This window comes from Corynebacterium imitans, from assembly GCF_000739455.1.
In the GTDB taxonomy this organism is placed as follows: Bacteria; Actinomycetota; Actinomycetes; order Mycobacteriales; family Mycobacteriaceae; genus Corynebacterium; species Corynebacterium imitans.
The window spans coordinates 1,188,448-1,246,118 of sequence record NZ_CP009211.1; the positions used below are offsets into that span (position 1 = coordinate 1,188,448).

Annotated in this window: 49 protein-coding genes and 1 tRNA gene (2 of these 50 only partly in view); 39 read left to right on the forward strand and 11 right to left on the reverse strand. The window is 64.0% G+C overall.

What is annotated here, in order from left to right; translation table 11 throughout:
- The 11 genes from CIMIT_RS05600 to CIMIT_RS05655 form a co-directional block, all read left to right on the forward strand.
- Window positions 1-205 carry the 3' portion of a hypothetical protein gene (locus CIMIT_RS05600; protein ID WP_051904827.1) on the forward strand. The gene continues 146 nt to the left of window position 1, outside the view, so only the last 205 of its 351 coding nucleotides appear in the window; its start codon lies off the left edge, out of view; the stop codon is at window positions 203-205.
- A gap of 34 nt (window positions 206-239) precedes the next feature.
- Window positions 240-4,433, forward strand: coding sequence for a phage tail tape measure protein (locus CIMIT_RS05605; RefSeq protein ID WP_051904828.1), 4,194 nt, complete (start codon window positions 240-242; stop codon window positions 4,431-4,433).
- Complete coding sequence (locus CIMIT_RS05610; protein WP_038590326.1) at window positions 4,434-5,357, forward strand: hypothetical protein; 924 nt, start codon at window positions 4,434-4,436, stop codon at window positions 5,355-5,357.
- A 67-nt stretch (window positions 5,358-5,424) separates the two neighbouring features.
- On the forward strand, window positions 5,425-6,990 hold the full coding sequence (locus CIMIT_RS05615) for a Gp37-like protein (protein ID WP_456236327.1): 1,566 nt from the start codon (window positions 5,425-5,427) through the stop codon (window positions 6,988-6,990).
- 14 nt (window positions 6,991-7,004) lie between these two features.
- The gene (locus CIMIT_RS05620; protein ID WP_038590332.1) at window positions 7,005-7,604 is read left to right on the forward strand and encodes a hypothetical protein; all 600 of its coding nucleotides are present in this window, start codon (window positions 7,005-7,007) and stop codon (window positions 7,602-7,604) included.
- Window positions 7,588-8,091 carry a hypothetical protein gene (locus tag CIMIT_RS05625; RefSeq protein WP_038590335.1) on the forward strand — a complete coding sequence of 168 codons (504 nt, stop codon included), beginning with the start codon at window positions 7,588-7,590 and terminating at the stop codon, window positions 8,089-8,091. The genes CIMIT_RS05620 and CIMIT_RS05625 overlap by 17 nt, the downstream gene beginning before the upstream one ends.
- Before the next feature lie 69 nt (window positions 8,092-8,160).
- Window positions 8,161-10,221, forward strand: a complete 2,061-nt coding sequence (locus CIMIT_RS05630) for a polysaccharide deacetylase family protein (protein WP_038590338.1) — start codon at window positions 8,161-8,163, stop codon at window positions 10,219-10,221.
- A 69-nt stretch (window positions 10,222-10,290) separates the two neighbouring features.
- Window positions 10,291-11,562, forward strand: coding sequence for a peptidoglycan DD-metalloendopeptidase family protein (locus CIMIT_RS12965; RefSeq protein WP_051904829.1), 1,272 nt, complete (start codon window positions 10,291-10,293; stop codon window positions 11,560-11,562).
- Window positions 11,562-11,939 (forward strand): hypothetical protein, encoded by a 378-nt coding sequence (locus tag CIMIT_RS05645; RefSeq protein ID WP_197697021.1) that lies wholly within the window; start codon window positions 11,562-11,564, stop codon window positions 11,937-11,939. Before CIMIT_RS12965 ends, CIMIT_RS05645 begins: the two co-directional genes overlap by 1 nt.
- Window positions 11,929-12,366 carry a hypothetical protein gene (locus CIMIT_RS05650; protein WP_144311819.1) on the forward strand — a complete coding sequence of 146 codons (438 nt, stop codon included), beginning with the start codon at window positions 11,929-11,931 and terminating at the stop codon, window positions 12,364-12,366. Before CIMIT_RS05645 ends, CIMIT_RS05650 begins: the two co-directional genes overlap by 11 nt.
- Window positions 12,363-12,755, forward strand: coding sequence for a hypothetical protein (locus tag CIMIT_RS05655; protein ID WP_038590343.1), 393 nt, complete (start codon window positions 12,363-12,365; stop codon window positions 12,753-12,755). The genes CIMIT_RS05650 and CIMIT_RS05655 overlap by 4 nt, the downstream gene beginning before the upstream one ends.
- Window positions 12,756-12,950: 195 nt before the next feature.
- Here CIMIT_RS05655 and CIMIT_RS05660 read toward each other — a convergent pair.
- Window positions 12,951-13,024: transfer RNA gene (locus tag CIMIT_RS05660), tRNA-Leu, on the reverse strand.
- A 117-nt stretch (window positions 13,025-13,141) separates the two neighbouring features.
- Between CIMIT_RS05660 and polA the strand changes: the two genes are divergently transcribed.
- Window positions 13,142-15,742 (forward strand): DNA polymerase I, encoded by a 2,601-nt coding sequence (polA, locus tag CIMIT_RS05665; protein WP_231910366.1) that lies wholly within the window; start codon window positions 13,142-13,144, stop codon window positions 15,740-15,742.
- 451 nt (window positions 15,743-16,193) lie between these two features.
- Here polA and CIMIT_RS05670 read toward each other — a convergent pair whose 3' ends face one another.
- Window positions 16,194-16,970 (reverse strand): class I SAM-dependent methyltransferase, encoded by a 777-nt coding sequence (locus CIMIT_RS05670; RefSeq protein ID WP_169713228.1) that lies wholly within the window; start codon window positions 16,968-16,970, stop codon window positions 16,194-16,196.
- A 196-nt stretch (window positions 16,971-17,166) separates the two neighbouring features.
- On the opposite strand from CIMIT_RS05670, the gene rpsA reads away from it, so the two are divergent.
- From rpsA to CIMIT_RS12355, 3 genes are all read left to right on the forward strand, one after another.
- On the forward strand, window positions 17,167-18,630 hold the full coding sequence (gene rpsA / locus CIMIT_RS05675) for a 30S ribosomal protein S1 (RefSeq protein ID WP_038590350.1): 1,464 nt from the start codon (window positions 17,167-17,169) through the stop codon (window positions 18,628-18,630).
- 78 nt (window positions 18,631-18,708) lie between these two features.
- Window positions 18,709-19,317 (forward strand): dephospho-CoA kinase, encoded by a 609-nt coding sequence (coaE, locus tag CIMIT_RS05680; protein WP_038590353.1) that lies wholly within the window; start codon window positions 18,709-18,711, stop codon window positions 19,315-19,317.
- A gap of 57 nt (window positions 19,318-19,374) precedes the next feature.
- Window positions 19,375-19,785, forward strand: a complete 411-nt coding sequence (locus tag CIMIT_RS12355) for a DUF4259 domain-containing protein (protein ID WP_038590357.1) — start codon at window positions 19,375-19,377, stop codon at window positions 19,783-19,785.
- Here CIMIT_RS12355 and CIMIT_RS05690 read toward each other — a convergent pair.
- From CIMIT_RS05690 to CIMIT_RS05715, 6 genes are read right to left on the reverse strand one after another with little or no spacing between them, the layout of a single operon-like run.
- Window positions 19,727-21,457 (reverse strand): choline/carnitine O-acyltransferase, encoded by a 1,731-nt coding sequence (locus CIMIT_RS05690; protein ID WP_051904831.1) that lies wholly within the window; start codon window positions 21,455-21,457, stop codon window positions 19,727-19,729. The genes CIMIT_RS12355 and CIMIT_RS05690 overlap by 59 nt on opposite strands.
- A 55-nt stretch (window positions 21,458-21,512) precedes the next feature.
- Window positions 21,513-23,129 carry an ABC transporter ATP-binding protein gene (locus CIMIT_RS05695; protein ID WP_038590360.1) on the reverse strand — a complete coding sequence of 539 codons (1,617 nt, stop codon included), beginning with the start codon at window positions 23,127-23,129 and terminating at the stop codon, window positions 21,513-21,515.
- A gap of 4 nt (window positions 23,130-23,133) precedes the next feature.
- Window positions 23,134-24,111, reverse strand: coding sequence for an ABC transporter permease (locus CIMIT_RS05700; RefSeq protein WP_084674275.1), 978 nt, complete (start codon window positions 24,109-24,111; stop codon window positions 23,134-23,136).
- Window positions 24,111-25,058, reverse strand: a complete 948-nt coding sequence (locus CIMIT_RS05705) for an ABC transporter permease (RefSeq protein ID WP_038590363.1) — start codon at window positions 25,056-25,058, stop codon at window positions 24,111-24,113. Before CIMIT_RS05705 ends, CIMIT_RS05700 begins: the two co-directional genes overlap by 1 nt.
- A 5-nt stretch (window positions 25,059-25,063) precedes the next feature.
- On the reverse strand, window positions 25,064-26,617 hold the full coding sequence (locus CIMIT_RS05710) for an ABC transporter substrate-binding protein (RefSeq protein ID WP_038590366.1): 1,554 nt from the start codon (window positions 26,615-26,617) through the stop codon (window positions 25,064-25,066).
- A 22-nt stretch (window positions 26,618-26,639) separates the two neighbouring features.
- Window positions 26,640-27,491, reverse strand: a complete 852-nt coding sequence (locus CIMIT_RS05715) for a TetR family transcriptional regulator C-terminal domain-containing protein (RefSeq protein WP_051904832.1) — start codon at window positions 27,489-27,491, stop codon at window positions 26,640-26,642.
- A gap of 107 nt (window positions 27,492-27,598) precedes the next feature.
- Here CIMIT_RS05715 and uvrB point away from each other — a divergent pair, with 107 nt between their 5' ends.
- The 3 genes from uvrB (at window position 27,599) to CIMIT_RS05730 (ending at window position 30,690) form a co-directional block, all read left to right on the forward strand.
- The gene (gene uvrB / locus CIMIT_RS05720) at window positions 27,599-29,692 is read left to right on the forward strand and encodes an excinuclease ABC subunit UvrB (protein ID WP_038590369.1); all 2,094 of its coding nucleotides are present in this window, start codon (window positions 27,599-27,601) and stop codon (window positions 29,690-29,692) included.
- A gap of 25 nt (window positions 29,693-29,717) precedes the next feature.
- Entirely contained in the window at window positions 29,718-30,176 is a 459-nt protein-coding gene (locus CIMIT_RS05725) for a universal stress protein (RefSeq protein WP_038590371.1), read from the forward strand.
- 70 nt (window positions 30,177-30,246) lie between these two features.
- Window positions 30,247-30,690 carry a universal stress protein gene (locus tag CIMIT_RS05730; RefSeq protein ID WP_038590374.1) on the forward strand — a complete coding sequence of 148 codons (444 nt, stop codon included), beginning with the start codon at window positions 30,247-30,249 and terminating at the stop codon, window positions 30,688-30,690.
- Window positions 30,691-30,758: 68 nt separating this feature from the next.
- Here CIMIT_RS05730 and CIMIT_RS05735 read toward each other — a convergent pair whose 3' ends face one another.
- From CIMIT_RS05735 to CIMIT_RS05745, 3 genes are all read right to left on the reverse strand, one after another.
- Window positions 30,759-32,960, reverse strand: coding sequence for a HelD family protein (locus CIMIT_RS05735; protein WP_231910265.1), 2,202 nt, complete (start codon window positions 32,958-32,960; stop codon window positions 30,759-30,761).
- Between the two features lie 111 nt (window positions 32,961-33,071).
- Window positions 33,072-34,106: a DoxX family membrane protein gene (locus CIMIT_RS05740; protein WP_038590380.1), complete on the reverse strand. Its 1,035-nt coding sequence runs from the start codon at window positions 34,104-34,106 to the stop codon at window positions 33,072-33,074.
- A 150-nt stretch (window positions 34,107-34,256) separates the two neighbouring features.
- Window positions 34,257-34,853 (reverse strand): MBL fold metallo-hydrolase, encoded by a 597-nt coding sequence (locus CIMIT_RS05745; protein ID WP_038590383.1) that lies wholly within the window; start codon window positions 34,851-34,853, stop codon window positions 34,257-34,259.
- Window positions 34,854-34,967: 114 nt separating this feature from the next.
- On the opposite strand from CIMIT_RS05745, the gene uvrA reads away from it, so the two are divergent.
- The 21 genes from uvrA to tyrS all read left to right on the forward strand — a co-directional run.
- The gene (gene uvrA, locus CIMIT_RS05750; RefSeq protein ID WP_038590385.1) at window positions 34,968-37,820 is read left to right on the forward strand and encodes an excinuclease ABC subunit UvrA; all 2,853 of its coding nucleotides are present in this window, start codon (window positions 34,968-34,970) and stop codon (window positions 37,818-37,820) included.
- 306 nt (window positions 37,821-38,126) lie between these two features.
- The gene (infC, locus tag CIMIT_RS05755; protein WP_083317190.1) at window positions 38,127-38,648 is read left to right on the forward strand and encodes a translation initiation factor IF-3; all 522 of its coding nucleotides are present in this window, start codon (window positions 38,127-38,129) and stop codon (window positions 38,646-38,648) included.
- 32 nt (window positions 38,649-38,680) lie between these two features.
- Window positions 38,681-38,875, forward strand: a complete 195-nt coding sequence (gene rpmI, locus CIMIT_RS05760; RefSeq protein ID WP_038590391.1) for a 50S ribosomal protein L35 — start codon at window positions 38,681-38,683, stop codon at window positions 38,873-38,875.
- 60 nt (window positions 38,876-38,935) lie between these two features.
- Complete coding sequence (gene rplT / locus CIMIT_RS05765) at window positions 38,936-39,319, forward strand: 50S ribosomal protein L20 (RefSeq protein WP_038590394.1); 384 nt, start codon at window positions 38,936-38,938, stop codon at window positions 39,317-39,319.
- A 108-nt stretch (window positions 39,320-39,427) separates the two neighbouring features.
- Window positions 39,428-39,838, forward strand: coding sequence for a TM2 domain-containing protein (locus CIMIT_RS05770; RefSeq protein ID WP_084674276.1), 411 nt, complete (start codon window positions 39,428-39,430; stop codon window positions 39,836-39,838).
- 22 nt (window positions 39,839-39,860) lie between these two features.
- Window positions 39,861-40,664 carry a TrmH family RNA methyltransferase gene (locus CIMIT_RS05775; protein ID WP_038590397.1) on the forward strand — a complete coding sequence of 268 codons (804 nt, stop codon included), beginning with the start codon at window positions 39,861-39,863 and terminating at the stop codon, window positions 40,662-40,664.
- Between the two features lie 83 nt (window positions 40,665-40,747).
- Complete coding sequence (pheS, locus tag CIMIT_RS05780; protein ID WP_038590400.1) at window positions 40,748-41,794, forward strand: phenylalanine--tRNA ligase subunit alpha; 1,047 nt, start codon at window positions 40,748-40,750, stop codon at window positions 41,792-41,794.
- A 35-nt stretch (window positions 41,795-41,829) separates the two neighbouring features.
- Window positions 41,830-44,337: a phenylalanine--tRNA ligase subunit beta gene (pheT, locus tag CIMIT_RS05785; RefSeq protein WP_038590403.1), complete on the forward strand. Its 2,508-nt coding sequence runs from the start codon at window positions 41,830-41,832 to the stop codon at window positions 44,335-44,337.
- A gap of 54 nt (window positions 44,338-44,391) precedes the next feature.
- Entirely contained in the window at window positions 44,392-45,435 is a 1,044-nt protein-coding gene (gene argC / locus CIMIT_RS05790) for an N-acetyl-gamma-glutamyl-phosphate reductase (RefSeq protein WP_038590406.1), read from the forward strand.
- Window positions 45,436-45,490: 55 nt separating this feature from the next.
- Window positions 45,491-46,663, forward strand: a complete 1,173-nt coding sequence (gene argJ, locus CIMIT_RS05795) for a bifunctional glutamate N-acetyltransferase/amino-acid acetyltransferase ArgJ (RefSeq protein ID WP_038590409.1) — start codon at window positions 45,491-45,493, stop codon at window positions 46,661-46,663.
- 24 nt (window positions 46,664-46,687) lie between these two features.
- Complete coding sequence (argB, locus tag CIMIT_RS05800; RefSeq protein WP_038590412.1) at window positions 46,688-47,635, forward strand: acetylglutamate kinase; 948 nt, start codon at window positions 46,688-46,690, stop codon at window positions 47,633-47,635.
- Window positions 47,632-48,822: an acetylornithine transaminase gene (locus CIMIT_RS05805; protein WP_051904833.1), complete on the forward strand. Its 1,191-nt coding sequence runs from the start codon at window positions 47,632-47,634 to the stop codon at window positions 48,820-48,822. The genes argB and CIMIT_RS05805 overlap by 4 nt, the downstream gene beginning before the upstream one ends.
- A gap of 1 nt (window position 48,823) precedes the next feature.
- Window positions 48,824-49,756, forward strand: a complete 933-nt coding sequence (gene argF / locus CIMIT_RS05810; RefSeq protein ID WP_038590416.1) for an ornithine carbamoyltransferase — start codon at window positions 48,824-48,826, stop codon at window positions 49,754-49,756.
- Entirely contained in the window at window positions 49,753-50,250 is a 498-nt protein-coding gene (locus CIMIT_RS05815) for an arginine repressor (protein WP_038590419.1), read from the forward strand. Before argF ends, CIMIT_RS05815 begins: the two co-directional genes overlap by 4 nt.
- A 105-nt stretch (window positions 50,251-50,355) precedes the next feature.
- Window positions 50,356-51,564 carry an argininosuccinate synthase gene (locus CIMIT_RS05820; protein WP_038590421.1) on the forward strand — a complete coding sequence of 403 codons (1,209 nt, stop codon included), beginning with the start codon at window positions 50,356-50,358 and terminating at the stop codon, window positions 51,562-51,564.
- A 12-nt stretch (window positions 51,565-51,576) separates the two neighbouring features.
- Complete coding sequence (argH, locus tag CIMIT_RS05825) at window positions 51,577-53,010, forward strand: argininosuccinate lyase (protein WP_038590423.1); 1,434 nt, start codon at window positions 51,577-51,579, stop codon at window positions 53,008-53,010.
- Between the two features lie 51 nt (window positions 53,011-53,061).
- Window positions 53,062-54,222: a hypothetical protein gene (locus tag CIMIT_RS05830; RefSeq protein ID WP_051904834.1), complete on the forward strand. Its 1,161-nt coding sequence runs from the start codon at window positions 53,062-53,064 to the stop codon at window positions 54,220-54,222.
- The gene (locus tag CIMIT_RS05835; protein WP_038590434.1) at window positions 54,219-55,805 is read left to right on the forward strand and encodes a vWA domain-containing protein; all 1,587 of its coding nucleotides are present in this window, start codon (window positions 54,219-54,221) and stop codon (window positions 55,803-55,805) included. The genes CIMIT_RS05830 and CIMIT_RS05835 overlap by 4 nt, the downstream gene beginning before the upstream one ends.
- Window positions 55,792-56,451, forward strand: a complete 660-nt coding sequence (locus CIMIT_RS05840) for a hypothetical protein (protein ID WP_051904835.1) — start codon at window positions 55,792-55,794, stop codon at window positions 56,449-56,451. The genes CIMIT_RS05835 and CIMIT_RS05840 overlap by 14 nt, the downstream gene beginning before the upstream one ends.
- An 11-nt stretch (window positions 56,452-56,462) precedes the next feature.
- On the forward strand, window positions 56,463-56,648 hold the full coding sequence (locus tag CIMIT_RS05845) for a Trm112 family protein (RefSeq protein WP_038590438.1): 186 nt from the start codon (window positions 56,463-56,465) through the stop codon (window positions 56,646-56,648).
- A gap of 54 nt (window positions 56,649-56,702) precedes the next feature.
- Window positions 56,703-57,671, forward strand: partial view of a tyrosine--tRNA ligase gene (gene tyrS / locus CIMIT_RS05850; protein ID WP_038590440.1) — the 5' portion only. 294 nt of this gene lie beyond the right edge of the window; only the first 969 of its 1,263 coding nucleotides appear in the window; the start codon lies at window positions 56,703-56,705; its stop codon lies beyond the right edge, outside the window.

Here is a 57,671-nt window from a genome sequence, read left to right on the forward strand (position 1 = left end):
CCCGGAGTCACTATTCCACTCCGCGATGCAAGATCGCCCGCCTGTCAGTGAGATTTCGTCGGTGCTGATGGACATCTGGACAAGCCTCAACGGATCGCAGCACCCGCGTTGGGAGCAGCTCAAGCGCCAGCGCCGCGCGAAGGAGCGCGATCAAGCGATGAAGCGGGCACGCGAGAAAGCACGAAAGTTCAACGCCGCAGGATAAGCCCTGCGGCTCTTTTCATTGGAGGTGTTCGCTCATGGCAGGCGCAGCTGGATATGCCGTTTTGCCTACCACTATTTCGCTCTCGGGGATTAACAAGGAGCTGCAGTCGCAGCTTCTGGCTCCGGCGTCGAAGGCGGCGAAGAAGGCCGGCGACTCCATCGAGAAGGGCATCACCAAGGGCACTGATGATGCTGCGAAGCGCGTTGAGAAGGCCAACTACCGTGTGAAGAAGTCCTCGGAGGAGTTGGCTGATGCCGAGGCGAAGCGTAACTCTGAGGTGTTGAAGTCGCAGGCCGCGGCGAAGCAGTTGGAGGCTGCGGAGTCGAAGCTTGCCGACATGAAGAAGTCCGGCAAGGCCAGTTCTGAGCAGTTGGCGAAGGCTGAGGCGGATGTGCTCAACAAGCGCGCCAAGGTTGAAACTGCCGCGCAGAATGTGGAGAAGGCCGAGCGCGGCGTCGAGAAGGCCATGGCTGAATCGAAGCGTGCCTCTGATTCTCTCGCGGCGGCGCAGAAAGACCTCGAGAATGCCACGGATGAAGCCACCAGTGCGACCAAGGAGTTTGGCGACGCTGCGGCTGATGCTGACGGTAAGGGCCAGGGCTTTGAGGTGTCGCTGGGCAAGATCGCGGCGGCTGGTGCCGTGGTGGTCGGTGCGGTTGGTGCTGCAGGCAAGGCCGCGTATGACATTGGTGCCCAGTTTGATGATGCGTATGACACGATTCGTGCGGGCACTGGTGCTAGTGGCGCTGCGTTTGAGGAGCTGCAGGATTCGATGCGCAAGGTCGCTGGCGAGTCCATTGGCGTTGGCTCTGATATGGGGGCTATTGGTTCGACGCTTGCGGATCTGAATACGCGCCTTGGTTTGACTGGTGAGCCGCTCGAGGAGATGACGGCGCAGTTCATGCAGCTGCAGAACCTGGGTGTCGATGCGGACATCAACGAGGTATCGAAGGCCATGTCTGGCTTTGGTATTGAGGCCAAGGACATGCCGGGCGCGTTGGATGAGTTGTTCCAGGTGTCGCAGGCGACCGGTCTGACGATTAGCGAGTTGTCGCAGTCGGCAGTGAAGGCCGGACCTGTGTTGCGCGGGTTTGGGTTCTCCATGTCCGATTCTGCCGCTCTGGTGGGCCAGATGGATAAGGCCGGTCTGGATGCGGATAAGACGCTGCAGTCGATGCAGCGTGCGCTGGCGGAGTTTGCGTCTGAAGGGCGTGACGCTCCGGAAGCGCTCAAGGAGACCATCGGGTCGATTGAAGACCTTATCAGCGCGGGCGATGATGCTGCTGCGATTGATATGGCGTCCGGCATTTTCGGTTCTCGTGGTGCTGCCCAGTTCGTGGATGCGGTGAAGACCGGCACGCTGTCTGTGGATGATTTCATGGATGCGACCGGTGCCACGTCGGACACGATTGGGGGACTAGCGGAGGAGACTGCAGACTTCGGGGAAAAGTGGGACCAGCTTAAGAACCAGGCCATGTTGGCATTGGAGCCTATCGCGACGCAGGTTTTTGACTCTTTGGTTCCGGCTTTGGACCGTGCTCAGGGTGCTTTTGAGTTCACTCTCGATGCGGTGAAGGACTTTGCCGAGTGGGTGCAGAAGAGCAAGGATTGGCTGCTGCCGTTGGGGGCTGGTCTGACCGTTGTGGCCGGTGGGCTGGCGGCGGTTGCTTTCCAGCAGAAGATTATTGCCGCTGGCGGTTTGATTAAGTGGTTCAAGAGCCTGTCTAGTGTCACGAAGTTGATGACCGGTGTGCAGGCGGCGTTCAACATGGTGATGGCTGCGAACCCGATTGCGCTTGTCACCATTGCGATTGCTGGCCTAGTGGCTGGTCTAGTGGCGTTCTTCACCAAGACCGAGACTGGCCGGGAGATGTGGGCCTCGTTTACCACCGCTATTGGCGAGGGGTGGACGTGGCTGACGGAAACGCTGTCGGCGGGGTGGGAGTGGCTCAAGTCTGCGGTGTTCGATTCGTGGAATGCCACTGTTGAGGGGGTTCAAGACGGGTGGCAGGCCACGGTTGATGCGGTCACCGGTGGGTGGACGTGGTTGAAGGACACGTTCGTCGCGGTGTGGGAGACCATCAAGACGGTGGTGTTCTGGGCGTGGAACCGTGAGGTTGAGGGCTGGAAGAACATCTTCGAGTCCGCGAAGAACGGGATCAACGCTGCGTGGGACGCGATCAAGGGTAAGGCGTCCGAGGCTGTTGGTGCGGTGCGCGGCAAGATTCAGGAGATGGTGAACACCATCGCCCAGGTGCCGGGCAAGGTGAAGTCCGCTTTCGCTGACGCTGGCACGTGGTTGGTCAACGCCGGTAAGAACATCATCAGCGGCTTGATCAACGGCATTAAGTCGATGTTTGGGCAGGTTGGTAACGCGATTCGTGAGGTCATGCCTGATGGCGTGGCTCGTTTTGTGCCTGGGATTGCGACTGGTGGGCAGGTGCCTGGGTATGCCCGTGGTGGGTATATTCATGCGATTCCGGGTATTCCTGATTCGCAGCGTGACCCGATTTTTGGGATTGATTCTGCTGGTGTTCCTGTGGCTCGGATTGAGCCGCGGGAGTACGTCGTTAACCGTGAGGCGACGAAGGATAACTTGCCGCTTCTGCAGGACATCAACTCCGGCAGAATCTCCATGAAGGATTTGCCGGGCTACGCCGACGGCGGCGTAGTCTCCTCCCAGGAAGTGCTCGATTTTGCCTGGGGCAAGAGCGTCCGGGGCAAGAAGGGGCCCGCGCCGCTCGAGGGGTACCCCTACACCTGGGGTGGTGGCCTGCTTGGCAACTGGGGTGACTGCTCGGGCATGATCTCCGGCCTGGCTGCATTCATCGTCGGCATGGACATCGTGGGCCGTAAATTCGCCACGGGCAACGAGGGCTCGGTGCTTTCCAGCATGGGCTTCACGCCGGGCACCTCGCCGGGTAAGTCCGCTTTCGAGGTCGGGTTTTTCAACGGCGGGCCTTACGGTGGCCACACGTCTGGCACGATCTACGAAGCGTCCGGCAAGGCAACCAATGTCGAGATGGGTGGCGGGCGTGGTAACGGCCAGATTGGTGGTGCCGCTGCTGGTGCTCGTCACTCCCAGTACACGGATCGGTTCTGGATTCCGCTGCAGGATAAGCCGCCTGAGCCGCCGAAGATGAACGAGATTCTGCCGATGGCCGCGACGGGCGAGATTGACGCCTCGCTGGTCACCGGTGGCACGTCCGCGCCGGGCACGTCGACGGAGACGGTGAAGCTGTCACCGCAGGAGGCAGCTATCGCCACTGCGGCGGACGAGCTGGGCGACCAGTCCGTAGTCGAGCACCTCACCGCAGGCCTGTTGGATATGGCGGGCCTGTCCGATGGTCTGCTCGAGAAGGCGCTTCTCGGCAAGCCAAGTGATTGGCTACCGTCCGGTGATTCCATCATCACGGAGAAGCAGGTGCAGGTGCCGACTTCCTCCCGGCGTGAGGAGCCAACGGAGCCGGTTGATAAGACTGTGGCCCCGGCGGTGATCACCCCGGCGGAGGAGGAGAAGCTCAAGGGCCCGGACTGGGGCCCGGAGTTCTTCGCGGGTGAGATTGCTCGCAAGGCGAAGGACATGGGGCTGGATAAGCTGGCTGCGAAGATTGGTATCGCGACGGCGCTGGTGGAGTCTGGTGACCCGTTGAAGATGTGGGCGAACCGTGCGGTGCCGGAGTCGTTGAACTTCCGGCATGACGCTATCGGCTCGGATTACGACTCGGTTGGTTTGTTCCAGCAGCGTGATAACGGTGCCTGGGGCACGGTCAAGGAGCGCATGACGCCGTTTGACTCGGCGGGCATGTTCTTCGACAAGCTCAAGGGCTTTGATTACAGGTCGATGGACCCTGGCGCGGCAGCGCAGAAGGTGCAGGTGTCGGCGTTCCCGTCGCGGTACGGCCAGCAGATGGGCGCGGCTGAGTCCCTGCTCGACAAGGTCGGCGTGTTCGACCAGGGCGGGTGGCTCAAACCGGGCGGCATCGCCGTGAACCTGTCGAACGAGCCGGAGCCGGTTTTCAACGGTGACCAGTGGCGCGACATTAAACGTGGCGGGCTGAATGGTGAGGACGGGGTGACTGTTGTGGTCAACCTGGACGGCCAGGAAGTGCTGCGTAAGCGCGTCGACGCCGTGGAGGGCCGCGTCGAGATTAACGAGCGCGATCTGGCTGATTTTAAGAATCGTCGTCCTGCGATGGCGGTGACGACACGAGGAGGTGCATTCTAGATGGTCGCTCCGGTGCGCTTCGGCGGCGGGCACGCAGGCGTTGACTTGGTTGAGCCTGGGTACAAGGTGACCTACACCGCGCCGCATTCGCCGGGGGAGCAGTTCATTTTGCATTCGATGCTTGACGCTGAGGCGGATGAGCAGCGGGTGGTGCTCAAGGAGGACGGATTCTCCGGTGGTGTGGGGCAGGTGGATTTTTCCTTGGCTGAGTCGGTGAACCGGTTTGGTGCGCGTGCTACGGGGTGGCGTGTGCCGGAGTTCGACGGGTCGCTGGATGTGACCGTTCGCCCTGGGCCTGGTGGTCTGCCGGACACGGTGCGTGATTGGCGGCGTGCGTGGTCGCACTTTGAGGACGGGAAGCTCAAGGTCGTGGCGCGTGATGGCGGGAACCGTGAGGCGCGTGTGCGGCTGCTCAGTTTCAGTGATGTGCCGGGTGACCCTGCTGGTGCGACGTTGCATGAGGAGACCGTGCATTTCGTGTGCCTGGACGGGTTCTGGCGCGGGCCAACCACCCGGCGTACGGGTGCGTTTGAGGTTGCGGTGCCGGGTGATCTCGCGCCGTCGCTGCGCCTTTGGTGGGACGGTGAGACGGAGACTGAGTTTCGGTTGCCGTCGGAGCTGAAAGTGTCCTTGTCGACCAAGCCCGCGTCGTCGCCGGGGAGCTGGATGGATGACTACATTATCCGCCTTCCTGGCAATGACTCCACTGGGCCTGCGAAGCTTGGCCCTCGGTTTATCAACCTGGATAGGGGTATGCAGGGCCAGGTGACAACGGAGGACGGGCGGGTGGACTCCGGCACGTGGTCGTCGCTGCGTGGTGTGCTCGTCGGCGAGACGCTCACCCCGCACCGTGTGTATTCGTTCGAGCTGGGGCCTGGCCTTGAGCTGTGGGCAACCCCGCGCTATTTGACCCCGTGGAGGTGATTGCGTGGTTTCTTGGGAGCAACACAAGGCGCACCGAGAAGCGGTGGCCGAGGCGCACGGCCAGTGGGTGGGCCTCGTCGATAAGGACTGGGTGCCCATCATGGACGTGGAGGACTGGCTTAGTGCCGAGTGGCCGAGCGTGTTTGCTGAGACTGGCAGCATGAAGATGGTATTGCCCGGCGAGCTCGACGGCGGGGTACGCAACCCCGTGGTCGACTACCTGCTGACGAATGACCTGGGGAATTTGGATGATGTGCCGACGCTGGATGCGCTTTTGCATTCGGCGGTGCATATCGTGGTGGAGCGCCCCGGTCTGGACCGGCGCTGCTACCGCATTTTGGAGATCGTGCCGGAGGGCGGGCAGGATAACCCAGCTAGGGTCACGGTTACTGGTGTGGACCTGATTGAGCACTTGAAGCACCTGCCACTGTGGGCGAACCCATCCAATAGGTCGAAGGTTGTGCAGGCGCAGTGGCAGGACACGCAGGACGGGCCAGCCGAGAAGGTAAGTCGGAAGCTGATTGGGCGTAACTTGATTGGCTATTTCCAGCCGTCGATGTTGCGTGACAGCAGGTGGATGACCGACGGGTATTCCAAGACCGAAAGATGGTCTGCCCTGCAGCCGAACATGCACCCCATCATCTGCTCGCCCATCGAATCCGGCAATGACTCGGAATGGTGCGAGATTTCCGCACGGTGGGATAACGCGTGGGACTTGGTGAAGGGCACGTGGGATGCGGCGGGCATTCTGCCTATCGCGCGCCTGTGGTGGCCGGGGGACGCGCAGCCCTTCCCGCAGCACACCAAGCTGCAGTTGCCGACGGTGGTGATTGACTTTTCACCGCGCGCCACAGTCACCGGAGCAGCCGGTTTCGTCGGACAGGGGCTACGTCACCTGCGACGCAAGATCAGCTCGGATGACGCGATCACCAGCGTGGTTGACTTCACTGACGTTGGTTTGCGGCAGCGTGACGGGCGCGCCCCCTGGGTGGTCTACACCTTGCCGGAGGGGCCGGAGGTCACGATACGAAAGTCAACCGATCACCGCTTCCTCGTAGGCGGGAAGGCACCTGACCTGGTGAACAAGGCTGTGAAGATTGGTGTGAAAACTACGGTTGCGGCGCTGGTCTCAATGGTTCCTGGTATCGGCCCGCCGACTGCAGAACTGATTAAGGGTGGTGGCGAGCTCGCCGCCGAGCTGACCGCAGACCGCCTGCTCAATCTGAACGAGTACATCGACAAGAACAGGCAAGCTCACTACGGGCGTAGCGCTTACGTTTCGCTCGCTAAACCGGGTGAGGCTAACAGCATGGAGTCGCTGCAGAAAGCATGGGGCGCGAAAACAGAAACCGAGGGCGGGGTCTCCATCCAGTTCACTCTGGACAGCCCCGACCCGTATTTGCCGGGGCGTGATTTCGACCTGGGCGACACCATCGGTGTCACCGCGTGGGGCGTGGTCTACGCCGCCTACGTCTCCGAGCTCACCTGGACGTCGGAGCCTGGAACACCGGTCGGGTGGGAGGTCTCGCTGGGGAACTTGGCCGCGCTCGCCAACCCGGAAGAACTGTTCGCCCAGAATCTTGCGCAGGTGCGTGCCGTCATCGCGCGTCTGAATCTCACTCGACAAAGCTAAAAGGAGGAACACACGTGGATTACGAGCAGGTCGTGCCGACTGAACTTCCGCCTGGTGAGCACCCGTACGCAGGCATGTTCGTCGGGCTGGTCGCGCAGGGGCGGGAGTCGGCGGTGGCGCGGTTAGTGTTTGATGAGCTCGGGGCGCGACTGTACACGCCGGATGCGCGGTTTATTACGCATGCGTGGGCGGTGGACTTCGCGCTACCAAACGGCAGGGAGGAAGTATCCGTTGGGGATACCGTCACGTGGCGTATTCCTGGTGCTGGGGTAGCCGGGGTCCGTCTCGTCTCCGGCGCACTCCCGCCCGGCATCCGTCTTGAGCGACACACGGGGCGATTGGTTGGCGAGTTCACCACACCCGGCGTGTACTCGGCAACGTTCGCGGTAGGCCCGGCTGTGAAGCTCGACCTCATGGGCGGTACAGGACTCGCTGGTGACGCGGTCAAATGGATGCCGATTGACCAGCCTCGCACCCCCGCGAAGAGTGACGTTGAAGTCCCCAAGACACTCGACACGCTCACCGCGCAGGAGCTCGACGCGCTCACTGCAGAAGCGCAACGTCTCATGCGGATTAAGGCCCAGGAGGTGCGCGTGAATGATCCTGCCATCTAAAAGCGACACCACCCACGTCGAAACCGACTTTGATACCACCGGCAAGCAAGAAGCCGAAGCGTTCCTGTCCGAGATGGAAGCCGACGGCACCAAGGCAGGTGAAGTCGTTGCGGAAATAGCAGCCAAGGCAGAGTCGGCGAATGCGGCGTTTGGTGAGCTCGCCAAGCGGGTGAAGGCGCTGGAAGAACGGCCTGTGCCGAGGCAGTCGTTTGTGGCTGTGGCTGGTGTGCCGCAGGGCAGTTGGTCGAAGTGGGATACCTCGACGGTGCCTGGGTGGGTGACCGTGGAGCGGGGAGGGGAGTGTTTGCGGCTCCCGTCAGGCAGGTACCGGCTCGAAGTGCTCAACAAGACTGCCCTGGCGTATCTCGATGGAAACAGCTTGGGCCAACTGTCGGATGTGAAATATCTTCCCGCTAAGGTGGGGGTCGAGCTATACGCGTCAGCGGTGTCTAACCAACCAACGATTATCGTTTCTCCACTGTTCTAAGACAGTCCGTTTTAAACCCATCCGCCTCGCCTATGCGCGGGGCTTTTCTTATGAAAGGAAACATTGAACATGGCTGAAATTACTGTGGAGGGCACCCTTGCTGATGTCACCGCCCGCCCGGTGTCGGAGGTCACGTCGGTGACCGCGAAAGCAGCGCGCCCCACCCCGGTCGCAGGCGGTCTTATCACCACGGAACCGGTGCATGTCGACTACTCCGCAGAGTCCGGGACGATCAGGCTGACGCTTACTGCTGGTGTGAAGTCGTGGCTGTACCTCGATGGTGACGGCTGGTCGGACAGTGTGCCTGTCATCGCGGCTGCTGGCATGACGGAACTGTGGGAAGCAGTGATCAATGGACTCAACTTTCCGACCGATATTGGTGAGTACCTCGGGATTAAGGACACAGTTAATTCCGCCCTGGAAAAGAAGATCGCGGAGATTGGGGCGAATTACCCGTTCGACAAGTGGTTCCGAGGAAACTTGGAGGTCGGGGTTTCTGTTGATGAGTTGGTGTTTGAGGAGCATGCTGGTGTGTGGGCGTTGACCGCTGGTCGAGCGCAGGACAACAGCCTGCCTGCTGCGGATTATGGTGCGTTGACGGTCAAGTGGGTGGCGTCAACGTCGTCGCCGTACGTGGTGCAGACGTGGGAGCCTGTGTCCACCCCTGGGTGCTGGCGTCGTGTGCAGAAGGCAGGCGGCGGATGGACACCATGGACAGCCGGAAACACCGATAAATGGTTCCGAGGAAACCTCGAGGTCGGGGTTTCTGTTGATGAGTTGGTGTTTGAGGAGCATGCTGGTGTGTGGGCGTTGACCGCTGGTCGAGCGCAGGACAACAGCCTGCCTGCTGCGGATTATGGTGCGTTGACGGTCAAGTGGGTGGCGTCAACGTCGTCGCCGTACGTGGTGCAGACGTGGGAGCCTGTGTCCACCCCTGGGTGCTGGCGTCGTGTGCAGAAGGCAGGCGGCGGATGGACACCATGGACTAAGGAAGGAACTGCGGGCTCCGGTGCGGGCGCTCACGCCGCACGATACGGCGACCTCGTAGCATCACGAGGCGGACGAATCGGCACCGGAGGAAAACCCGTCATCTCCTTCCGCTTCGACACCAACCAAGGCGCATTCGACAACAACATCCTTCCCCTGCTGCGCGAACGCAGCCTACCTTCCACCATGGCGTGCTTCTACGACATGATGAACCCGCAGCCCGGCTACTCCAACGACGACAGTGCCGCTGCTGGCAAAACGTGGACAGACCTGCAGAACAACTTCCACCGCGGCGTGGAGATCTTCTCCCACTCTTACTCCCACCAGGACGCTGCTACACCGCAGGAACTCCACCGCGAGATTGTGGAGTCGCGCCGCATCATGGAGGCGGTGATGCCAGACGTCCGAGTGCATGGGTGGGACATGCCGGGTGTTACCGGCACCCAGTACATGGGGTGGTGGGACGCCTGGCGCGAAACCGACACCCGAGTCGAGCACCCCGCGCACTCGCTCCTCGCGTCAACCTACGCGACGTGGAACATCTCCGGCTACGGCACCAACACCCTGGGTGTGCCGGAGACACGCTACTACGGGGTGGAGAAGTACACCTTGTCTCAGGTGAAGAACCTGGTGGCAGAAGCGCTGCGCACCACGACTGGGCTGACGTTGATGATGCACCCGCATCAGATTGGCCGTACCGGCTACATGAGCCTGGAAACATTCACGCAAATGCTGGACTACGTCGTCGAGCTGCGTGATTCTGGGCAGGTAATGGTGCTGTCCCAGGGTGGGCAGGCGGTTGCTGACCCGTCCACGTCGTGGCGTTCATCCCTGACACCAAAGCTCGCGGGGTGGGCTGGCGACCCCTCGGACAAGGTGTCCTGCACCGTGCCGCTGGGACGTGCGAACGAAGTCGGCGGAGGGATGCGCGAGCTCGTGGTCGAGACCACCGGCACTGGCGCGCTGCGGTTGTCGGTGACTGCGGGAGACATCATGGACGTTTACCAAACCGTCGAAGTTGCGCCGGGGAAACCGGGCAGGCTGCAGATCGGCGTGCCACGCCGCGCCAACTCGCTCACACTGACCGCGGAGGTCGCCTCCGGCTCACCCACCATCACCAACATCGGCCTATACGGCGTCTAGTCACCAACCAGATCTAGCCCCACGCACAAATGTGTGGGGCTTTTCCCATGCCAAAAAGGAGGTAAGGACATGGTCACGATGCCTGTGCCAAAGGGCTTTTACGTCACCAGCGGTTTTGGGCCGCGCTCTGGTGGCTACCATTGGGGTACCGATTTTGGCCTAGACGGCGGGTCAGGTGGCAAGCCTGTCTACGCCGTCAAAGACGGTACCGTCACCCGCGCTGGTGCCGCATCCGGTTTTGGCCGGTGGGTGACAGTCGACCACCCCGCATCTAATGGTGGCGGGGAGACGGTCTACGGCCACGTCATCCCCGAGGTCACGGTGGGGCAGTCTGTGCGCGAAGGGCAGCGGATCGCCCGCATCGACCCCGACTCGCGCACCAACGGTGGGGTAGCCCCGCACCTGCACCTCGAGTGGCACCGCTATTCGTGGGTGCCACCCGGCCCGGACAGGCTCAACCCAGCGCACATGCTCAAGGGCGCACGGTGGGTAGGCGACAAGCCAACAGTGGGGCGCGTCGCTACCGCCGCCGCAGCAAACGTCCTCGACTGGACGCAGCGCTTCACCTTCGGAAAGCCAAGGCCCACCCACCACATCAAAAGCATCATCATCCACGTCACCGTCAACCCACCCGGCACACCGGCAGAAAACGTCGCGCAATACCAGATCAACAGTCGGTCTGGCTCCTACCACGAGCTCACAGACACCACGATCAAGCACCTCATCGAAAATACCGACGACTGGCTCACCTGGTCAACCGGAAACTGGGGCAACAACATCGGCCTACACCGGTCTTTCGTCATGCGGGGCAGCGAAACACGCGCACAGTGGCTCGTCTACATCGACATGCTGCGTGAAGCCGCGCAGCGCGACGCGGAATGGTGCCGAAAATACAACATCCCACCGGTCAAACTCACCGCAGCTGACCTACGCGCCGGGAAGAAAGGCTTCACCGGCCACCTGGAAACTGGCCAAGCATGGGGCGGCACCGACCACGTCGACCCAGGCACCGGGTTCCCCTGGGACATCTACCTCGGCCTTGTCCGCGACTACCTCAACGGCACCAACAAGAAGGAGGGCAACATGCTCACCACGAAATACTTCACCGACTTCATCAAGGGCTTCATCGGCCCCGTCATCTCCGATGTCAAGGACATTCGCCAGCAGCTCACGGGTGGGCGTGACGCCGGGCAGTACGGCGGCTGGTCAATCTCCCAACTGGTGCGCAACTACCGGTCGAAGCCGGGAGACCGCGGCACGATCCCGGAGATGATCGCCGTCGCGCTTACCGAGATCGAGGAGCTGCGCGAGGACGTCAAGGCACTCAAGGAGGAACGCTAATGAACCCGCAAATTCAAATCGCAGTAGAGAATGCGCTTGCCGCCCAGCCGTGGTGGGCGCGCCGTAAGGACACCATCACCGCTGTGGCGGGCACTATCATGCAGCTTGCGAACGTGGCGGTGGCCTACACCGCCGATGGCCCAGAATGGGCAAGCGTCGCGGTCGCCTTGCTTATCGGCTTGTGCCAGATCGTCGTCCATGCTGGTACGCCAGGGGCGATTACCCCGTCTATGGCTGCGCGGCTAGAGGATGAAGCGCCCGCGCCGGACGATGAGGGTGGTCTTGCCGATGGTGCACAGGCGAACGAGCTGGCAGGGATCGCTATGGCTAACCCGGATGATCCGGGGGTGTATGAGGGGGCGCACCGTGCCGAGTAAACGCAAGCTGTCGGCAACCTTGCAGCGTTGGATGCCGCGCCTGCTCGCGCTTTACTGGGCCAAGTTCTCCATTCACACCACCTACGCCTACATCTCGCTCGTTCCGCCGCAGCTCGCACAAGTCGACGGTGTGACACCTATCCCGCTGTGGCTGGTGTGGAGCGCGCCCGCCGTCATTCTAGTGCTCGGAGTGTTCATCCCGCCGTGCGCGAGCACGAGGGCACAGAACGTGGCCAGGTGGTTGCGCATCGGTGGCTGTTTCTTGCTCACCGTAGGGATGATCATCTGGTCTTCCGCGTTCTACCTCGACCCGCCGCGTGGCTGGGTATCGGGCAAAAACTACGAGGCATTGGCCGTCATGTTGGCCTTCACCACTTGGTTTATCGCACGCGATGAGACAGGCAGAAAGCGGGTGATGCGTGAGTGAGCACGGAGATTCTTGTCGGTCTGATCTCGCTGATCGGCGGTATCATCGTCGCGGCTATCGGCTGGCTGGGCAGGCGGGATGAGACGACAACGACGGCGTCGGAGACGCTGATTAATGGGCAGTCGGCCCGCATCGACAAACTCGAGACCAGACTGGACAGCGTCGAGTTCGCGCTGCGGGAAACTCGCGAGGAGCTACAGGCGATCCAATCGCATGCTGGTGACCTTCGCGATGCGCTCAGGCGCGCCTTGGTGTGGATTAGCGAAGCGCTGGAGCATTTCCGCTCGCCGGAGTCGATTGCCCCGCCGGATGAGCCGGATGTGGAAGCATGGCGGAAGCTAATCGAGTCCCCGCCCAGGGCGCGTAATCCGCCGACAAACTCAACCTAGCCTTATTTGACCCCTGCTCTGGCTGCGCGCCAGGGTGGGGGTCTTTTCGTGTTTTTGGGGTGGGTTTTGTGACTGCATTTTGACTACAAAAACCCCCGGAAACCCCCGGAATCGCCCGGAAAACGTTTTAGCGTCACAAGAACAAAAACACCCCGCCACCAGCATTTATGCCGGTCGCGGGGCGTTACGAAATTGTGCCCCAGGTGAGACTCGAACTCACACTGGACGGGTTTTGAATCCGTTGCCTCTGCCAATTGGGCTACTGGGGCTCGCGGGAAAGCTTAACCCATCGCCGCACGGATCCGGAAATTGTGGGCCGCGTAGGGCAGCTAGACTGGGGCACCGTGACTGATCAAAAACGCCTTCTGCTCATCGACGGACACTCCATGGCCTTCCGCGCCTTCTACGCCCTGCCCGCGGAGAACTTCTCCACCACGGGCGGCCAGCACACGAACGCGGTCTACGGCTTCCTCTCCATGTTTGCCAACATCCTCGCTGACGAGGCGCCGACGCACGTCGCGGTGGCCTTCGATGTGGGGCGCAAGACCTTCCGCACGGAGCGCTTCCCGGAGTACAAGGCGCAGCGCGAGTCGGCGTCGCCGGAGTTTAAGGGCCAGGTGCCGATCATCGAAGACGTGCTGCACAGCCTCGGCATCGTGACCTTGTCGAAGGAAAACTTCGAGGCCGACGATATCGTCGCCACGCTGGTGACCCAGGCGCGCGGTGATTTCGAGATCGTCATCGTCACCGGCGATCGCGACTACCTGCAGCTTGTCGACGCCACCACCACCGTCCTCTACCCAACCCGCGGCGTGTCCACGCTCACCCGCTTCACCCCGGAGGAGGTCGAGCGCAAATACGGGCTCACCCCGGAGCAGTACCCGGACTACGCGGCGCTGCGCGGCGACCCGTCGGATAACCTGCCGAGCGTGCCGAAGGTGGGGGAGAAGACGGCGACGAAGTGGATTGTGCAGTACGGCTCGCTGGCAGAATTGATCGCGCACGCCGACGAGATCAAGGGCGTGGCGGGCAACAACTTCCGCGAACGCATCGAGCAGGTGCAGCTCAACCGGGAGCTGACCCAGATGGTCACCGACGTCGAACTGCCGGTCGGCCCGGAGGACCTGGAGCTCAAGACTGCCGACGTGAGCGAGGTCTCCAAGGCTTTCGGCGACCTGCAGTTCGGCGCGAACCTGCGCGAGCGCGTGCTTGCCGCCGTGCCCACCGACGGCGAAGGCGCGAATGCGCAGCCGCCGGTGGAGCTGCCGGAGGTGGAGGTGGCCGACGAGCCGCTCGACACCTGGCTTGAGGCGCGCCGCGGCGAGGGCCTTGCCCTCTACCTGTCCGGTACGGCGGTGCCGGCGGGTGGAGATGTGACGGGTTTGGGGATCGTCGATAAGCAGCGGCGCGGCATCCAGCGCGACACCGCCGACCTTTCCCCGGCCGAGGACGCGGCGCTCAAGGCGTGGCTGGAGTCGGAGGATCCGAAGTATTGCCACGACGCGAAGGCGGCCTATCACATGCTGCGGGGGCGCGAGATCACGCTGCGCGGCATCGCACACGACACCGCGATCGCCGCCTACCTTTTGCGACCCGGGCAGCGCACCTACGAGCTGGAGGACGTCTACCAGCGCCACCTGCAGCGCCAGCTCACCATCGGCGGCGACCAGCTGAGCCTGCTCGCCGACACCTCGCTTATCGACGCCGCCGCGGCCGTCTTAGAGCTCGCCGAAGCGCTCACCGCGCAGCTGCGCGAGATCGACGAGTACGAGCTCTACGCCGACCTCGAAGTGCCACTGGTGACGATCCTTGCCGAGATGGAACACACCGGCATCGCCGTCGACCGCGACGTCCTCGAGGCGCAGCGCAAAGACTTCGCCGACAAGGTGACGCAGGTCGAGGAGAAGGCGCGCGAACTCGTCGACGAGCCCGACCTCAACCTGTCAAGCCCGAAGCAGCTCTCGGTGGTGCTCTTTGACAAGCTCGCGCTGCCGAAGACGAAGAAAACGAAGACCGGATACTCCACCGCGGCGAGCGAGATCGAATCGCTGGCCGAGAAGCACCCGCACGAGTTCCTCGACTACCTGCTGCTGCACCGCGAGTACCAGAAGATGAAGTCCACCATCGAGGGGCTCATCAAGGCGATCCACGACGACGGGCGGATCCACACCACCTTTAAACAGACGGTTGCATCAACCGGTCGCTTAAGCTCCGCGGACCCGAACCTGCAGAACATCCCGGTGCGCACCGACGCCGGGCGCGAAATCCGCTCCGCGTTTACCGTGGGCACGGGCTACGACTGCCTGCTGACCGCCGACTATTCGCAGATCGAGATGCGCGTGATGGCGCACCTTTCCCGCGACGAGGGGCTCATCGACGCGTACAAGACGGGGGAGGACCTGCACAACTTCGTCGGCTCCCGCGTCTTCGACGTACCGATCGACGAAGTCACCCCGGAACTGCGCCGCCGCGTTAAGGCGATGAGCTACGGCCTGGTCTACGGGCTGTCGGCCTACGGGCTGTCGAACCAGCTGGGCATTACTCCCGGCGACGCGAAAGAGATTATGGAGAGCTACTTTGAGCGCTTCGGCGGGGTGAAGCGCTACCTCGACGAGGTGGTCGAACAGGCTCGCCGCGACGGGTACACCTCGACGGTGTTTGGGAGGCGTCGCTACCTGCCGGAGCTCAACAGCGATAACCGGGTCGCGCGCGAGAACGCTGAGCGCGCCGCGCTGAACGCGCCGATCCAGGGCACGGCCGCCGACATCATTAAGGTGGCGATGGTGCGCGTCGACCACGCGCTTGAAGGCTACGACTCGCGCGTGCTGCTGCAGGTCCACGACGAACTCGTCGTGGAGATCGCCGACGGCGAGCTTGACGCGGTGCGCGAGATTGTGGAGCGCGAAATGGATCAGGCGATCACGCTTCGCGTCCCGCTGGAGGTATCCGCTGGCACGGGCAAGAACTGGAACGAGGCAGCGCACTAAAAGCGCACTCGTTGTCCGCCTCGTCACCGGCGGGCGCGGGGCGTGCATAGCCCTTGTTGGGCAGTGCTTCCCCGCGCCCGTCTCCGTTCGTAGCTCCTCACCCCCCCAAAAAAGAGCTACGACCCCCGATCCCCCATAGGTGAGGTATCCCCCAATACCTCGGGCTTCTTCCCTCTTCATTTTTCAATGCCCCCTGCTGGGGAAGAGGTTTCCGGTGTGGCTCCGCCGTACCGTTCCGAAAACCAAGGCTGACTTTAACAGCTTCAGAGACTGCTGCCAGCGGACCGTTATTGGTAATTCAGCCATGAGTGATGTTTTATATTTTTCGGCAGTTTTCACAATGTGGGATTGCTGTGACCTGCGGCGCTTCCGGGTGGGCGAAATGAACGAATTGCGCAGCATGGAATAGCGACTATGTTCCCAAACCTTCTGCTTACCCTATTCGGGGGCGCTAAGGTGCGAGCGTGGAGAAGATTGCTGTGCCCGGAAAGAGCGCACCGCGTGCGGGCGACCACTGACCCCAGGTGGTGGTGAGGTCTGTGGGCCAGGTGGGCTCGGTGACGTCGAGAAGCGAAAAGCCCGCGGTGCGCAGCGCGCGCACCCAGTCGCCGAAGGTGCGGTGGTACTCCGCGTAGGTCAGTGCGCCTGCCGAATCGCGCTCCTCGTAGGCGCGGTCGAAGTAGCTAATTGCGGCGGTGAAGATGTCCGGGTCGTCGGGGAAGACCCAGCGCATCGGGTGGGTGACACTAAAGACAAAGCGGCCGCCCGGACGCAGGACGCGGCGGATCTCGGTGAGCGCGACGTCGAGCTCGGCGACGAAGGGTAGCGCGCCGAAGGCGGAAAACGCGATGTCAAAGGTGTCGTCCCGGTAAGGGATCGCGAGCACGTCGGCCTGGGTGAGCGCGAGGCCGTCCGCGGCGCGCGCGAGCATGCCAGCGGAGATGTCGAAGCCGGTGACAAGACGTGCGCCTTGACTCGCGAGCCATTCGGTGCAGGCGGCGGAGCCGCAGCCGACTTCGAGGATGGAGGTGCCGGTGACGTCGCCAAGCAAGCGCGCGTCGGCCTCGTGCAGCATTTCCGGGCACCAGTAGAAGCTGGACAAATACTCAGTGTGATCGGCGTGGTAGCGCTGCGCGTCCGCGTCCCAAAAACGGCGGTTGGCTTGCGAGGCGGTGGGGCTTAAGCTCATGGGGCCTTTCGGGGTCGGGGAAAGGGCGGTGACGTGCATATATGATTTGCTCGCGCAGTTGGCAGGCAGTAGTGTGTTTGGGGCGTATCGCAGTATCGGGGCGACACCAGCCGTAATAGGAGGGCTCGGGTCGATCCTCGCGCGAGATCCACTCTGGAGTCAAACATGCCCAAGGTGTGAGAGATACGCCCCTGTCCAATCACGATCTCCTATTCAATTCGGAGCACATACACTTATGCGCACTACTAACGCACCGCAGGTAGCCATCAACGACATCGGTGGCCCTGAGGAATTTCTCGCTGCAGTCGACGCCACCATCAAGTACTTCAATGATGGTGACATCGTCAGCGGCAAGGTGGTCAAGGTTGACCACGACGAGGTTCTGCTTGACATCGGGTACAAGACCGAAGGTGTCATCCCGACCCGCGAGCTGTCCATCAAGCACGACGTCGACCCGGACGAAGTGGTCGAGGTCGGCGATGAGATCGACGCGCTTGTCCTGACCAAGGAGGACAAGGAAGGCCGCCTCATCCTGTCCAAGAAGCGTGCTCAGTACGAGCGTGCTTGGGGCACCATCGAGGAGCTGCAGAACAACGACCAGCCGGTTACCGGTACGGTCATCGAGGTCGTCAAGGGCGGCCTCATCCTGGACATCGGGCTGCGCGGCTTCCTGCCGGCATCCCTGGTTGAAATGCGCCGCGTCCGCGACCTGGAGCCGTATATCGGCCAGGAGCTCGAGGCGAAGATCATCGAGCTGGACAAGCACCGCAACAACGTCGTCCTGTCCCGCCGCGCGTACCTGGAGGAGACCCAGTCCGCGGTTCGCTCCGACTTCCTGCACCAGCTGCAGAAGGGCCAGGTACGCAAGGGTGTCGTGTCCTCCATCGTCAACTTCGGCGCTTTCGTCGATCTCGGCGGTGTCGACGGCCTGGTCCACGTGTCCGAGCTGTCCTGGAAGCACATTGACCACCCGTCCGAGGTTGTCACCGTTGGCGACGAGGTCACCGTCGAGGTGCTCGACGTCGATCTGGACCGCGAGCGCGTCTCCCTGTCGCTGAAGGCGACCCAGGAGGATCCGTGGCGCGTCTTCGCCCGCACCCACGCTGTGGGCCAGATTGTGCCGGGCAAGGTCACCAAGCTCGTCCCGTTCGGTGCGTTCGTGCGCGTCGAGGAAGGCATCGAGGGCCTCGTCCACATCTCCGAGCTGGCCCAGCGCCACGTCGAGGTGCCGGACCAGGTTGTCAACGTCGGCGAAGAGGTCATGGTCAAGGTCATCGACATCGACCTGGACCGTCGTCGCATCTCCCTGTCGCTCAAGCAGGCTGACGAGGACTTCACCGAGGAGTTCGATCCGTCCCGCTACGGCATGGCCGACTCCTACGACGAGCATGGCAACTACATCTTCCCGGAGGGCTTCGACCCGGAGACCAACGAGTGGATGGAAGGCTACGACGAGGCTCGCCAGGAGTGGGAGGCACGCTACGCCGAGGCAGAGCGTCGCCACCAGGCACACGCCGCCCAGGTCGAGCGTCACCGCGCCGCAGCTGCCGAGGCTGCGGACCAGGCAGCAGACCAGGCAAACTACTCTTCCGACTCCAGCGCTGCAGCTCCGGCAGCCGAGCCGGCAGAGTCGTCCATGGGCTCCCTGGCTTCCGATGAGCAGCTCGCCGCACTGCGCGACAAACTCACCGGTAACTAAACTCGCTTGAGTATCGGCCCGCGCCGGCGTCGCTTACCGACGTCCGGCGCGGGCCCTTTGTGTTCTATCATCGCCTTCATGTACATGATCGGACTTACCGGCGGCATCGGCAGCGGCAAATCGACGGTCGCCGAGATGCTGCGCGCCCACGGCTTGCCAGTTGTCGACGCCGACCAGATCGCCCGCGACATCATGGAACCGGGCTCTCCCGTGCTGGATGACGTCGCCGCGGTGTTCGGCGCGGACCTCATCGGCTCAGATGGGGCGCTCGACCGGGCGGGGCTGGCCGCCCGCGCGTTCGTCTCCGAAGAGCAGACGCAGAAGCTCAACGCGATCACGCACCCGGCGATTCGTGCGGAATCGGCGCGACGCTTCAGTCAGCTCGAGCGGGCGGGCGAGAAGGCCGCTGTCTACGACATGCCGCTGCTCATCGAGCTCGGCTTGAACAAAGACATGGACCTGACGGTCGTGGTGGACGTGGACGCCGATGAGCGGGTGCGCCGCCTTGTGGCGCACCGCGGACTCGATGAGAACGATGCGCGGAACCGGATCGAGCGTCAGATCCCGGACGCGCAGCGTCGCGCTGCGGCGGACGAGATCCTGGACAACAACGGCACGCTCGCCGATCTGGAACGGCAGGTGGAGGCGCTCGTCGATCAGATCACCAACATATTGCTTGGTGTTTAACCATTGTTTGCCTGGGCGAAAGCCCTGGGAAACTTCGCTGGCTTAGATTCTTTCCCCATGGGTACGTGGAACTATGGGCCGTTTGATAATGACCACGCGCTTGATGCCGTGCGCGCACTCGCGGACGGCTCTTTCAAGATGGATCGGTTCCGCTTCGATTGCGGCGAGCTGCCGCTGGATTCCGCGCAGGCAGAAGTCGTCGTCGCGCTCGTGGCGGTGATGAACGGCCATCTGCCCTCCGACGAGTTCGAGGAGGCGCTCGCCTTCGAGTTCTCCTTCCACGACCGTATTTGGCTCCGGCGCCAGGTCAGGGCGTTGCTGACCTCGCGCGACTCAGACCTGTACGAGCAGTGGCAGGAGGCGGGTGAGCTGGATCAGTGGCTCGCCGCCACCCGGTACGCCACCGGTGTTAGCCGTCGAGCTCGCCGCAGAACTGCCAAAGCAACTCGGAAGCGCGCGCGAGGTTAGCTAAAAACTCCTGCGGCTTTTCTGCGGTTTCTGTGTTGTAGGACACGCAGTACTTGGTGGTTTCCGTGAGTGGAGTATAGGCGATGCCGAAACCCTCCGGCAGTGTCGGAGCGAAGGCGTAGCGCACGATCTGGTTCGCGCTGCCGACGGAGGTGGTGGACAGGAAGTCCTTGCGCGCGGCGGTGACAACTGGATCGCTGCAGAACGGGTCGGTAGCTGTGCCAGTCTCTTGGGCGTCGAGGAGCTCGAGCATTTGGATGTGGCGGTCGATCCCATTGCCGGATTTGCAGCGCTTGACCCATCCGCGGTGCGCTTCGGCCGCGGCGACGAGCTGCTCGCGGGTCGCGGTACCCGCGACGAGGGCGCGTGCGAACGCTGCCGCCTCCGGGGTCAAGGCACGCAGGCACTCGGTGCGCCCGGCGCGGTACTCGCGCATGTCTACGGCCTCGTAGACGGCGCGGACACGGCCGTAGGTGAGCTGCTGCGCGATCGTCATGATCAGCTGGGCGCTCGCGTCGCGGCTGAACTTGAAGGGCAGGTCGGTAGGCGGGATGTCCACGGGGCGCAGCTCTACCGTGTAGGGGGCGGCCGGCGTGTCTGGGGCGTGGTCGAGCTCCCAGCGCAGCTCCTCGGGGGCCTGCTCAGCCAGGGTGGGCGACTCCTGCACGTTGGCGTCCTGCATACGTGAAACCGCGGTGACCAATGTGCCGCCGTCCTGGCAGGTGTGTTCGACGTGTACGGCGGTCCAGTCGCTGTCGAGGCCGAGCTGGTAGCTCAGCGGCTTGTACACCCATGCACCGCGGGGGCGGAACGCGAGGTCCGCGAGCAGCGCGGCGTCGTCGCGTCCCGAAGTGTTGACTAGATCGACGGTGAACAGCAGGTCGGCAAGCCGTTGGTAGGTGTGCGGGTTGCGTTCGATGAGCTCCGTGAGCTCCGACTCATCGCCGGCGAGCGCGGCCGCGTTGAAGTCCGCCTGGTCAGGAGACGGGGTGCGCGCGGCGGCCAGCACCGTGTCCAGGTTTGCGGCGAGGTGCTCGTGCGGGGTGACGTTGCCCTCGGCGTCGCTGATGGGGAGGGCGAAAAGGCGGCCGTCGACGAAGATGCCGATCTCGCGGTCCGCAGCCGACTTCGTGCAGACCGCGACCTCGTCTACATCTGGGCGCGGGTGGCGCAGCCCGCCGTTGAACACGAACCACTGGTTCAGCGTGATGCGGTTACCGCGCGCGTCCACATCCTCCGGCAGCGCGTCGCCGGCCGCCTGCAGGTGGACGGTGGCGATGCGCTGGATGGCCGCGGCAGCGCGCTGCGTCCCGGTGGTACCGGCTCCGAAGGGGGCGAGCTGGAAGCCGACGTTTGTGCTCAGTTGGAGTGGCCCGCGGACAGCGAGATAGCCCTCATACCATTCGTCGTGCAGCCAGTTCGTGCCCTCTGCTTCGCGAGAAACGGCACGCTTGCGCAACGCAGCGTCGAGAAGCGGGCCCTTGCTGTGCGCGAAGTCCTCGATTACCCGGGAGGCGTGGGCACGCTCCTCCTCATCGAGCATCGCCGAAAGCGCTGTGGCGTACTCGCTGAGTGTCTGCTCGAGCGGAGGCAGCGGCAGCGGCTTTAAGTCAGCAGTGGCGGGGTGAGCGGAAAGAGAGTGCACATCAAAGGTGTGCAGGGTTTCGGGCACGGTGGCTCGCTTCCTTGGGCTGGGGGATACGTTGCACCCCCAGCCTAGCGAGTCCTTACAGCGAAGGGATGTCCGCCAGCAGGTGCTTGGTGTAGTCGTGCTGCGGGTTGTGCAGCACCTCGTCCACTGGCCCGTAATCGACGATGACGCCCTTGTTCAGCACCGCGATGCGCGTGGCCACGTGGCGGGCCAACGCGATGTTGTGGGTGACGAAGAGCATGGACAGGCCGCGCTCGCGGCGCAGCTTGGCCAGCAGGCGGAGGATCGAAGCCTGCACTGACACGTCCAGGGCGGAAGTAATCTCGTCGCACACCAGCACCGAAGGCGCGTTGACCAGCGCGCGTCCGATGGCGGCGCGCTGGCGCTCGCCACCGGAGAGGTCGCCAGGGCGGCGATCGTAGAAGCTGGGATCCAGCTGGACGGCCTCGAGTACCTCGTGCACCACCTCGCGCTGCTGGGCGCGGGGCAGGCGCTTCGACATCTCCATCGGCACGCTCAGCGACTCGCCAATGGTGCGCCGCGGGTTGAGCGAGGAGAACGGGGACTGGAAGATGTACTGCACGCCCTGGCGCTGGTCTAACGTGCGCTCCCGGCTACCACGCTCGAGCTCTTCGCCCTGGAAGCGGACGGAGCCGGTGTAGCCGGGGTTCAGTCCCGCGATTGAGCGGGCAAGCGTGGTCTTGCCGGATCCGGACTCGCCCAGCAACAGGATTGACTCGCCTTCCTCTAGTTCGAGGTTGATGCCATGGAGGACCTTGTTGTCTCCGTAGGACATCTCGAGGTTGCGGACCTCGAGCAGTGGAGTCTCGCCGCGTTCGGCGGGCGCGACGTCCTCGAGTTCGGCGATGTTCTTCTTGCCCTCCAGATCGGGGATAGAGGCCAAAAGCTTCTTGGTGTAGCGGTGCAGCGGAGAGTAGAGCACCTCGTGGGCGGTGCCAACTTCCACGATGTCACCGCGCAGCATCACGATCACACGGTCGACCAGCTCCGCCACCACGGCCAGGTCGTGGGTGATGTAGAGGGAGGCAACGCTGTGGCGCTGCGTCATCTCGCGGATGGTCTCCAGCACGTGCGCCTGGGTGGAGACGTCGAGGCCGGTGGTGGGTTCGTCGAGAATGAGCACGTCCGGGTGCAGAGCAAACGCCATCGCGATGCCGACGCGCTGCTGCTGGCCGCCTGAGAGCTGGTGCGGCCAGCGGGCGAGGTATTCGTCCGTATCCGGCAGGTCCACGTCGCGCATGACCTCGCGGATCCGGCTCTGCTTGTCGCCGTCGTAGTTGTGCTCGTCGAGGACTTCGCGGATCTGCTCGCCGATGCGCATGGCGGGATTCAGGCTGAGCGCCGGGTCCTGGGGGACGTAGGCGACACGGGATCCGCGCATATCACGCAGCTCATCTTCGTTAAGGCTGAGCACGTCGATGTTGTCGTTGTTGCGGGTGTGGAGGGTGATCGTGCCGTCGGTTAGCGAAAGCCCCGTGCGGCAGTGGCCGAGTGCGGCGAGCCCGGCGGTCGTTTTGCCCGAGCCGGACTCGCCGACCAGGCCGACGATCTCGCCGCGATGCAGCTCGAAGTCGATGCCGTGGAGGATCTCGGTGCCGTCGTTGGCGCGGATACGCAGGTTGCGGACCTCGAGGACGACCTCGGAGGCGGAGGGGGTGAGAGCGGTCGACATGGGTTTAGGCCTCCTCGTTGTGGCGGATCGGTTCGTTCTTCGGCTGGCGGGCAGCCTCCAACTCCTCCGGGGTCGGCTTGGCGGGCATTGCGGTGGACGCGGTGGCGCGTGCGGTGGCGTCGGCAAGCATGTTGGTACCGATGGTGAGAAGCGCAATCGCCAGCACCGGCAGAAGTACACCCCAGGGCTGCAGCGAGAGCGCGATACGGTTCTCATTGATCATCAGGCCCCAATCCGCGGCCGGCGGCTGAATACCCAGGCCCAGGAAGGACAGCGAGGCGATCGAGCCGATGGAGTAGGTCAGGCGCAGCCCGGCCTCGACGGCGAGCGGGCCGGTGATGTTGGGCAGAATCTCGCGGGTGAGGATGCGGCTGTGCGGCATGGAGTACATCTGGGCGGCGCGGATGTAGTCCTCGTTGGTCACCGACATGGTCGAAGCGCGTGCCACGCGCGCGATGCGCGGCGCGTGGGTGAGCCCGATGACCAGCACCAGCACGGTCGCCGAGGGCCCGAAGATCACGATCGCCAGCATGGCGAAGATGAGCTGGGGGAAGGCGAGGATGACGTCGTTAAGCCGCATGAGCACCGAATCGACCCAGCCGCCGGTATAGCCTGCGACCATGCCGATGATGGTGCCTACGATCATGCCAAGCGCGGTGGCGAGGAACGCCGTGACCAGCAGCACCAGGCCGCCGGCGATGAAGCGGGAGAACACGGAGCGGCCCAGGTTGTCGGTGCCGAAGGCGCCGTCCTTGGTAAAAGGCAGGCCGAGGAACTCCGTGGTGGAGTAGCCGGTGATCTGCTCGGCGAAGAGGTAGCCGATCACGGTGCAGATGATGATCAGGGAAGTCAGCACGAGGCCGACCTTGCCCTCTGGTTGAGCCCAAATGCGGGCGAGCACGGGGGCCGGTTTGGACAAGGAGACCTTGAGCTCATCGTCCGGCGAAACGGTGGATTCCGGGGTGGTGTTGGGCGATGTCATCAGTTGCTCCTCAGCTTCGGGTTGGCCATGATGCTCACGATGTCGGCGATGAGGTTCACCACGACGTAGACCACGGCGATCAGGAGGGAAACGGCTTGCACGACTTGGACGTCGCGGTAGTTGACGGCGTCGATCAGCGCGACGCCTAAGCCCGGGTATCTAAAAAGGTACTCGACAACGACGATGCCGCCGGCGAGCCACGCGAGCTGGATCGCCACGACCTGCGCGATCGGGCCGACCGCGTGCGGCAGCGCGTGGCGGAAGATCACGCGGCGCTCCGGCACGCCCTTCAGCCGCGCCATCTCGACGTAGCCCGAGTCGAGGGTCTCCACCATCGTCGCGCGCGTCATACGCGCGATGTAGGGGCTGACCACCAGCGCGAGCGTGAGCGTCGGCAGGATGAGCTGCGAGGGGAACTCCCACACGTGGCTACCAGGCGGTGACATCGTCACCGCGGGCAGCACCTGGAAGACGGAGGTAGCGAAGATGGTGATCAGCGCGATACCGATGACAAACTCCGGCATCGCCGCAAGGATCAAGGTGACCCAGGTGATCGCCTGGTCACGCTTGTAGCCGCGCCACCAGGCTGCGTAGATGCCCACGAGAATGCCCACCGGGATCGACACCAGCGCGGCGAGCAGCATGAGCACGAGCGAGTTGGCCAGCGGCTCCCCGAGCAGCTCCACGACCGGGCCGCCCGTCGAGGTAGACGTGCCCAGATCGCCGGTAAACAGGCCGCCCAGCCATAGGAAGTAGCGCTGGATCGGGGGCTTGTCCAGGTTCATTTCCGCCTCGAGCGCGGCGATGCGCTCGGGCGTGGCCTGCTGGCCGAGGATCGCAGTTGCGGGCGAGCCCGGTAGCAAAAGCGTGGCGCAAAAGATGATGATGGACACCGCGATGAGGATGAAGATACTCACCGCGAGTCGTCGCAGAATAAATTTCCCCATTGCTGTTATGCCTCCGCAATCCAGATTTGGTGGAAGTTAGCGTGTGAAAGCGGCACACCGCTCGGGTGAGGGGTGAGGCCGACGATGTAGTTGTGGTAGGCGTCGATCTGGTTGGCAAAGCCCCAGATGATGTACCCGCCCTCGTCGTAAAGCTCTTGCTGCAGCTCGCGGATGCGCGCCTCGCGCTGTTGCTTATCGACGATCGCGCGCGCCTCATACACCCGGTCGGTGAAATCCTCGCGCACCCAGTGCGTCTCGTTGAACGGCGAGTCCGCGGTCGCGCACTGGTTGACCTGCTGCAGGAAGTTGCGGGTGTACCAGAACGACTGCGCAAACGGGTACTCCAAGTAGTTGCCCGAGGCGTAGAAGGTCGAGGCATCAACCTGCTTGATGTTGACCCTGATCCCGGCCTGGCTCGCCTGCTCGGCGAAGACCTGGGCCGCGCGCACCGCGCCGGACTGGATTTCGGAGGTGACAAGGTCGACCTCGATGCCGTCCGGGTAGCCAGCCTCGGCGAGTAGCGCCTTCGCCTTCTCCACGTCCTGCTCGCGCTGCGGGAAGTCCGCAGGGTACGCGTCGTCGTACCGCGCGAACATGTCGTTGCCCAGCTGTCCTTCGCCGGAGTAGACCTGGTCGACCATCTGCTGACGGTTGACGGCAAGCCGCATCGCCTGACGTACGCGGAGGTCGTCGAAGGGCTCGACATCGACGCGCATGGTTAGCGGCAGCCACATGCCGGTCTCGGACACAAGGGTGTCCAAGCGCGGGTCGGACTCGATGACGCGCGCGAGCGCGTGGTTCAGGCTGCCGATCGCGTCGACTTGGGAGGACAGCAGCGCGTTGAGCATCGCGTCTTCTTCCTGGAAGTCGATGATGCGCACCTTGTCCAGGTGGGCTGGCCCGGCCCAGTAGTTGTCGTTGCGTTCCAAGGTGGTTGACTGGCCCGCAGTAAAGTCCTTGAGCTTGAACGCACCGGCGCCGATCGGGTGCTTCGGGTCGTAGTCCTCCGGCACGATGCCCATCTGGTACTCGGCGAGCGAGTCCACCAGCGCGGCGTCCGGCTCAGAAAGGCGCAGCAGGAGCCGACGCTCGTCGAGCACCTCCATGTCCGCGAGATGGGCGATTGAGGCGGCACCGGACTTCGGGTCCTCGGGGTCGCGGATGCGGTTGTAGGAGAACATGACGTCCTCAGGCCGGACCGGGCGGCCGTCGGAAAACTGCACGCCCTCGCGCAGCGTGATGGTCCACTCGGTCGCGTTGTCGTTCGGCTCGATGGCCTCGGCGAGGAGGTACTCCAGGTTGTAGTCGTCGTCGCGGCGCGCCAGTGCGTCGTACAAGTTGATCACGCGGGCGGCGTCACTGGTACTGGTGGGCACATGCGCGTCGATGGTGTCGGTGGAGGAGCCACCGACGAGCCCGATGCGCAGCGTCCCGCCCTTGCGCGGGGGACCGGAGGTATCAATTTCCTCCACGGGGGCGGTCGAACACGACGCGAGCGCTAGCGTCGCCCCTCCCATCACCGTGGCGCGCAGGAGCTGCCTGCGGCTGAGTTGCAACATGGTGCTACACCGTTCTTTCGTCTTAGTCGTTTCCAGCAGAGGGGGTTGAGGCAATTGGCGGCCCGCCGCTATCGCTGCTGGCCATCCACCCGCGCACACTCGCGCTGAAGATTTCGCGGATGCTCAGCGGGTCGAGAGCGCCTGCGAGCAACCGGACTCCGAGCCCGTCGATAAGCGCGGTCAGCGAGGCGATCATGACCTGCGGGTCGCCGGACACAAACTCGCCGCTGGCCATGCCTTCCTCGACAATCGGCAGCAATTCCTGCTGCCAGCGTGCATAGGCGATCTCAGTGGCCTGCTGGGCGTCGGCAAAAGCGGCGGAGGAGGACCAGAACTGTGCCCAGGTCGCCCACTCCTGGCGGGACTCCGGCGAGCCGTCGAGCTGAATGGCAAAGAGGGCGGACAGGCGCTCGGTCGGCGTGGCGAGGGTGTGGGCGCGTGCTCGGCGCTGCGCACCCTGGCGGGAGCACTCGTCGAGCGTGGCGAGGAAGATCTCGTTTTTGCTAGGGAAGTAGTAGTGGACCGCTGAGGGGGACAGGCCGGCGGCCGTGGCGATATCGGCGACGGTGACCGCCTGGTAACCGCGCTGGGTAAACAGCGGCCATGCGGCGGCGACAATAGCGCGCTTGCGGGTCTGTCGTGCACGATCGCGTGTGGACGTACCCGGCTCGCTGACCGTGGCGAGGGACTGCGCGTCGACTCCGGTGAGCGCGGCTAACCGGGCAAGCTCAGTCGCGCTGAAGCGGCGGACGCCGGAGAGCGACTTGGACAGCTTGCTTGCGTCGATGCCCAAGTGCGCGGCGACGTCGCGGTGGCGAAGGCCGGCTGCGGCGATAGCAGCGCGCGCAGCGTTGCGTGGCTGAGCACTAGTCATGATGACAACCGTATGAATTCCTGGCAGAAGTCGCAACCGTTTGATGCTTAGTGTAAAAAACTATCGCAACTTCGCCCCTTTCGGGGGCAACGCGTATGGTTGTGGGCATGGCTTTTGCTGCAGAACACCCGGTCCTGGCGCACTCTGAATTCCGCCCCGTCGGCGAGATCGAGCGGCGCGAGAAGCCCTTCGAGGTGGTCTCCGAGTTCGAGCCTTCGGGCGACCAGCCCGCGGCGATTGCGGAGCTGGACGAAAGGCTGCGCCGCGGGGAGGAAGACGTGGTGCTTATGGGTGCCACTGGTACCGGTAAGTCCGCTACCGCCGCCTGGTTGATTGAGCAGCAGCAGCGCCCGACTCTGGTGATGGCCCCGAATAAGACGCTTGCCGCGCAGCTCGCCAACGAGTTACGCCAGCTGCTGCCTAACAACGCGGTCGAGTACTTCGTGTCCTACTACGACTACTACCAACCAGAGGCGTACATCGCGCAGACCGATACGTACATTGAAAAGGACTCGTCGATTAATGACGATGTGGAGCGCCTGCGCCACTCGGCGACCTCGGCGCTGCTCTCGCGACGAGACGTCGTGGTGGTCTCCTCCGTGTCGTGTATCTACGGTCTCGGTACACCGCAGTCCTACCTGGACCGCTCGATCGTGCTGCGTGTGGGCGAGGAGGTCGAACGCGATCGTTTCCTGCGCCTGCTTGTCGACGTGCAGTACGAGCGCAACGACGTCGACTTCAAACGTGGCACCTTCCGCGTCAAGGGCGACACCGTGGACATCATCCCCGCCTACGAGGAAGTCGCGGTGCGTGTGGAGTTCTTCGGCGACGAGGTCGACGAGCTCTACTACATCCACCCGCTCACCGGGGATGTGCTCAGTCAGGAAGACGAGGTCCGCATCTTCCCGGCCACCCACTATGTGGCCACTGACGAGCGCATGGAAAAGGCGATTGAGGCGATCAAGGAGGAGCTCGCGGACCGGCTCGAGGAACTGGAGAATAAGGGCAAGCTGCTCGAGGCGCAGCGCTTGCGCATGCGCACCGAGTACGACCTGGAGATGATCCAGCAGGTCGGGTTCTGCTCCGGCATTGAGAACTACTCGCGGCACATGGACGGCCGCGGCCCCGGCTCCGCACCGGCGACGCTCATTGACTATTTCCCAGAGGACTTTCTCACCATTATCGACGAGTCTCACGTCACCGTGCCCCAGATCGGCGGCATGTTTGAGGGCGATATGTCGCGCAAGCGCAACCTGGTGGAGTTTGGGTTCCGCCTGCCGAGTGCCGTCGATAATCGGCCCCTGACCTTCGACGAGTTTGAGGCCCGCGTCGGCCAGACCGTGTACATGTCGGCTACGCCAGGCGACTACGAGCTCGAGGCAGCGCACGGCGAGTTCGTCGAGCAGGTGATCCGCCCGACCGGCCTGGTGGATCCGAAGGTGACGGTCAGGCCGACGAAGGGACAGATCGACGACCTCATCGAAGAGGTACGCAAGCGCGTCGAGAAGCAGGAGCGCGTGCTCGTGACCACGCTGACGAAGCGGATGGCCGAGGACCTGACCGACTACCTGCTCGACCATGGCATCAAGGTGCGCTACCTGCACTCCGACATCGACACCCTGCAGCGCGTTGAGCTGCTGCGCCAGCTGCGTCTTGGCGAGTTCGACGTGCTCGTCGGCATTAACCTGTTGCGCGAGGGCCTCGACCTGCCGGAGGTCTCGCTCGTGGCGATCCTGGATGCGGATAAGGAGGGCTTCCTCCGCTCGACAACGTCGCTGATCCAGACCATCGGCCGCGCCGCCCGCAACGTTTCCGGCGAGGTCATCATGTACGCCGACCAGGTCACCGAGTCGATGCAGCAGGCTATCGACGAGACCGAGCGCCGCCGCGAGAAGCAGCTCGCCTACAACAAGGAACACGGCATCGACCCGCAGCCGCTGCGCAAGAAGATCGCCGACATCTTGGACCAGGTCTACGAGAACGCCGACGGCGAGAGCACCGGCGCTGGCGAGGCGGCGGTGGTAGCCAAGCCGGACACCTCGACTATGGCCTCTGACGAGGTGCAATCGCTTATCGACGACCTGACGAAACAAATGGGCGACGCCGCCCGCGAGCTCAAGTTCGAGCTGGCGGGTCGCCTGCGTGATGAGATCGCGGACCTGAAAAAGGAACTCCGTGGTATGAAAGACACAGGAAACTAAGACTAGAAAGGCGCATCGACGCACCATGCATTCCTATAACTCGATCGCAGTAGGTACCGACGGCTCGCCGACGTCGCTCGTCGCTGTCCGCGCGGCAGCGAGCCTCGCCCGCGTCTACGACGCACAGCTGACGGTCATCTGCGCGCACTACACGGCCTCCGGATCGATGCTGAACTCCACTAACGCGGAGTTGAGCAAAATCGACATCGTCACCGAGACCGGCTCGCAGGAGATCCTCGCCCGCGCCCGCGCCATCGCGGAGGAGGAACAGGCACCGCGGATCAACGTGGTCTCCAAGGCGGGCCAACCGGCGAACGTGCTGCTCGAGTCGGTTGCGGAGTACGAGGTCGACCTGCTCGTGGTGGGCAACAAGGGCATGCGTTCGCTGGCGGGCAGGCTCTTCGGCAACATCCCCGGGAACGTGGCGAAGAAGGCACCAGTAGACGTTATGCTGGTGGACACCAGGGCAGAGGGACACGACTAACCAATAGGGTCGGGTCCGGAGTATCATGTGTAAAGATTCCCCAACTTGATGAAAGGTCATCCATTACACCATGGCTGATTACTACAACACCATCGTCGTCGGCTCTGACGGATCTAAGTCCTCCTTGCTTGCAGTGGAGCGTGCAGCAAAGATGGCCGCGGCCTTCGACGCGACGCTGGTCATTGGCACGGCCTACTACCGCAGTGAGGAAGACGCTTCCAAGGCGCTCCGCCAGGACTCGGTAACCATCCTGGGCGATGATCAGGCGTTGAAGAACCTAGAGGAAGCTGCTGAGCACGCGCGTAGCTTCGGTGTTTCGGACGTGCAGACCGCGACGCGCCCGGGTACCCCGGTTGAGGCGCTCATGGCGATCGTCAACGACAACAACGCTGAGCTGCTGGTGGTTGGTAACCGCGGCATCAACTCGCTGACCGGCCGCCTGCTCGGCTCCGTGCCGGCAGATGTGGCCCGCCAGTCCGACTGTGACGTGATGATCGTCCACACCGTCAAGTAAATACGTTCACACACAGCCGGCCGTCTCTCGCAGAGAGACGGCCGGTTTTGTTGTGCGCGGTGGGGGTATTAAAGCTCGCCGATCACCGTTAGGCTCTGGGTTGCGCGAGTCGCGGCGACGTAGAGATCCTGCAGGCCCTGCGGTGAGGCGTCGACGATGCGGCGGGGATCAACCAGGATGACGTGGTCGAACTCTAGCCCCTTCATCTGCGCAACGTTGTCCGCGTCGATGACGGCGACCATCCTGCCATCGGCCTGCAGTGAACCAACAACCTCCGCCGGATCTGTGCCTGCCGGCAGGTGGCGCACGGGGACGCCGGTTTCGCGGATCGCCACCGAAGAGCTCGCCTCGGGGTCGATCTCGGCAAGGAGCTCGTCGGCGTACTCCATCACCTCGGCGGGGGTCCGGTAGTTCACCGTCAGCTGGTGGGTACGGAAGCGCTCGCCCACAAAAGGTTCGAGGGTCATGGCCCACTCGTCGCTGCCGGCGGGGGAGGAGGTCTGCGCGGTATCGCCGACTAGTGTCATCCACTTCGATGGGCAGCGGCGGAAGACCATCCGCCACTCCATCGGTGTGAGCTCCTGGGCCTCGTCGACGATGACGTGGCCGTAGGCCCAGGTGTGGTCCTCGCGGGCGCGCTGAGCCGTGGAGCGAATGTCGGTGACACGTTGGCGGCTGGCCAGGGTCTCGGCGTCGATAACGTCGGCGGCGGAAAGGATCTCGGCTTCGAACTGGTCGTCGTCGTTATCCGTCGACTCGGAGGATGCCAACACGTCGAGCGCGTCCTCGGCTTCCTCGACGAGCTGTCGCCACTGCGCCTCTTCCTTTGCTTTCTGTTCGGTGGGGTCGGTGACGCCGATGAGGACGGACAGCTCGTCGTAAAGCGCGGTGTCTGAAGGATAAAACCCTGTGCCCGGCGCGCGGTAGAGCGCGTCTTGTGTGTAGGCGTCGTAGTCGCCGGCGACGGTCTCGATGCGGGCGCGGTCAGTCAGAGTTGCATCGAGTACTTCGGCCGGGTCGAGCTCGGGGAAGTACTCGTTGACCAAGTCGATGACCTGCTGCTCCTCAGCGAGATCGTCGTGGAGCTGGTCCACGTCGGCGGTGGACAGGAGGTTCTCGCCGCCGAGCGGGTCACGGCCAATGCGATCGGCGAGCGCCTCCGCGAGCGACTGCGTGAGGTGTTCCGCGAAGAACTCGCGCGCCTGATTGTGCGGCTTGCGGGAGCGGCGCGCACGCGTCCGTGCCGCCTTGACCATGGTCGGGGTCGCCGCGATGTCGACCGAGCCGATCTTCAGCGGCACCGGAGCAGCAGGGACCGTCTCGTAAGCCTGGACGGCGCGCTTAAGGATGGTGACCATCTCCTCGGAGCCTTTCACCTCGCGCGCCGCCGCCGACTCACCGCTGGCGGTTGGGCGGAAGCCGGGCACCAGATCCTCGATGGTCGAAAGCACCACGCCGGTCTCGCCCAGCTCCGGCAACACCCGCGAGATGTAGTCCAAAAAGGCGGGGTTCGGCCCGATGATGAGCACACCGGTACGCGAAAGCTGCTCGCGCCATGTGTACAAAAGGTATGCCACCCGGTGCAGCGCGACCGCGGTCTTGCCAGTGCCGGGCCCGCCCTGCACCACCATCACGCCGCGGGTGGGGTCGCGGATGATCTCATCCTGTTCGCGTTGGATCGTCTCCACGATGGAGCGCATGTGTCCCGTGCGGGCGGCGTTCATCGCGTGCCGCAGGGCTGCCTCGGAGCCGACGTTGCCGCGCTCGACCTCCGCGTCGAGGCCTTCCCCGGCGAGTACTTCATCATCCACGGCGGTGACAGTGCGCCCCCGCATGCGGATGTTGCGCCGCTGCTCCACACCCTCTGGGTGCGCGGTGGTGGCGAGGTAGAAGGGGCGCGCGAGCGGGGCCCGCCAGTCGAGGAGCAAGGTGCGGTAGTTGTCCTCGCGGTCGTCCATGCCCATTCGCCCGATGTAGCGCCGCTCCAAGCCTTCGCGGCCGGGCACTGGGTTTTCCACCTCGTCGTCAGCCACATCGATACGCCCGAAGACGAGACCCACCTCGGCGATGTTCAGTGCGTCGAGTTTCGCGTTAAGTCCGTGGTACTCGGTCTCGCGCCGCACGAGCGCATCCGAGTCGGGGTTGTCTGGATCCACGTCGCGCTGCACTGCGGCAAGCTTTTCCTGCGCCGCTGTCACCTCTGCGTCGAGGTGCGCAAAGAGCGTGTCCACATACGCCTGTTCGGCTGCGATCTTCTCGGGGTTTCCCACCCGGTCATTCCTCCTCACGGTTGGTCGCGGGGTGTACCGCTGTAGCAACAAACAGCCCCGCCGCCCGGATTATTCCGGACTGGCGGGGCTTCAGTGTAAAAGCGCGGGGGTTTAGCCCAGCTTCTTCTGCAGCTTCTTCACGGTCTGCTTGGCGCGCTTCTCCGCCTTCTTTGCCTTGCGCTTCCACTTCAGCTTTGTGATGAAGGAGGGATCAGCGTCGAGCTTGTCGAAAGCCTTCTGCAGCTTATCGACGGAATCCTGCGCCTTCTTCTCCAACTTCTTGTGGTTCTTCTTCACCTTGTGCTTGGCGGACAGCTTGTCCAGCGTGCTCGGGCGCAGGTCATCGATGGAGTCCTGCAGGTCACCGACGACGGCGTTGACCTTGCGCTTTGCCTTGTACTGCTGCAGCTTGGAAGGCTTGGCCTGGTCAATGAGCTTCTCCGCGTCGAAGTCCTCGTAGGCGTCCTGCGCACGATCCGCGGTCTCGGAGAGGAACTTCGAGGTCTGCTTCTTGGCGTCATCGAACCAGTCGCCGGCGACCTCGGTGGCGTGGGCAGCGGTCTTCTTCCAGTCGTCCTTGTTGTCATCGACGTAGTCGGTGACGGTCTCGGTCGCGTCGCTGAACCAGTCGCTGGCCTTGTTCATGGCCTTCTCGGTCTCAGACTGGGTCGGCAGCGCCTGCTGCACGTTCTTCTTTGCAACCTTTGCTGCGTTCTGCGCGCGCCACTGCAGGCCCGGCTTGCCGTCCGTATCGACGGTGGCGAGCAGCACACCACCGGCGAGCGCGACGTCGGTCAGAGCGCCGGTGCGGCGGCGAGCCTTGTCGTCCTCATCCTCGGCCTCCCAGAAGGCGTTGCGGCCAATCAGGGAAGGCACGGTGGTCAGCGCCAGCAGGGATGCGGAAGTGCGCGGCATCTTGCCGATGGCGAAGAGGCTGCCAGCACCTGCCTTCACACCGCCAACGAGCTGCGCGGCGGTCTCCGGGTCTTTCGGCACCAGGCCGCGGTACTCGCGCGGCACGACGGAGCGTACCTTCTTCAGCGCGGATGCTGCGGCCTCCTTGTGGCCGGCCGGGTTCAGCATGGTCTCAACACCATCGATGATGTACACGGACGCCAGCATCGGGCGAGCGATCTTACGAATCATCTCTATAACCATTCCTTCTCATTTACGTTTATGGGGATCTTGCGATCGGAGCCCGAAACGGACTCGTCTACCACCAACTGTACTTGCGTTTCCGTGCTTCTGGTGGGGACCCGGGCTACGCGCGTGCAAACGTGCCGGTATTGGCAGGTATTACCAGCGTCGCTGCCACCACTCGTCCAGGTGCGGGCGCTCCTCACCCAGGGTGGTTGGCTTGCCGTGGCCCGGCCGCACGATGGCCTCGTCCGGGTAGACGGCGAAGAGCTTGTCCTTGACCTCCTTGTACAAGCGGACGAAGTCACCCTCCGAGGACGTCTTGCCCAGCCCGCCCGGGAATAGGGAATCGCCGACGAAGAGGTTCGGTACGCCGTCGATTTCCACGGCAATCGCTGCGCCGCCCGGGGTGTGGCCGCGCAGGATGGAGACAGGAAACTGGTGCCCGGCGAACTCGAGCACGTCGTCGTCGCGCAGCTCGTGGTCGACTGCGGCAGGCAGCGCCGGCGCGTCCAGATAGGGAGCCCAGTGCCGGGCCCCGGTCGCCTCGAGCACCTCGACGAGCGCGCGGGTGTGGTCGTGGTGGCGGTGGGTGGTCAGCACGTCCGTGATCTTCACGCCGGCGTCACGGGCGAGGGAGAGGAGTGCTTGGGGGGCCGCGGCGGCGTCGATAAGCAGCCCCTTGTCCCCGGCACAAATGAGGTAGCAGTTGTTGTCCATCTCGGACACAGAAATGTGATGCAAAGTAAGCGTCATGGACCCTAGCGTAGACAGATCTGGAATAGGCCGGGGGAAAGCACAGTTGTGAGGGGTTGGTAGCTTCTAGGGCAGAAGAGCAATAGAAACGTACTCGGGAAGGGACGTGGTGACGTGGCTGAATGGCTCACGGTGCGCGGCGCGCGCGAACATAACCTTAAGGGCGTAGATATCGCCCTACCGCGCGACAAGATGGCCGTGTTTACTGGGCTTTCCGGCTCCGGCAAATCCTCCCTGGCCTTCGACACCATCTTTGCTGAAGGGCAGCGGCGCTACGTGGAATCGCTTTCCTCGTACGCCCGCATGTTCCTCGGGCAGATGGACAAGCCCGACGTCGATTACATCGACGGCTTGAGCCCGGCGGTCTCGATCGACCAGAAGTCCACGAACCGCAACCCGCGCTCGACGGTAGGCACGATCACCGAGATTTATGACTACCTGCGCCTGCTCTACTCGCGCGCGGGCACCCCGCACTGCCCGCAGTGTGATGCGGTGATCCAGCGGCAGACGCCGCAGCAGATCGTGGACCAGATCCTGCAGTACGAGGAGCGGACGAAGTTCCAGGTGCTCGCGCCCATCGTGCGCAAGCGCAAGGGAGAGTTCCAGGACCTGTTCGCCGACCTGGCCGCGCAGGGCTACTCGCGCGTCAATGTCGACGGCGAGACCTACCAGCTTTCTGACCCGCCGAAGCTGGAAAAGCAGATCAAGCACACCATCGACGTGGTCGTCGACCGCCTGCAGGTCAAAGCAAGCCAGAAGCAGCGCCTCACCGATTCCGTTGAGACCGCGCTCAAGCTTGCCGACGGGCTGGTCGGCTTCGATTTCGTCGACCTCGAGGCGGACGACCCGGAGCGCGTGCAGATCTTTTCGGAGAAGATGGCCTGCCCCAACGGGCACAAGCTGGACGTGGAGGAATATGAGCCCCGCGCCTTCTCCTTCAACTCGCCCTTCGGCGCGTGTCCTGCCTGCGACGGGTTGGGCGTGCGCAAGGAGATCGACACCGACCTGGTCATCCCGGACCCGGACGCGCCGGCCGTGGACGCCTTCCAGCCGTGGAACTCCAGCCCGAATAAGAAGTACTTCGTGCGGCTGATCGAGGCGCTAGCGAAGGAAGAGGACTTCGACGCGCATGCGCCGTTTTCCTCGCTGACGAAGACGCAGCAGAAGCATTTGGTGCAGGGCTCGAGCACGAAGGTCAGCGTGCGCTACAAGAACCGCTACGGGCGGCAGCGCTCGTTCACCGCGGCCTACGAGGGCGTGATCGGCTACCTCGAGCGCAAACTCGAGCAGGCGGAGACGGACACGCAGAAGGACCGCCTGTTGGCGTATACCCGCGAGGTGCCGTGCCCGACGTGTAAGGGCGCGCGCCTGAAGCCGGAGATTCTTGCGGTGCGGCTGGATTCGACCACGCACGGCGAGCGTTCGATCGCGGGGCTGACCGAGCTTTCCATCGAAGACGCTTCTGAGTACCTGGACAACCTGGTGCTGGGCTACCGCGAGGAGATGATCGCGGGTGCCGTGCTGCGCGAGATCCAGGCGCGCCTGCATTTCCTGTTGGACGTCGGCCTGAACTACCTTACTTTGGCCAGGTCCGCGGGCACGCTCTCCGGCGGCGAGGCACAGCGCATCCGCCTGGCCACCCAGATCGGCTCCGGGCTGGCGGGCGTGCTCTACGTGTTGGACGAGCCGTCGATTGGCTTGCACCAGCGCGACAACAACCGCTTGATTGCCACGCTGAAGAAGCTGCGGGATCTGGGCAACACGCTTGTCGTGGTGGAGCACGACGAGGACACGATTCGCGAGGCGGACTGGCTCATCGACATCGGCCCGCGTGCAGGCGAGTACGGCGGGGAAGTGGTCTACCAGGGAGAGCCGGAGGGCCTGAAGGAGGCCGAGAACTCGATCACGGGTGATTACCTCGCCGGCAGGAAGAAGATCGAGGTGCCTGCCACGCGCCGCCCGGTGGATGCGGATCGCACCATCAAGGTGGTCGGCGCGCGGGAGAACAACCTGCAAAACGTCGAGGTGGAGATCCCGCTTGGCCTGCTCGTGGCCGTGACCGGTGTCTCGGGATCCGGCAAGTCCACGCTGGTCAACGAGATTCTGGCGAAGACGCTGCAAAACGAGCTCAACGGTGCGCGCCAGGTGCCGGGGCGGGTGAAGCGCGTCGAGGGCCTCGACTCGCTGGACAAGCTCGTGCAGGTGGACCAGAGTCCGATCGGGCGCACGCCGCGCTCGAACCCGGCAACGTACACCGGCGTGTTTGACAAGATCCGTAACCTCTTCGCGGAGACGCAGGAGGCGAAGGTGCGCGGGTACAAGGCAGGCCGCTTCTCCTTCAACGTGAAGGGCGGGCGCTGCGAAGCCTGCCGCGGCGATGGCACTATCAAGATCGAGATGAACTTCCTGCCGGACGTGTACGTGCCCTGCGAGGTCTGCGGGGGTGCGCGCTACAACCGCGAAACGCTCGAGGTGCGCTACAAGGGCAAGACCATCGCCGAGGTGCTGGACATGCCAATTTCCGAGGCAGCAGAGTTCTTCGAGCCGATCTCGTCCATCCACCGTTACCTCGCCACGCTTGTCGACGTCGGGTTGGGCTACGTACGCCTCGGCCAGTCCGCAACGACCTTGTCCGGCGGCGAAGCGCAGCGCGTGAAACTGGCAACCGAGCTGCAGAAGCGCTCCAACGGGCGCACGATCTACATCCTTGACGAGCCGACCACCGGCCTGCACTTTGAGGACATTCGCAAGCTCATGCTGGTGCTCAACGGCCTGGTAGAGAAGGGCAACACTGTGTTGGTCATCGAGCACAACCTAGACGTGGTCAAGTCCGCGGACTGGATCATCGACATGGGTCCCGAGGGCGGCTCCGGCGGCGGCACGGTGGTCGCGCAGGGCACTCCCGAAGACGTGGCGCAGGTCGAGGGCTCCTTCACAGGCGAGTATTTGCAGCGCGTGCTCGTCTAAAAGCCTTTGGCGGGCGGTGATTTTGACTTTCTAGCCGAAGCTGTTAATGTTTCAAGGCACTACCGCCCAGTGCTCCTTTTCTAGGTGTACGGGCCGCAAGTGGAGTTACTCCCACCCCAAGCCGCGCGGCACACTCGCTGCGAAGGATACGGGTCAACGGTAGGGCGCACGGAGATATGTCCGTGCCCTGCCGGTATGGATGAACTCCCGCTAGCCTGTGTAAGACTAGCGGGTTTTTCGTGTGGGACGAGCATCGCTTGGGGCTTGGTAGCGATCACATTGTAATTCTCGTCTTTAGGAGTTCTCATCAGCGCTGAAGCTCGAATCAACGAACGCATCCGCGTTCCGGAAGTTCGCCTTGTCGGTCCGTCCGGCGAGCAGGTGGGCATCGTCCGTACGGATGACGCTCGCAAGTTGGCATACGACGCCGACCTTGACTTGGTCGAGGTGGCACCGAAGGCCAAGCCGCCCGTAGCCAAGATCATGGACTACGGCAAGTACAAGTACGAGCAGGATCAGAAGGCCCGCGAAGCGCGCAAAAACCAGCAGCAGACCGTGGTCAAGGAACAGAAGTTCCGCCCGAAGATCGATGAGCACGACTACCAGACGAAGAAGAACAACGTCGAGCGCTTCCTGGAGAAGGGCAACAAGGTCAAGGTCACTATCATGTTCCGCGGCCGCGAGCAGTCCCGTCCGGAGCTTGGCTTCCGTCTGCTTGAGCGTCTCGCCGATGACATCGGCGAGCTGGGCGTGGTCGAGTCCCGCCCGAAGCAGGACGGTCGCAACATGACGATGGTCTTTGGTCCGGCTCGCAAGGGCAAGAAGTAGCACACATTTTTCAACTCTGAAGGGCTTTTACCATGAAGCAGAAGACCCACAAGGGCACCGCAAAGCGCATCAAGGTTAACGGCAAGGGCAAGCTGCGTCGTGAGCAGGCCGGTAAGCGCCACCTCAACGAGTCGATGACCTCGAAGCGTCGTCGCAAGTTGTCCGGCACGACCGACGTGGCCCGCGCAGACCAGAAGCGCATCAAGCGCCTGCTGGGCAAGGCTTAAAGCCTTCCGCGCATCCCATTACCGCACATATACCTCAAAAACGTAAAGGAAGTTTGACTCATGGCACGTGTGAAGCGTTCAGTCAACGCCAAGAAGAAGCGCCGCGCGATTCTGAAGTCCGCGAAGGGCTACCGCGGCCAGCGTTCCCGCCTGTACCGTAAGGCGAAAGAGCAGTGGCTGCACTCCCAGACCTACGCCTACCGCGACCGTCGTAAGCGTAAGAGCGAGTTCCGCAAGCTGTGGATCCAGCGCATCAACGCTGCTGCTCGTCTCAACGACATCACCTACAACCGCCTCATCCACGGCCTGAAGCTGGCTGAGGTCGAGGTCGACCGCAAGATTCTCGCTGAGCTTGCCGTCAACGACTTCGCTGCGTTCTCCGCTATCTGCGAGATCGCTAAGAACGCCCTCCCGGAGGACGTCAACGCACCGAAGGCTGCATAAGCGCCTTTAGCTTGTCGACGCCCACCTGCACCCGCAGGTGGGCGTTTTACGTATGTGCGGACAGTTCGTGCGGAGACCGTATCGGTGTCAGTGTGTATCGTGTGTGCCATGACGAACCCCTACAGCAACAGTGGAAAGCGCGAGTCACCGTACGTGTCCAGCTTTCAGAATGACTGGGCGGAGTACGGTGCGCAGGCTCCCAGCTGGCAGCCACCGCAGTCGCTGTCGGAGTCTGGGGCGGTGCCATCGGGCCAGGAGCAACCGCGCTCGTGGGTGATCACCGTGCTGCTGTGCTTGTTCTTGGGCGTTTTCGGCGCGCACAGTTTCTACGCCGGCTACACCAAGCGCGGGCTTATCCAACTCGGCCTTTACTTGGCTGGCTGGTTCACGACTGCGGTGCTCATCGGCTTCCTGTTCTGGTTTGCACTGGTGATTTGGGTGATCGTGGATCTGTGCATGGTGTTCACCCGCAGCGGAACGTTTCGCACGGATGCACGCGGAGTGCGGCTCCTGCGCTAGTCGGTGAGTAGAGTGTGAGGACATGGCACTCGATTTCTCCCAACCTTTTACCGAGCGCACCCCGCGCGTTATCAATGCGGCAAAGCTGCACCGGGCGCAGGCGCGCAAGAAAGCAAAACAGTTCCTCGTGGAGGGGGAGAACTCCGTCGAGGCGGCGGTAGCCACGGGGGCGGCCACAGACTTGTTTGTCACCGAGCGTGCCGCCGATGAGTTTGCGGAGATCGTCACCACCGCCGAGTACATGGATGTGTACACCCACGCGATCACGGATCAGGCCGCAAAGCACATGACGGACATGGTGAGCACCACCGGCATTTTCGCGGTGTGCAAGCCGGCGCTGTGGACCGTTGGTGCCGCGCTGCGCGGAAATCCGCAGTTCGTCGCGGTCGGGGTGGAGACAAATGACCCTGGCAACGCGGGCACCATCATCCGTATCGCGGACGCGACCGGTGCCAACGCGGTAATTTTCGCCGGCGACACGGTCGACCCGGAATCTTCCAAGGTGGTGCGCGCCTCGGCAGGCTCGCTGTTCCACCTGCCTGTGGCCCGGGAACGCAACATCAAGGATGTCGTAGGCCAGCTGAAGGCGCAGGGCCTGCAGATTGTGGCGACGGCAATGGATGGGGAGGTCCCGCTCGATGAGGCCAGCGAGGTGCTGGCGAAGCCGACTGCGTGGTTGTTCGGCAACGAGGCGCACGGGCTGCCCTCGGAGCTTCTCGAACTCGCGGACCACCGCGTCTCCATCCCGATCAAGGGCAGTGCAGAGTCGCTGAACCTGGCGACCGCCGCGGCAATGTGCATGTGGGAGTCCTCGAAGGCGCTCTAAGCACCTCCTCCTGGTGGTGCTCCGCTGCGCGGGTATGCTGGTGTGCGCGAAAATTATCATCTTTAGAAGTGGAAGGGACGAGAGTGTCCGAGACTCCCGAGATCCAACTGACCGAGGAGGCACTCGACGCCGCCGCCGCGGCAGCTATCGAGGCCTTTGAGCACGCAGCCGACCTGCCCGCGCTGGAAGAAGCACACCGGCAGCATCTGGGGGAGAAGGCCTTTATCCCGCAGGCACGCCGCTCCCTTGGTTCGCTGCCGAAGGACCAGCGCAAGGATGCGGGGCGGATGGTGAATATGGCGCGAGGTCGCGTCGAGAAGCGCTATGCCCAGCTGCGCAAGCTGCGCGAGGCGGAGTACCGCGAGCAGCAGCTCAAGGAAGAGGCTGTGGATGTCACCTTGCCCACGACCCGTCGGCAGGTGGGTGCGATGCACCCGATCACCACGTTGAGTGAGCAGATCGCGGACATTTTCATCGGCATGGGCTGGGAGATCGCGGACGGCCCGGAGGTTGAGGCGGAGTACTTCAACTTCGATGCGCTGAACTTCATCCCGGATCACCCTGCGCGCACCCTGCAGGACACCTTTTACATCGGTGCGGAGGATTCCAAGCAGGTCATGCGCACGCACACCTCGCCGGTGCAGGTGCGCTCCCTGCTTGAGCGTGACGTGCCGCTGTACATCGCGTGCCCGGGCCGCGTGTTCCGCACTGATGAGCTGGACGCGACGCATACCCCGGTCTTCCACCAGATCGAGGGGCTTGCGGTGGATAAGGGCCTGACGATGGCCCACCTGCGCGGCACGCTCGACCACCTGGCAAAGACGCTGTTCGGGCCGCAGGCAAAGACCCGCATGCGCACGAACTACTTCCCGTTCACCGAGCCGAGTGCCGAGGTGGACGTGTGGTTTGAGAACAAGAAGGGCGGCGCTGGCTGGATCGAGTGGGGTGGCTGCGGCATGGTCAACCCGAACGTGCTGCGTGCTGTTGGCGTGGACCCGACCGAGTACCAGGGCTTCGCGTTTGGCATGGGCCTGGAGCGCACGCTGCAGTTCCGCAACGGGCTGACTGATATGCGCGACATGGTTGAGGGCGATGTGCGTTTCACCCTGCCGTTCGGTGTACAGGCTTAAAGCAGGCGTTACCGAGAAGGAGTTTTGATCAAAGCATGCTGATTTCTAAGAACTGGCTCACCCGCCTGCTGCAAGGTGCTGGCAACGAAGGCTGGACGGTTACCGACGAGGAGCTCGACGCGGGATTCGTGCGCGTTGGGTTCGAGACCGAGGGCTACGCGCCGATTGAAGAGACGACCGGGCCGCTCGTGCTCGGCCGCGTCGCGGAGATCGAGGAGCTCACCGGCTTTAAGAAGCCGATCCGTTACTGCCAGGTCGACGTGGGCCAGGCCAACGGCACTGGCGAGTTGCAGGGCATCATCTGCGGCGCGCGCAACTTTGCGCTGGGCGACTACGTTGTGGTGTCGCTGCCGGGAGCAGTGCTGCCCGGCGGTTTCGAGATCGCCGCGCGGAAGACCTACGACCATATCTCCAACGGCATGATGGCCTCGACAGCCGAGCTGGGCATGACGCAGAAGAGCGAGGGCATCATCACGCTGCCCGAGGGGCTGGGGAACCCGGGCGATGACGCGCGGGAGATCCTGCAACTCGCCGACACGATTTTTGACGTCAACGTCACCCCGGACCGCGGCTACGCGCTCTCGGCGCGCGGCCTGATGCGTGAGCTCGCCTCCGCCTTTGACCTGAAGTTTGCCGACCCCGCGCAGGACCCGCAGGTCGCAGGCGTCGACACGTCGGCGGTGCCCGCACCGCAGGGCTCGCTTAACGACGTCACGCTGAACCCCGACACCCGCGCCTCCCGCTTCGGCCTGGCCAAGGTGGAGGGCATCGACCCGGCAGCGCAAGCCCCGTTCTGGATGCAGCGCGAGCTCATGCTGTCCGGCATCCGCTCCGTCAACGCCGCCACGGACGTGACCAACTACGTCATGCTGCTGCTCGGCCAGCCGATGCACGCTTTCGACGCGGACAAGATCTCCGGGAACCTCACCGTGCGCAAGGCGCAGGCGGGCGAGGAGTTCGAGACGCTGGACCACTCCACCCGTAAGCTTCGGGACAGTGACGTGGTCATTGCGGACGAAGCGGGCATCCAGTCGCTGGCCGGCGTGATGGGCGGGGTGACCTCGGAGATCTCCGAGACCACCACGAACGTCTACTTCGAGGCTGCGACGTGGGACGAACTGACCGTGGCGAAGACGGCGCGCCACCACAAGCTGAGCTCCGAGTCTTCGCGCCGTTTCGAGCGCGGCGTGGATCCGGCGATTGTGGAGGTGGCCCTGGACGTTGCCTGCGCGCTGCTGCAAGACATTGCCGGCGGCACCATTGCCACCGGCCGCACGCTGGTTGGCGAAGTACCGCAGCGCGAGCCGATCGCGCTTGGGGCGCAGCACCCCTCGCAGCTGATCGGCGTGGACTACAGCGCGGAGGTCATCACGCGCCGCCTCGAGGAAGTTGGCTGCCAGGTCGCCTCAGAAGGCGAGCGCTTCCTGGTGACCCCGCCAACCTGGCGTGGTGACCTGAACGAGGACGTGGAGCTGATCGAGGAGATCGTGCGCCTCGAGGGGCTCGACGCGATCCCGTCGATCCTGCCGACCCCGCGCGGTGGGCGAGGACTCACCCCGGCGCAGAAGCGCCGCCGCGCGGTGACCCACGCGCTGGCGTACGCAGGCTATGCGGAAATCATCCCGACCCCGTTCATTGCCAACGACACCTTCGACACCTGGGGCCTGGACGCGGACGACCCGCGCCGCAACACCGTGCTGGTGCAGAACCCCCTGGACAACGACTACGGTGTGCTCGCCACCACGCTTCTGCCCTCCATGCTGGAGGCCGTGGGCAAGAATGTTGCCCGCGGCAGGGCAGACCTGGCCATCTACTCGGTGGCGCAGACCAGTTTCAAGCGAGCGGAGTCCTCGCCGATGCCGAGCGTGGCTGCGCGCCCGGACGAAGCAACCATCGCGGAGCTGCTTGCCTCGGTACCGGAGCAGCCACTGTACGCCGCGACCGTCGCGGTCGGCGACGCGGAGGCGGAGGGTCCGCTTGGTGAGGCGCGCGCCTACACCTGGGCGGATGCCATCGAGTCCGCGCGCGTGGTTGCCCGCGCCGCAGGTGTGGAGCTCGAGGTCGCCGCTGCGGACTACCTGCCGTGGCACCCGGGCCGCTGCGCGGAACTGCGTGTGGGCGAGACCGTGGTAGGCCACGCCGGTGAGCTGCACCCGCAGGTGCTTGAGGCACTCGAGCTGCCGCCGCGCGTGTGCGCGATGGAACTCGACCTCTCCGCGCTGCCCTTTGACGCGGTGCTGCCCGCCCCGAAGCTGTCCGCCTACCCGGCGCTGCACCAGGACATCGCCCTGGTGGTGGACGAGTCGGTACCCGCAGAGAAGGTGCGCGAGGTCGTCGCAGAGGGTGCCGGTGAGCTGCTCGAGTCGGTCACGCTTTTCGACGTCTACCGCTCCGAGCAGCTCGGCGCTGACAAGAAGTCGCTGGCGTTTGGCCTGGTCTTCCGCGCGCCAGATCGCACGCTGACCGAGGACGAGGCTTCGGAGGGCCGCTTGGCGGCAGCGGAAGCGGCGAAGGAACGCTTTGGCGCGGAGATGCGTGGCTAAGCACCACGGCGTGTATAATTTGCAATAGACTGCATAAACGCGTAGGGTGTCGGTATGACACTGAACGTAGCAGTCGCCGGGGCGACCGGGTACGCAGGCGGGGAGATCCTCCGCCTGCTTTTGCGTCACCCGGCCTATGAATCAGGCGCGCTGACCATCGGCGCGCTCACCGGGAACTCGAATGCGGGCCAGCGCGTCGGCGAGCTTATGCCGCACCTGCCGGAGCTGTCAGATCGCGTGATCGAGCAGACCACGCCCGAGGTGCTCGCTGGACACGATGTCGTCTTTTTGGGCCTGCCGCACGGCTTTTCCGCCGAGATCGGCAAGGCGCTGCCGGACGAGACCGTGGTGATCGACTGCGCCGCCGACTTCCGGCTGCGCGATGCCGCCGCCTGGCAGCACTACTACGGCAGCGAACACGCTGGTTCGTGGCCCTACGGCATTCCGGAGATGCTCGGGCACCGCGAGGCGCTGCGCGGTGCGACCCGGATCGCGGTGCCCGGCTGTTTCCCCACTGGCGCGACGCTGGCGGCGCTGCCTGCGGTTGCTGCGGGTGTGTGCGAGCCTGTCCTTCGCGTGGTGGCGATCACTGGAGTTTCCGGCGGGGGCAAGAAGGCGTCGGTAGGCATGCTCGGGGCGGAGACCATGGGCTCGCTCAAGGCTTATAAGACTGCCGGAACGCACCGTCACACGCCGGAAATTATGCAGAATATTGCCGAGGTGACCGACGCCCCGGTGAACGTGAGCTTCACGCCGGTGCTTGCGCCGCTGCCGCGCGGCATCCTCACCACCATCACGGCACCGCTGGCGCAGGGCGCAACGAAGGAGTCTGTGCGCGCTGCCTACGAGGCCGCGTACAAGGACGAGCCTTTCGTCCACCTGCTGCCGGAGGGCGCGCAGCCGCAGACCCAGAATGTGGTCGGCTCGAACATGTGCCACCTGCAGGTCGAGGTGGATGAAGGGGCTGGCGTGGTGCTGATGACCTCGGCGATCGACAACCTGACTAAGGGCACCGGCGGGGCGGCGGTGCAGTGCATGAACTTGGCGCTTGGGTACGCGGAGACGGATGGACTCCCGCGACAGGGCGTTGCTCCTTAAACCTGCACCCCAATCCGACACCCCGGACGCTTAAAGAAAGAGAACAATAGAGACTATGAGTACGCACAATGCACAGGGCGTGACCGCCCCGCAGGGTTTCACGGCAGCTGCCGCACAGGCAGGGATTAAGCCTTCGGGCAAGCCGGACATGGCGCTGGTGGTGAATACCGGGCCGCGCTTCGACGCCGCCGCGGTGTTTACACGCAACCGCGTGAAGGCCTCTCCGGTGAAGCTTTCGCAGCAGGCGGTGGCTGATGGCTCGCTGCGTGCCGTGCTGTACAACTCTGGCAACGCGAATGCCTGCAACGGTGCGCAGGGGGATGCGGATGCCCGCGAATCCCAGGCGTATGCTTCGGCGGCGCTCGGCGTGGACGCGGGCGAGGTCGCGGTCTGCTCGACCGGGCTGATCGGCGAGCTGTTGGAGATGGACAAGGTCAAAGGGGGAGTGGACGCGCTCGTCCCGGCGCTTGGCACCGACAACGGCCAGGCGGCCGCAGACGCGATTCTGACCACCGACCTGGTGCGTAAGGAAGCCGTGTACTCCGGCGAGGGCTTCACCGTCGGCGCGATGGGCAAGGGCGTGGGCATGATGGCACCCTCGCTGGCGACGATGCTGGTGTGCATCACCACGGACGCGCAGGCCACGCCGGAGGCGCTGGAGGTGGCGCTGCGCAAAGCCACGAAGGTCACGTTCGACACGGTGGATATTGACGGCTCGACGTCCACAAACGACACGGTGATCGTCATGGCCAACGGCGCTAGTGGCACCACCCCGCGCCAGGAAGAGCTCGACGCTGCCATCCTGCACGTGTGCGACTCGCTCGCGCGCCAGATGCAAGCGGACGCCGAGGGCGTGACCAAGCGCGTCAACATTACGGTCACCGGTACCGCCGACGATGAGCAGGCGCTCAACGCCGCGCGCACGCTCGGGCGCGACAACCTGTTCAAGTGCGCGATGTTCGGCTCGGACCCGAACTGGGGCCGCACGCTCGCCGCCGTCGGCATGGCGGATGCGGAGATGGACCCGGACAAAATCTCTGTCTCTTTTAACGGCGAGGCGGTCTGCATCGACTCGACTGGTACGCCGGGAGCACGCGAGGTGGATCTGAGCGGCGCGGATATCGACGTGCTCGTGGACCTTGGCACCGGCGGGCCGGGCAAGGCCACGGTGCACACGACCGATCTGTCGCACGACTACGTGGAAATCAACTCGGCCTACAGCTCTTAATACCCGCAGGAATAGAGGAAGCATATGGATAGCGCACTGCAGTCGTTGACCAGCGAGGCGCGCGCACACGTCCTTGCCGAGGCGCTGCCTTGGCTGCAGCACTACCGCGACAAGATCGTGGTGGTGAAGTACGGCGGCAACGCCATGATTGATGAGTCGCTCAAGGCCGCCTTCGCCGCAGACATGGTCTTTCTGCGCACCGTCGGCGCGAAGCCGGTGGTGGTGCACGGCGGCGGCCCGCAGATCACCGCGATGCTCAAGCGCCTGGACTTGGACGGCGGCGAGTTCGTCGGCGGGTTCCGCGTGACCACCCCGGAGATCCTGGACGTGGTGCGCATGGTGCTCTTCGGCCAGGTCGGCCGCGACCTACTGGGCAAGATCAACTCGCACGGCCCGTATGCGGTGGGCACCTCCGGCGAGGACGCCGGGCTGTTTACCGCCGAGCGCCGCTTTGTCGACGTCGACGGCACGCCCACCGACATCGGCCTGGTCGGCACCATCACAGACGTGAACCCCTCCGCGGTGATGGACATCATCGAGGCAGGCCGCATCCCGGTCGTCTCCGGCATCGCCCCGGGCACGGATGGCAACGTCTACAACATCAACGCCGACGAGGCCGCCGGTGCCCTGGCCGCCGCCATCGGCGCGGAGCGCCTGGTGGTGCTCACGAACGTCGAGGGCCTGTACACCGACTGGCCGGACAAGGATTCGCTGCTGTCCAAGATCAAGGCCGATGACCTGGCGCAGATGATGCCTAAGCTGGATACGGGCATGATCCCGAAGATGGGCGCGTGCCTCACCGCCGTCAACGGCGGGGTCAAGGCAGCGCACGTCATCGACGGCCGCATCGCGCACTCGGTGCTGCTTGAGCTGCTGACCGTCGGCGGCATCGGCACGATGGTCTTGCCGGAAGCTTACGACGCGAACGAGTACCCAGAAGGCACAGTCTTCAGGAAGGATGAAACCGCATGACCCATACGCCAACGTCTAAGTGGAACGCCACGCTGATGAACACCTACGGCACCCCGCCGGTCACGCTCGTCTCCGGCAAGGGCGCGCACGCCACCGGCGAGGACGGCACCGACTACATCGACCTGCTCGCAGGTATCGCGGTGAACTCCTTAGGCCACGCACACCCGGCGATCGTGGAGGCCGTGAGCAACCAGATCGGCACGCTCGGGCACGTGTCCAACCTCTTCGGCTCCACGCCGGTCGTGGCCGCCGCGGAAAAGCTGAAAGCCCGCTTCGGCGACGAGAGTGCGCGCCTGTTCTTCTGCAACTCCGGCGGCGAGGCCAACGAGGCCGCCTTCAAGCTTGCACGCTTGACTGGCCGGTCCCGGGTGCTTGCCGCGGTCCACGGCTTCCACGGCCGCACGATGGGTTCGCTGGCGCTGACCGGTCAGCCGGAAAAGCGCGCGCCTTTCGAGCCGCTGCCCGCCGGCGTCGAGTTCTTCGACTACGGCGACCTCGACGCGGTGCGCGCGCTCGTGGCCGAGAACCCGTCCGAGGTAGCCGCGATCATCGTCGAGCCCATCCAGGGCGAGACTGGCGTGATCCCCGCCCCGGAGGGCTTCCTTACCGGCCTGCGCGAAATCTGCGATGAGAGCGGGGCACTGCTGCTTATCGACGAAGTACAGACCGGCATCGGACGCACCGGCGACTTCTTCGCGTTCCAGCACGAGGGCATCGGGCCCGATGTCGTCACCATGGCCAAGGGGCTCGGTGGCGGGCTGCCGATCGGCGCGGTCCTCGCGCGCGGCAAGGCGGCGGAGCTGTTCACCCCGGGCAGCCACGGCACCACCTTCGGTGGCAACCCGGTGGCCTGCGCCGCTGCCAACGCCGTCCTCGACACGATCGATGATGACTTCCTCGCCGAGGTGCGCCGCAAGGGCGAGAAGCTCGCCGAAGGGCTGGCGGCGATCGATGGGGTGCGCGAAGTCCGCGGCCGCGGACTCATGCTCGGTGCCGTGCTCGAAGCGCCTGTGGCGAAGGAAGCTGTGGCGGCTGGGCTTAAGCGCGGGGTGATCGTCAACGCGCCGTCGGCAAGCGTGCTGCGCTTAACACCGCCACTCGTGATCACTGACGAAGACATTGACACCGCACTCGAGCGGGTCGCGCTCGCCCTGCGGGACGCGACGGAGCAGCAGAAAGGGAACTAGGATGACCAGACACTTTTTGGCAGACGACGATCTTTCCCCGGTCGAGCAGGCCGAGGTGCTCGCGCTGGCCGCGAAGATGAAGCGCGACCGCTTTGCGCACCGCCCGCTTGCGGGGCCGAAGTCGGTGGCGGTGCTCTTTGACAAGACGTCGACGCGCACCCGCTTCTCCTTCGACGTGGGCATCACGCAGCTTGGCGGGCACGCGATTGTTACGGATACGTCGAAGTCGCAGATGGGCAAGGGCGAGACCCTGCAGGACACGGCGGCGGTGCTCTCCCGTTTTGTGGACGCGATCGTGTGGCGCACGTACGCCCACGACAACTTCCACAAAATGGCGGAGACCGCGACGGTACCGCTGGTCAATGCGCTCTCCGACGATTTGCACCCCTGCCAGATCTTGGCGGACCTGCAGACGGTTCAAGAGAACTTTGGCAAGCTCAAAGGCCTGCGCGCCGCCTACCTTGGCGACGGCGACAACAATATGGCCAACTCCTACATGCTTGGCTTTGCCACCGCGGGCGTCGACATCGCCATCGTGGCACCGGAGGGCTTCCACCCGAAGGAGGAATTCGTCACGCGTGCCCGCGCCCGCGCAGCCGAGACCGGGGCCGAGGTGACCGTGACCGCTGACTTGGCCGCCGTCGACGGCGTCGACGTGGTCATCACCGATACCTGGGTGTCCATGGGGCAGGAGGACGACGGCAAGGACCGCCGCACCCCATTTTTGCCCTACCAGGTCAACGCTGACCTCATGGCCCGCGCCGGTGAGAACGCCATCTTCCTGCACTGCCTGCCCGCTTACCGCGGTAACGAGGTCACCGCAGAGGTCATCGACGGCACGGCCTCCCGCGTCTTCGACGAAGCGGAAAACCGCCTGCACGCGCAGAAAGCGCTGCTGGCTTGGCTTTTGACACACCAGGAGGAAAGCGCATGACCCAACCCGTCTCGCGTACCGCCAGGCAGGCCCGCATTTTAGAGATCATCAGCTCGACCCGGGTGTCCTCGCAGGCGCAGCTTTCCGAGATCCTGCAGTCCGACGGCATCGAGATCACCCAGGCGACGCTCTCGCGCGACTTAGACGAGCTCGGCGCGAAGAAGATCCGCCCGCTCGGCGGCGGTCGCGCCTACTACACGGTGACTTCTGATACCGGTTCCATCAACGTGGTGCAGTCCGGTCCCCGGGAAAAGCTGCGCCGGATGATCGAGGAACTGGTGGTCTCCGTGGACTACACGGGCAACACCACCGTGCTGCGCACACCGCCGGGCGCTGCGCAGTACCTGGCCAGCTACATCGACCGGGTTGGCCTGGACGAGGTGGTCGGCTGTATCGCCGGCGACGACACAATCTTCGTGCTTGCGCGCGAGCCGCTTACCGGCAAAGACCTGGGCGTCAAAGTCTTCGGGCATGTCCACCCGGCCAACGAATAGGCGGTGCACGCCGGTTGCCCCGCTGCTTAAGGCACCGGGGTACGCTTAGCCAAGCGTGAAATTTTTCAACTTGATTTACACCTAAAGCAAAGGAGCTTTCTTTTCATGAGCAATCGCGTTGTTCTCGCGTACTCCGGCGGTCTAGATACCTCCGTCGCCATCCCGTACCTGGGCGAAATGCTGGACGCTGACGTCGTCGCCGTCTCGCTCGACCTGGGTCAGGGCGGCGAGGACATGGAGTCGGTGCGCCAGCGCGCGCTCGACTGTGGCGCGGTCGAGTCCGTCGTGGTGGACGCGAAGGACGAGTTCGCCGAGGAGTACTGCCTGCCCACCATCAAGGCCAACGGCATGTACCAGGGCGAGTACCCGCTGGTATCCGCCATTTCGCGCCCGTTGATTGTCAAGCACCTGGTGGAGGCAGCACAGGAGCACGGCGGTACTCACGTCGCACACGGCTGCACCGGTAAGGGCAACGACCAGGTCCGCTTCGAGGTCGGCTTCCTTAACCAGGACCCGGATCTGGAGATCGTGGCACCTGCGCGCGACTTTGCGTGGACCCGTGACAAGGCCATCGAGTTCGCAGAGGGCAAGGACCTGCCGATCGAGCAGTCCGCAGCATCTCCGTTCTCCATCGACCAGAACGTGTGGGGCCGCGCCGTCGAGACCGGTTTCCTGGAGGACCTGTGGAACCCGCCGACAAAGGACCTCTACGCCTACACCGAGGACCCGGCGCTGGGCAACGCCCCGGACGAGGTCATCATCTCCTTTGAGTCCGGCAAGCCCGTCGCCATCGACGGCCGCAAGGTCACCGTGCTGGAGGCCATCGAGGAGCTCAACCGCCGCGCCGGTGCGCAGGGCATCGGCCGCCTGGACATGGTCGAGGACCGCCTGGTGGGCATCAAGTCCCGCGAGGTCTACGAGGCACCGGGCGCGATCACCCTGATCACCGCGCACAAGGCGCTGGAGGATGTCACCGTCGAGCGTGAGCTCGCGCGCTACAAGCGGCTTATCGACGCCCGCTGGTCCGAAGAGGTCTACGACGGCCTCTGGTTCGGCCCGCTGAAGCGCTCCTTGGACGCGTTCATCGAGTCCACCCAGGAGCACGTCACCGGCGATATCCGAATGGAGCTGCACGCGGGCAAGGCGACGGTCAACGGCCGCCGCTCCAACCACTCGCTCTACGACTTCAACCTGGCTACCTACGACACGGGCGACACCTTCGACCAGACCCTGGCCAAGGGCTTCGTGCGCCTGCACGGCCTGAGCTCGCAGATTGCCAACAAGCGCGACCGCGAAGCGGGCGCGCAGAAGTAGGAGCCGATAGGTATGGAGCAGCACAAGACGAATGAAGGCGCGCTGTGGGGCGGCCGTTTCTCCGGCGGTCCCTCGGAAGCGATGTTCGCCCTGAGCGTGTCCACCCACTTTGATTGGGTGCTCGCACCGTATGACGTGTTGGCCTCGAAGGCGCACGCCAAGGTGCTGCACAAGGCGGGCCTGCTTTCCGACGCCGACCTGGACACCATGCTCACCGGCCTCGATCAGCTGGGCAAGGACGTCGCCGACGGCACGTTTGTCCCGGCTCCGACGGACGAGGATGTCCACGGCGCGATGGAGCGCGGCCTGATCGAGCGCGTCGGCCCCGAGGTCGGCGGCCGCCTGCGCGCGGGACGTTCTCGCAACGACCAGGTCGCCGCGATGTTCCGCATGTGGTGCCGCGACGCCCTGCGCGGGGTCGCGGTTGAGGTGAGCAACCTCATCGACGCGCTCGTCGACCAAGCGGCGGCACACCCGGACGCGATTATGCCGGGCAAGACCCACTTCCAGGCGGCGCAGCCGATTCTGCTCGCGCACTCTCTGCTCGCGCACGCGCAGCCGCTGCTGCGCGACCTGGAGCGCATCCAGGACGCAGACAAGCGCCTGGCGGTCTCGCCCTACGGCTCCGGTGCCCTGGCGGGTTCCTCCTTGCACCTGGACCCGGAGGCAATCGCCACTGAGCTGGGCTTCGACTCCGCGACCGATAACTCGCTCGACGGCACCGCCTCGCGCGACTTCGCGGCCGAGACCGCCTACGTGCTCGCCCAGATCGCCGTGGACATCTCCCGGCTGTCGGAGGAGCTCATCGCGTGGTCCACGCCGGAGTTCGGCTACATCACGCTTGACGACGCCTGGTCGACCGGCTCCTCGATCATGCCGCAGAAGAAGAACCCGGACGTACCCGAGCTCGCTCGCGGCAAGACCGGCCGCCTGCTGGGCAACCTCACCGGGCTGCTGGCCACGCTGAAGGCGATGCCGCTGGCGTACAACCGCGACCTGCAGGAAGACAAGGAGCCGGTGATCGACTCGGTCAACCAGCTGCGCATCCTCCTGCCGGCGATGACCGGGTTGGTGTCCACGCTGGTGTTCCACGAGGACCGCATGCGCGAGCTCGCGCCGGCCGGTTTCACTCTGGCCACGGATCTGGCGGAGTGGATGGTGCGCCAGGGCGTGCCCTTCCGCGAAGCCCACGAGGCCTCCGGCGCCTGCGTGCGTATCGCTGAGCAGCGCGGCGTCGATTTGGTGGATTTGACGGATGAGGAGCTCGCGGGCGTCGATAAGCGATTGAAGCCCGAGGTGCGCGAGGTGCTCACCATCGATGGGGCAGTGGCCTCCCGCGACACCCGCGGTGGCACCGCCAAGGTGCGCGTGGTGGAGCAGCGCGAACGCGTGGCGGAGGCTAATGCGGCGTACCGCGCCTGGGCCGAGAAGCCCTTGCGCGGCTAGGGGGTACTCCTTTCCACTGCGAAGTGACTTAGCGCACTCTATGCTGGGTGCATGACTGAATCTACTGGCGACAACCGAAAGCAACGCGGATCCCGCGTGCTTTCGGTTGTTTTGGGTTGTATCCTGCTCGTGCTTGCTGGGTATGCGGTCTACAGCGCGCGAGACTCCCAGTCTTCTGGAGGGTTTTTCGGGCTTGGTGGCGGCTCGGGTATGACCACAGTGCGCGGTGTGATCGGCTCGGAAAAGCGGGACTACTTCGACGACCCGGAAGTCAAAGAGCGACTGGAGAAGCTCGGCTATACCGTCGAGTTTTCCACTGCGGGCTCGCGGCAGATCGCCACGAGTACTGACTTAGAGAAGCAGGACTTCGTCTTTCCTTCCTCCGGTCCGGCCGCACAAAAGGTGAAGAGTCTGGGATCCAACTACTCGGTGGACTACCCCTTCTTTACCCCGATGGCCATTGCGAGCTGGAAGCCGCTGGCGGAGATGCTCGAGCGCGAGGGCGTGGTCCACCGCGCCGATGGTGCCTACGCCTTCGACATGGCCGCCTACATCAAGCTGGTGGAAGAAGGGAAGCGCTGGCGCGACCTTGGCGACGGCTACGCCTCGCCCCGCCAGGTGCAGGTAAGCACCACGGATATTCGTACTTCCAACTCTGCGGCGATGTACCTGTCGCTGCTGGCGTGGCAGTTCCAGGAGGAAGAGCCCGGCATCTCCCCTGATGCGCTCGTGGACAAGATTGCCCCGTTCTTTGTGGGCCAGGGTTACTCCGAATCCTCGTCTTCGGCACCGTTTCGCGATTACCTGAGCCAGGGGATGGGTTCCATGCCGCTGGTGCTGGTGTACGAGGCGCAGTTCCTTGGCGAGCAGATGAAGGAGCGCTCGCGGATCCGCGAGGACATGGTGCTCATGCAGCTCGAACCCACGGTGGTGGCAAACCACGGCATCGTCGGGATCTCCGATGCAGGTAAGGAGCTTGGACGCCTGCTGAGCACGGACCCGGAGCTGCAACAACTGGCAGCCAAGCACGGCTTCCGCCCGGCTGAAAGTGGCTCGCTGGCAGAAGAACTCGAAGCACACGGCCTGCCCGCGCCGTCCGATTACGTCAACAGCGTCGACCCACCCACCTTTGACCAGCTCGAGCAGCTTCTCGACGGGGTGGGCGAGCGCTACGGAGGCCAACCGCCCGCCAACGAGGAGGCAACCCTATGAAGAGAATCTTTGCCCTCTGCACGACGCTGATGCTGGCACTGGTCGCATCCGGGTGCTCGGCGCTGGACCAGCTCCCGCAGCTGGGAGAAAACAAGCCGCTGCACATTGTGGCGGCCACTGAGCTGCAAGACCTCGAACCGCTAATTCAGCAGGCCGGTGAGGAGCTGGGCACCGATATCGAGGTGACCTACCTCGGCGGCACCCTAGAGAACTCGCAGGCGCTCAAGGCCGGTGAGCTGGACGGGGCGTACGACGCGACCTGGTTCGCCACGAACCGCTACGCCAACCTGATCGGTGCCGCGGATGCGCTGGGGGAGGAGTACCCGCTGGCGAGCTCGCCGATCGCGATTGGGCTGCGCAGCGAAATCGCTCGCTCCAACGGCTGGGTTGACAACCCGCCCACCTGGGAAGACCTTGCCCAGGCCGCGAAGGACGGCGAGTTTACCTTCGGGATGACGGACCCCACCGCGTCGAACTCCGGGTTTTCTACCGTGGTCTCCGCCGCTACCGCGCTCGCGGACACAGGCGTGGCGCTTTCCCAGCAGGACCTTGACGCGGTAGGTCCGCAGCTAGGAGAGTTCTTCTCGGCCCAGACCCTGTCCTCGGGCTCGTCTGGGTGGCTCGCGGACACCTTCCGCGACGACTCGTCGAAAGCCGACGGCATCTTCAACTACGAGTCCACCCTGCACCAGTTGAAGAAGGACGGGGTCGACCTTGAGGTGATCGTGCCCGCAGACGGCACGATCACCGCCGACTACCCGTTGAGCACGCTGCGCACGCCGCAGCACGAAGGCTCCGCTGACACCGTGCGCGAGCTGGCAGAGTGGTTCGAGGAGCACCAGCAGGAAGTCGCAGACACCTACCGTCGCCCGGTCTTCCCGGTAGACGCCCTGCCCGCGGAGCTGTCCGGCCAGAACCCGATCGACCTGCAATACCCGGCAAACGAGACCGTGGCACGCACCCTGCTGGAGCGCTACAACGACGACTTCCGCCGCCCGGGCCAGTCCATCTTCCTGCTGGATACCTCCGGGTCAATGCAGGGCGAGCGCATGACTTCGCTGAAGGCCATCATGGGCCAGCTCATTGGGGGCTCCGCGGCGACGTCGACAGGCGATGTTTCCTTCCGCAACCGGGAATCAGTAAGTCTACGGCCGTTCAACAGCGAACTGCTCGACGGCGTGACCGCGACGCTTTCCGAGGATGATCCACAAAGTCGCGCCACGCTAAGCGAGTTTATCGACGGTCTCGAAGCCGACGGGTACACCGCCACCTACGGAGCCCTGAAGGGAGTGCTGGAAGAGCAAGCCAAGATGCGCAGCGCCGAGCAGGATGGTGAGTTCCGTGCCCCGACGATCGTGCTGCTTTCCGACGGTGAAGCGACCGTGCCACCCTTTTACGATGAGTTCGCAGCCGAGTATGCCCAGCACGACGAGTGGGCAGGTATACCCGTCTTCGTCATTCTGTACGGCGAGGCGAAACGCGCTGAAATGGACAAGCTTGCGGAACTGACGGGGGGTAAAGTTTTCGACGCACAGCAGGCAGAGTTGGCCGAGATGTTTAAGGAGATCCGTGGCTACCAATAAGTGGGAGTACTTCAGCTCGCGCAAGAACCAGGTCGGCATGATCGCCGCCGCGCTGACCACGGGCCTGTTCATCGTGTTTGGCCTCATTGGCGCGGCAGGCGTGATCCCGTGGCTGGTTGCCACTACCGCGGCGTACGGCGCGGGTGCGCTGCTGACCCCCTCGCGCGAGCAGAAGGCCCTGGAGCCGAGTGTCCCGACGCAGGCACTGATCGACGCCGAAGTACAGGAGAACCTGACGAAGCTGCACCGCGCGAACGTACCCCCGCCGGTCTACAACGAGGCGCTCGCCCTGCAAGCTGCGATCCGTTTCGTGCTCTCGCGCTGGGACGATCTGAACGCGACGCCAGAGCACCAGCAGACGGTGTACAACGTGTCGAAAATCTACTTCCCCGAGGTCGTGACCACCTACCTCAACTCCCCGCTGTACCGCGGGGAGGATGCCTCCCTGTGGTGCATGGAGTCCCTCGACACCATGACGAAGGCCGTCGACCGGGTCAAGCAGGGCATTTTGGACAACAACTTGCGCGCGCTCGAATCGCAAGCCACCTACCTCAAGGAGGCGCTGAAAGGGCCAATCCCGCTTGACGACGCAGCGTTGGACCCACCAACCGATCCCGACACTCCTTCGATGAACCCCTACCAGTAAGCTTGAGTGCTATGAGTCTCGATCCGAAACTCCTTGACGTACTTGCCTGCCCACAGGACAAGGGCCCGCTGACGTACAAGGAAGATGAACAGTTGCTGGTGAACGAGCGCCTCAACATTGCCTATCGCATCGACGACGGCATCCCGGTGCTCCTTATCGACGAGGCGCAGGACTATCCGTCCGCACCGTCCGCGTAGCTACGCGCTTCGCTCAGCCCTGTATCACCACGAGAGAATTGAGAGAGACTACCTATGAGCACGAACATTGTTGATGAGCTTGAATGGCGCGGACTGATCAACCAGTCCACTGACCTGGAGGCACTGCGGACCGCGACCGAGGCGCCGATCAGCCTGTACTGCGGTTTTGACCCGACGGGCCCGTCGCTGCACGCGGGCCACCTCGTCCCTCTGCTCATGCTCCGCCGCTTCCAGGAAGCTGGCCATCGCCCGATCGTGCTGGCCGGCGGCGCTACCGGCATGATCGGCGACCCGCGAGACGTGGGGGAGCGAACGATGAACTCCTCTGACACGGTCGCCGACTGGGCAGGTCGCATTTCGAGCCAGCTCGAGCGCTTCGTTTCCTTCGAGGGGGACAACGCCGCGCTGCTGGTGAACAATAATGACTGGATCAAGGACATGACCGTCATTGACTTCCTCCGCGACGTGGGCAAGCACTTCTCCTTGTCCACCATGCTCAGCCGCGACACCGTGAAGCGCCGCCTGGAAAACGACGGCATCTCCTACACCGAGTTCTCCTACATGCTGCTGCAAGCAAACGACTACGTGCAGTTGCGTCGCAACCACGACTGCGTGCTGCAGGTCGGTGGCGGCGACCAGTGGGGCAACCTTGTCGCTGGCGTAGACCTGAACCGTCGCATGGATGGCGAGCAGGTTCACGCGCTGACTGTTCCGCTCGTGACCGATTCCGAGGGCAAGAAGTTCGGCAAGTCCACCGGCGGCGGCTCCCTGTGGCTCGATCCGGAAATGACCAGCCCGTACACCTGGTACCAATACTTTGTGAACACTGCTGATGCCGACGTTATCCGCTACCTGCGTTGGTTCACCTTCCTTGATCAGGAAGAGCTTGATCGTCTTGCGGTCGAGGTGGAAGAGCGCCCCTTCAAGCGTGAGGCACAGAAGCGTCTCGCGCAGGAGATGACCGACCTGGTGCACGGGGTGAAGGCTCGCGAAGGCGTTGAACTTGCTTCGCAGGCGCTGTTC

Excerpts from the sequence above, each read along its gene's own strand:
- CIMIT_RS05610 (WP_038590326.1), top strand. The coding sequence starts at position 4,434 with ATGGTCGCTCCGGTGCGCTTCGGCGGCGGGCACGCAGGCGTTGACTTG.
- pheT (WP_038590403.1), top strand. The coding sequence starts at position 41,830 with ATGCTGATTTCTAAGAACTGGCTCACCCGCCTGCTGCAAGGTGCTGGC.
- uvrB (WP_038590369.1), top strand. The coding sequence starts at position 27,599 with ATGGCTTTTGCTGCAGAACACCCGGTCCTGGCGCACTCTGAATTCCGC.
- rpmI (WP_038590391.1), top strand. The coding sequence starts at position 38,681 with ATGAAGCAGAAGACCCACAAGGGCACCGCAAAGCGCATCAAGGTTAAC.
- CIMIT_RS05745 (WP_038590383.1), bottom strand. The coding sequence starts at position 34,853 with ATGACGCTTACTTTGCATCACATTTCTGTGTCCGAGATGGACAACAAC.
- CIMIT_RS05730 (WP_038590374.1), top strand. The coding sequence starts at position 30,247 with ATGGCTGATTACTACAACACCATCGTCGTCGGCTCTGACGGATCTAAG.
- CIMIT_RS05820 (WP_038590421.1), top strand. The coding sequence starts at position 50,356 with ATGAGCAATCGCGTTGTTCTCGCGTACTCCGGCGGTCTAGATACCTCC.
- argC (WP_038590406.1), top strand. The coding sequence starts at position 44,392 with ATGACACTGAACGTAGCAGTCGCCGGGGCGACCGGGTACGCAGGCGGG.
- CIMIT_RS05770 (WP_084674276.1), top strand. The coding sequence starts at position 39,428 with ATGACGAACCCCTACAGCAACAGTGGAAAGCGCGAGTCACCGTACGTG.
- CIMIT_RS05710 (WP_038590366.1), bottom strand. The coding sequence starts at position 26,617 with ATGTTGCAACTCAGCCGCAGGCAGCTCCTGCGCGCCACGGTGATGGGA.
- CIMIT_RS05830 (WP_051904834.1), top strand. The coding sequence starts at position 53,062 with ATGACTGAATCTACTGGCGACAACCGAAAGCAACGCGGATCCCGCGTG.
- argF (WP_038590416.1), top strand. The coding sequence starts at position 48,824 with ATGACCAGACACTTTTTGGCAGACGACGATCTTTCCCCGGTCGAGCAG.
- coaE (WP_038590353.1), top strand. The coding sequence starts at position 18,709 with ATGTACATGATCGGACTTACCGGCGGCATCGGCAGCGGCAAATCGACG.
- CIMIT_RS05645 (WP_197697021.1), top strand. The coding sequence starts at position 11,562 with ATGAACCCGCAAATTCAAATCGCAGTAGAGAATGCGCTTGCCGCCCAG.
- CIMIT_RS05715 (WP_051904832.1), bottom strand. The coding sequence starts at position 27,491 with ATGACTAGTGCTCAGCCACGCAACGCTGCGCGCGCTGCTATCGCCGCA.
- CIMIT_RS05845 (WP_038590438.1), top strand. The coding sequence starts at position 56,463 with ATGAGTCTCGATCCGAAACTCCTTGACGTACTTGCCTGCCCACAGGAC.
- polA (WP_231910366.1), top strand. The coding sequence starts at position 13,142 with ATGGCCTTCCGCGCCTTCTACGCCCTGCCCGCGGAGAACTTCTCCACC.
- rpsA (WP_038590350.1), top strand. The coding sequence starts at position 17,167 with ATGCGCACTACTAACGCACCGCAGGTAGCCATCAACGACATCGGTGGC.
- argB (WP_038590412.1), top strand. The coding sequence starts at position 46,688 with ATGGATAGCGCACTGCAGTCGTTGACCAGCGAGGCGCGCGCACACGTC.
- CIMIT_RS05775 (WP_038590397.1), top strand. The coding sequence starts at position 39,861 with ATGGCACTCGATTTCTCCCAACCTTTTACCGAGCGCACCCCGCGCGTT.
- CIMIT_RS05805 (WP_051904833.1), top strand. The coding sequence starts at position 47,632 with ATGACCCATACGCCAACGTCTAAGTGGAACGCCACGCTGATGAACACC.
- CIMIT_RS05815 (WP_038590419.1), top strand. The coding sequence starts at position 49,753 with ATGACCCAACCCGTCTCGCGTACCGCCAGGCAGGCCCGCATTTTAGAG.
- CIMIT_RS05605 (WP_051904828.1), top strand. The coding sequence starts at position 240 with ATGGCAGGCGCAGCTGGATATGCCGTTTTGCCTACCACTATTTCGCTC.
- CIMIT_RS05725 (WP_038590371.1), top strand. The coding sequence starts at position 29,718 with ATGCATTCCTATAACTCGATCGCAGTAGGTACCGACGGCTCGCCGACG.
- CIMIT_RS05670 (WP_169713228.1), bottom strand. The coding sequence starts at position 16,970 with ATGCACGTCACCGCCCTTTCCCCGACCCCGAAAGGCCCCATGAGCTTA.
- argJ (WP_038590409.1), top strand. The coding sequence starts at position 45,491 with ATGAGTACGCACAATGCACAGGGCGTGACCGCCCCGCAGGGTTTCACG.
- argH (WP_038590423.1), top strand. The coding sequence starts at position 51,577 with ATGGAGCAGCACAAGACGAATGAAGGCGCGCTGTGGGGCGGCCGTTTC.
- CIMIT_RS12965 (WP_051904829.1), top strand. The coding sequence starts at position 10,291 with ATGGTCACGATGCCTGTGCCAAAGGGCTTTTACGTCACCAGCGGTTTT.
- CIMIT_RS05740 (WP_038590380.1), bottom strand. The coding sequence starts at position 34,106 with ATGATTCGTAAGATCGCTCGCCCGATGCTGGCGTCCGTGTACATCATC.
- CIMIT_RS05700 (WP_084674275.1), bottom strand. The coding sequence starts at position 24,111 with ATGACATCGCCCAACACCACCCCGGAATCCACCGTTTCGCCGGACGAT.
- CIMIT_RS05630 (WP_038590338.1), top strand. The coding sequence starts at position 8,161 with ATGGCTGAAATTACTGTGGAGGGCACCCTTGCTGATGTCACCGCCCGC.
- CIMIT_RS05705 (WP_038590363.1), bottom strand. The coding sequence starts at position 25,058 with ATGGGGAAATTTATTCTGCGACGACTCGCGGTGAGTATCTTCATCCTC.
- CIMIT_RS05835 (WP_038590434.1), top strand. The coding sequence starts at position 54,219 with ATGAAGAGAATCTTTGCCCTCTGCACGACGCTGATGCTGGCACTGGTC.
- rplT (WP_038590394.1), top strand. The coding sequence starts at position 38,936 with ATGGCACGTGTGAAGCGTTCAGTCAACGCCAAGAAGAAGCGCCGCGCG.
- CIMIT_RS12355 (WP_038590357.1), top strand. The coding sequence starts at position 19,375 with ATGGGTACGTGGAACTATGGGCCGTTTGATAATGACCACGCGCTTGAT.
- CIMIT_RS05625 (WP_038590335.1), top strand. The coding sequence starts at position 7,588 with ATGATCCTGCCATCTAAAAGCGACACCACCCACGTCGAAACCGACTTT.
- CIMIT_RS05695 (WP_038590360.1), bottom strand. The coding sequence starts at position 23,129 with ATGTCGACCGCTCTCACCCCCTCCGCCTCCGAGGTCGTCCTCGAGGTC.